The sequence below is a fragment of the Pseudoalteromonas phenolica genome (genome assembly GCF_001444405.1).
Taxonomy (GTDB): domain Bacteria; phylum Pseudomonadota; class Gammaproteobacteria; order Enterobacterales; family Alteromonadaceae; genus Pseudoalteromonas; species Pseudoalteromonas phenolica.
This window is the reverse complement of the sequence record NZ_CP013187.1, coordinates 1,960,832-2,018,502: the sequence shown is the minus strand read 5'-3', so window position 1 is coordinate 2,018,502 and position 57,671 is coordinate 1,960,832. Positions and strand designations below refer to the sequence as shown.

The window sequence follows — 57,671 nt, the reverse complement described above, 5'->3', positions numbered from 1 at the left end:
TGGTTCTTAGCTTAGTTAAGCAAGGTTATTAATATGCGTAAAGGGACATTTTCTTGTATTGATGGTCATACTTGTGGCAACCCTGTACGCTTAATCACCAGTGGTCACCCATATCTTAAGGGTGAAACGATGAGCGAAAAACGTCAGCACTTTCTTACCGAATTTGATTGGATCCGCCAATCATTAATGTTTGAACCGCGCGGGCACGATATGATGTCAGGTTCTTTTATATATCCCCCGACAACCGATGATGGCGATGCGGCTATTTTATTTGTCGAAACCTCAGGCTGTTTACCTATGTGTGGTCACGGCACCATTGGCACAGTGACGTTTGCGCTTGAAAACGCACAAATGCATCCAAAAGTACCCGGAAAATTAAAGCTAGATACACCCGCAGGGCGTGTAAATGCCGAATACTCTATGGTTGAAGGTAAAGTTGAGTGGGTAAAAATATTCAATGTGCCAGCTTTTTTAGCCTATGAAAATATTGAAGTTGAAGTGCCAGAACTTGGCAAGTTAACGGTTGATATCTCTTATGGTGGTAACTACTACATTATTGTTGAGCCACAGGAAAACTTCCCGGGTATTGAAAACTGGTCTGCTTCGGAAATTCTTAAATATAGTCCGCTTGTTCGCACTGCAATAAATGAGTTGCTTGAGTGTGTGCACCCTGAAGATCCAACTGTAAAAGGTGCGTCGCATCTTCTTTGGACAGGCAAGCCAAAACACGCAGAATCAAGCGCAGCGAATGCCGTTTTCTATGGTGATAAAGCCATAGACAGATCGCCATGTGGCACGGGCACAAGTGCAAGAATGGCGCAGTTATTTGCAAAAGGTAAATTACAGCCTGGTGAAGATTTTGTTCACGAAAGTTACATTGGCAGTCAGTTTGTTGGCTGCATCGAAGGTGTTACAGAAGTAGCGGGTAAAACAGCAATTCTACCAAGTATCAAAGGATGGTCGAAAGTTACGGGTACTAGCAACATTAGCGTGGATGATAGTGACCCGTATGCTTTTGGCTTTCAAGTTGTATAACAGATTTAAACTAGACTAAAACCAGCAATTAGTAGCTGGTTTTTTCATTGAGGAGAAAAAGATGGAAATTAGCGGTGCAAGTTTTATCGCAGGTGAATGGTTAAAGGATTCGGATGCGTCAGTATTTCATGCCTTTTCACCAAAGCGCCATGAGCCAATCGATACTCAGTTTTTTGAAGCAAGCCAAGACATGCTTGCAACAGCTATCAATGAAGCTGAAAAAGCATTTAAAGTTTATAGAAAGACTTCTCTTATTGAGCGTGCAACATTCTTACATGCTATTGCAGATGAGATAGAAGCCCTTGGTGATCAACTACTAGAGGTGACTCACGAAGAGACAAACCTGCCGTTTGCTCGTTTACAAGGCGAGCGTGGCCGTACTATGAATCAGTTACGTGCTTTTGCACAAGGTTTAGAGAAAAGCCAAAATGGCATTGTAAATCTGAGTTTATTAGATGAAGCAGATCCTGCACGTGCACCATTAGCTAAGCCGCGTACCCAACTTGATTTTATTCCTGTTGGCGTTGTTGCTGTTTTTGGTGCCTCAAATTTTCCATATGCGTTTTCAACTCTGGGTGGTGATACTGCATCGGCACTTGCTGCAGGTTGTCCTGTTGTAATGAAGAGCCATACTGCTCATCCAGCAACCAGTGAGTTAATGACTCGTGCTATTGAAAAAGCGATTGAGAAGTGTGATATGCCAAAAGGCGTATTTTCAATGATCCAAGCTAAGAAGTACGACATGGCACATGCACTTGTTGAAGCAGAGCCAGTTAAAGCTGTCGGCTTCACGGGCTCGATGTCTGTTGCGAGTAAGTTAATCGAGACTATTAATACACGCAAAGAAGCTATTCCATTCTATGGTGAATTAGGCAGTATTAACCCGCAGTTTGTGCTTCCTGAAATGGCAGAACAAAATGGCGAAGAGCTTGGCGCAGACTTATGTAATTCAATGTTGATGGGTAATGGCCAGTTTTGTACTAGCCCAGGTCTTTGGTTAGTACCAAATGGCTCTGATGGGCTACTTGAAAGTGTGAAGAAAACTGTGGCTGCAAGCAGTTCAGATACTCTATTATCTCCAAATATTCTAAATAGTTTCAAACAAGCCATGGTTGATCGCCCAGATATCGAAGGTGTAGAGCTATTGGCAATGGCAGGGTTGTCTGAGGAGTTTCATGCAAATGCCCATATCTTTAAAACGGATATCGATACCTACTTGAATACGCCAGCATTACATGAAGAAGTATTTGGTCCTGCTGCTATGTTGGTAACTTATGACTCTATGGAACAGTTAGAAACCTTGGTTGATAAGTTAGAAGGTCAGTTAACAGCATCCATTCATGGCACGAGCAATGATTTAGCATCGGCGTCTGATTTAAGTGAAGATCTACAATACAAAGTAGGGCGTTTAATCGAGAATCAAATGCCGACGGGCGTTGAAGTTTGTGCATCAATGAACCATGGTGGTCCATTCCCATCTTCAACAGACGTCCGTTCAACCTCTGTAGGTTTGAATGCAATTCAACGTTTTTTACGTCCGATCTGTCGTCAAAGTGCGATGTAATCTAAGTATTAAAGTGTTCATTTCGCATATTTAATGCAAAAAAAGACCCAGAGTACAGGTTACTCTGGGCTTAGGGGACGGCTCATTTGAGCCAATGCGTTAACTTAAAACACCTTTCTAACAATCAGGGAGAAGTAAGAAAGTAATTTAATTGTAGTTAACTCTTAACAAAAACTACAAATAAACAACATAAAATAAAAGCTTTATTTATCAATGTTATATATGCTTATAATAATTTAGTCTAAAAACTTTATTCTACTGCTATCGTGACCACTCAATAACTCGATTGTTCATAACTAAATCTCTAGGTAATGAGTTTTTTATTTTACTTTTTTGCCATTTTCCTAAACCTATTGGTGCGCCACAAAGGGTTAAAATAACCTCACCACAGAGACTAGTAACTGTTTCAAGTCGAATATCTTTACCTTGATAATAATCTGCAGCTTGTGATTGTGTGAGAGCGTACGTGTTATTCTCTGCAAGTTTCCCAAGTGCTGTTGCAAATTCATGTTCAAGTCTAACGCCATTCTTATGGGTTGTGCCTAACTTGATCCCGATACGAGAATATTTGATCTTGTTTTCAATTTCAGAAAATCGCTCTGGGAAAAGCCAAAGCTCTTTATCTCGAACTTTCAACTCACCAGGTAATGATTTAATACCAAATTGTTTTTTGATTGCTGACATGAAGGTTTTTGTTAACTTTGTATCAGCCGATGAAAACGGGAAAGCGCCTTTTTTGGTTTTTAAATTTGGGTTATCTATAGAGTATAATTTTTTAAATTTCGCGATGAAAAAGCCTTCGCTGTCAAAAATCTGCGGCCATACATGCAAATAGCCCTCTGAAGTACAGGCTTTGTCTGCGTTTTCAAAAAGCGCATCTAATGGCTCGATTTCAACACAGTCACCAAATTGGTCAAGTAGATACTGGCAAACCGCTTGGTTTTCAATTGGCGTGAGTGTACAGGTAGAGTAAATCAAAGAGCCACCGGGTTTCAGAGCAAAGAATGCGCTCTTAATGAGCTGTTTCTGTACATTGGCAATATCAATGTTTGATTCAACAGACCAATTCTTTAAAGCGTCAGCGTCTTTTCTGACGGTACCCTCACCAGAGCATGGAGCATCTAGTTGAATGTTATCAAAGCATTCAAACATATAGTCACCAAAAACAGCACCATCGAAATGAGACAGTGCGCAGTTATGAACGCCCATACGCTTCATATTGGCAGCAAGGACCTTTAAGCGTGAAGAAGAGAGCTCATTTGCAACAAGAACGCCTCGATTATTCATCATTGCAGCTATTTGAGATGTCTTCGACCCTGGGGCTGCAGCCATATCTAATACTATGTCGTCTTCTTTTAAACTTGATTCAAGTGCCATAGGTGGCAACATTGAGCTGGCTTCTTGAACATAAATACCACCACTCAAATGAATATCAGTGCTGCCCAGAGGAAGGGAATCTTCCTCTTCAGTGCTTCGTTCTAGCCAAAAACCTGTGTTGCACCAAGGAACAGCTTCAATTTTCCAATTATTCTCTGAGCAGTACTGTTTAAATTCAGTGACTGTCATCTTCAATGTGTTCACTCTGACTGAACGCCTAAGCGGTTTTTGGCAATACTCAATAAAAGACTCAATACTTAAGTTGTTAGGTAAATAGGTTTTTACATCGTCGATGAAGTTTTTTGGAATGAAGGTAGTTGTATTCAAAATAGTCTCTAGCACATTTGCTTTTGACATGATTTTATCATTTAAGGAATAAATTTCTTTCAAATATAAATGATGATTAGTGTAAAAAAGTTGAATTTACTCAAATGTTCGTATTTAAACATATGTTGGTTGGTACTAAAGTTTGTATATTAGCGGCGTTGGAATAATTAGACATGATCACTAGGTACGTTTATTTAATATTGTTTGCCTCTTTGATAACAGGGTGTGGCGGTGGATCGCAGTCAGAAGAGGCTGTTCCAGAACAGCCCGCAATAGCGGATTCGGATAATAGCGATGACTCAGGTTCTGACGGGGATGGTTCTGATGATGACTCTGGCGATGGATCTGATCAGGATTCAGGCAATGACAGCAGTGATGAAACCAAAGCACCTGTTATTGCCATAAAACTAGATTCAGATACCTTTAAACAAGGTGAAATAGTTAAAGTTAAGGTCGAGCTCACAGAGCAAGACTCACAAACAGTTAGTTTTGCGTGGCAACAATTATCAGGTCCTGCAATTGAACTGACAACGACTGATTCATTAGAATTTGATGCTTCTAAGAACTCCACTGCGGTAGATGAAAATTATCATTTCTTAGTGACAGTCACCAATGCTGCAGGTCTTTCCACGCAACAAGAAGTGAGATTTTCAGTATTGAAGGATATGAACGAGGCACAAGCATCAAGGCTTCTCCATCAGGCAAGCCTTGGTCCGACTTACAATGAAATTCTGGCAGTTACAGGTAAAAGTTACGAACAATGGCTTGATGAGCAAATTGATCTCCCGATTACGTATCACAGTCCACTCGTCGAGAATTACCCAGACCGTGATGAGCCTAATCAAATCAATCGTATTGATGCTTGGTGGAAAGCAAGTATGAATGCAGAAGATCTGTTAAGACAGCGCGTTGCTTTTGCTCTGAGTGAAATATTTGTGGTCTCCGACCTAAATACATCACTCAGTGGTGAGCCAGAAGGCATGGCAGCTTATTATGATATTTTACTAGAACATGCGTTCGGAAATTATAGAGAGTTATTAGAGCAAGTCACTTTATCACCTGTGATGGGTGTGTACCTAAGTCACCTAGGAAATGAAAAGGCTGATCCTGAACGTAATATTCGACCAGATGAGAATTATGCGCGTGAAGTCATGCAGCTGTTTACAATAGGTTTAAACGAATTAAACCTAAACGGTACGAATAAATTAGATGAGAATGGTGAACTCATTCCAACTTATGGACAAAGTGAAATTGAAGGGTTTGCCAAAGTCTTTACAGGTTGGACATTTGCTTATAGTGCTAGGTGGAGCCGACCAAGTAGAAACTATACTTTGCCAATGCAAGCTTTTGAAGACTATCACTCGAACGCTGAAAAAATATTGCTCAATGGTGAGGTTATTCCAGCAAATATGAGTGCGGAACAAAGCCTAGAAATCGCGTTAGATAATTTGTTTAATCACGATAATGTCGCACCATTTATTTCAAAACAGCTAATACAACGATTAATTACTTCTAACCCAAGCCCAGGTTACGTAGAGCGAGTCGCCACCGTTTTTAATGATAACGGTAAGGGGGAAAGGGGAGATTTAGCTGCCACAGTGAAAGCGATTTATTTAGATAATGAAGCTAGAGGTCTTGGTGCTCCGCTTGCCCATTTTGGCAAAATAAAAGAGCCTTTACTGAAAACAGTTCAGTTCTGGCGGGTTTTTAACGCTAAAACCCTTAACAATCGTTATTACACTTGGAACTTACCCTCAACTTATGGTCAGGGCCCTTTGCAATCGCCTTCGGTTTTCAACTTCTTTAGACCTGACTTTCAACCAGGGGAGCTGGCAAGCACTGAATTTGTTGCTCCAGAGCTACAAATTGCTAATGACGCTGCATTAATAGGTATCATTAATACTCATTATGCAGATCTCGTTTGGCGTGTAGCTGAGCGTCATGATGAATTAAATGAAAATAGCCTCTATTTATATATTCAGGCAGACCACGATTTAATCAATATGAATGGGCTGAGTGCAGTTATAGATAAATACGATCTACTATTTTTTGCCGGTAATATGTCACAAGAAATGAGACAAGCGCTAATTGATATGGATGAGTTTTTTGCAAGCCGCGACAGTTATCAACGTATTTCAAATCTTGTTTATTTAATTTCAATTTCACCAGAATTTACCTTGCAGCAATAGGAGGCAGACATGAATAGAAGAAAGTTTTTATCTTATTGTATGAAAGGTGGTGTATCGGTTGCCGCATTAACTCAATTGCAACTACAGGCTTTTCAGGGATCTTTGTCTTACAGCTTTGATGATCATAAAGCGCTTGTCTGTGTATTTTTATTTGGTGGCAATGATTCTTTAAACATGCTTGTTCCATTAGAAGGCGAACAGCGAACTCTATATGAAGCTAGTCGGCAAAATTTAGCGGTGACAGACGCGATACAAATGGCTCCTGAAACTAACTTTGCTGGTGGCGTAGGTCTTCATCCTGCTATGGGTTCAATAAAAAATATTTTCGATAATAAAAATTTAGCTTTTATTTCCGGGGTTGGCAGTTTAGTTATGCCTACTACCAAAGCTGATTATCAAAATGAAAGTGTGCCTCTTCCTAAGCACCTATTCTCTCATAACGACCAGCAAGCAACTTGGATGCATGGCAGAGAAAAAATATCTTTAAACAGCGGCTGGGGTGCAAGGCTATTAGAGCGATTAGAGCAAGGTGGTTCATTCGTGAACAACATTTCTTTAGCGGGAACCAATCCGTGGCAAACCAGTGTTAACCTTACGCCATTTTCATTACATAGAAGTGGTATCAGTAAAATAAACCCAATTAATGGTACTGGAAATCGAGCAGCCCATGTAAAAAATATAATGAACAGGGTGCTTGCCCAGTCAACCCATCCTCTAGCGAGTGCATATGGTACAAAAATGCGAAAAGCGATTACCAATACCGAAGCTATGAACAGCGCCATCGAGTCGAGCGTCGATCTAAGTAGTTACTTTTCTGATAGCAGTTTGTCACAACAACTACATACTGTGGCTAAGTCAATTTCAGTTAGACAAACACTCAATGCTAAAAGACAAATTTATTTTGTTAGTATGGGGGGTTTTGATACACATGATAATCAACTTACAACACACCCAGCACTTTTAAGTGTTTTATCTCAGTCTTTGTCAGAGTTCAATGCAGCAATCTCATTCATCAATGCTAATGATGATGTAACCTTGTTTACGATGAGTGACTTTGGCCGCACGCTTACGTCTAATGGTGACGGTACTGATCATGGTTGGGCAGGAAATCAAATCCTTATGGGTGGCGCGGTAAATGGCGGAGAAATTTATGGCACACTGATGACGCAACACCTAGATGGCCCGAATGATACGCGGGGGGGGCGTTTGATCCCACAAGTTGCGAATGAGCAATACTTTGCGTCTTTGGCACAGTGGTTTGGTTTAGACAACACAGAATTGGTTGATATTTTTCCAAACTTAGCAAACTTTAACTCGCATACCTTGCCATTTATGCGTAGTTAACAAAAGAATATTGTATACAATTATTGTTTGGGTTATGTTATTACCATTATTGGTAGTGGTATAACTCAAATGCAAACACGATACCTTCAACGTCAGCAACGTTTATTATTAGCTTTACAAGAGAAAGACGTAGAGAACTTGTTGGTCTTTAACTACGAAAACATCTTTTACCTAACAGGTTACAGTGGTAACGCTGCATACCTCATCGTTTCAACACAAGGTCTAAAACTGATCACTGATTACAGATATTTCGAGCGGGCAAAATCAGAAAGTAATGGTTGTGAAGTTATTTGCAGAGACAGAGACACCGAATCATTGGGCGCGTGTATAAAACGTTTCTTACCTTACGAAAAGACGGGATTTGAAAGCCTAGCCGTTAATTATGGTGTGTGGTTATCTATTGCGAATGAATTAGCCTCATATGATATTTCACCACTCGACGGCTGCATTGAAATGCTCAGAATGGTTAAAGACGAGTTCGAAGTTACTTCAATTAAAAAAGCAGCAGCTATTGCAGATTTGGCCCTCGCAGATTTACTCACACAAGTATCGAAAGGGGTGACCGAATTAGATTTGGCAACTGAACTTGACTACAAAATGAAAAAGCTTGGATCTGATGGTGTAAGCTTCGACACCATTTTATTGTTTGCTGAGCGCAGTGCATTGCCGCATGGAAAACCTGGAGAAAGAAAGCTTAATTATGGTGACTTGTTACTGATTGATTTTGGTGCTGTGGTAAATGGCTATCGTTCAGATATGACTCGAACGTACGTTTATGGGGAGCCTAATAAGCAACAACAACAGATGTATGACGCTGTGCTGGCATCTCAAACAAAATCTTTGCATAGCCTTAAAGCCGGCGTAGATTGCCAGCAACTAAACCAGATCTCATTAGATGTATTGGCTCAATCAGGGTTCGAACAATATGCAGGAAAAGGACTAGGCCATGGCGTTGGTTTGGCATTACATGAAGTGCCTTTCATAAATCCTGTTACTGATTATCGCTTAGAAGTAGGAAATATTATCACTATTGAGCCTGGGGTTTATATTCCTGACTTTGGTGGTATCCGCATTGAAGATGATGTGCTCATTACGAATGACGGTTTTGAGTTTATAACCCATGCACCAAAATCGTTTGTGATTAATTAAGGAAAAGAAATGAAAATAGTTTCCGAACAACAAGTACATGCGAGTTTAAATTTCAACAAGGTAATCGATGCATTAAAAGTAGGCTTTGCGAAACCTGCAGGTACACCGACGAGACAAGTGTTCGAATTATCGGAGTCTGAAGAGAACCATGATGCTTTTGCCGTTTTGCCTGCATGGAATGAAGAAGTTATCGGCGTTAAATCTTTTACTTATTTTCCTTCGAATGCAGAGCATGGATATAAAAGCTTATATTCAAAAATTATGTTGTTTGACCGCTGTCACGGTGAGCCATTGGCATTGGTAGATGGAACAAGTGTGACACTTTGGCGAACAGCAGCAGTGTCAGCATTAGCGAGTCTATATTTATCAAGGCAAGATAGTTCGCATTTAGTGTACTTTGGCTCAGGCAATTTATCGCGTTACATGATTGAAGCTCATATGAGCGTACGAGATATTAAAAAGGTCACTATCATCGCCAGAAATAAAGATAAAGCAGAAAGTTTGCGAGCGTTACTCACTGAAAAATATTCGCAGGTAGAGTTTTTGATTGGAGAATCAAATCACAAAACGATTAGCACGGCTGATATCATTAGCTGTGGTACCGGCGCACATGAACCATTATTTGATGGTAAATGGGTATCGGATGGCGCACATATCGACTTAATTGGTAATCACCACAAACAGTTTAGAGAGTGTGACTCTGCTTGTGTAGTTCGTTCAAAAGTGTTTGTCGATAGTAAAAAGAACGTGCTTAACGAAGCAGGGGAGATACTCATTCCTATTGCAGAAGGCGTTTTTTCGGAACACCAGATCATTGCAGAGCTTAGCGAAATGCATCAATTTGATACAGTAAGAGCTAAAACGGATATCACGTTATTCAAATCAGTTGGCACTGCGCTTAGCGATCTCATAACTGCGCATTTGGTTTATAAGTCACAGTGATGATCTGGTTAAGCATACTCGTTACTTCGTTATTTTTTGCTGCCACATTTATTATGTGGCAAAGCAAAAAGACACAATTAAAAAAGCGTATATGGCGACAGGTGCAAGTGGATAATCTAGTTAAAGTAAAACAGCATAAGGCTGGGCCATTGGAAATGTTAGGTGAATCCAGTCTATTGGTTGAGTTTACATTTAATGATATCAATTATTGTTGCCAAACAGCTTTTAGATCAGATATATATTCATCATTTAGAGCGCAGCAACCCACTTTTATCTTGATTGATCCCGAGCAGCCAGAACAATGTTTTTACAATGCTTGTCAACAAACGCGGTATGTAAAGCTTTGGGTATATCTTTCTCTTTGTATGTCTTTGTGTTTAATAGCACTTAGTTTGATTAAAAGTATTTAAGCTTTATACCCACAATAATACATAATCATTCTGAGGGACTAAAACTGACGTTAGCTTCGTTAAAACTTCTATTTAGAACAGCTAAATAGCAAAATTCAAGCCTTGCGATCGACCGGTTTTTCTTATATAGATGAAATAATTAACTGTACCAAAATTGAGATTCAGTTTTAGGGTAATACCAAGGCGGTTTGAATGGAGTCTAGGGCTAATACTTAAATTTGATATGAATAAAAAAGCCGACTGTTGTCGGCTTTTTTTGTTTAGCTGTTTTCTTCAGCGTATTTCTTACACGCTTCGGTATCTTCACATTCACCGTAAAGGTATAAAGAGTGATTCGTTAACTTGATACCGTTTTGAGTTGCAATCTCAACTTGACGTGTTTCGATAATCTCATCTTCAAACTCAACAACCTTACCACATTTCAAACATACAAGATGATCATGGTGAGTACTGCCAGCTAATTCAAAAACAGATTTACCACCTTCAAAATGGTGGCGAGTAACAATGCCTGCGTCATCAAACTGGTTAAGAACTCTGTAAACTGTCGCTAGGCCAATTTCTTCGCCTTTATCTAATAAAATCTTATAAACATCTTCAGCACTGATGTGTTGGTTATCAGGTGACTGTAAGATTTCTAAAATTTTAATTCTTGGCAAAGTAACTTTTAACCCTGCTTTCTTCAACTCTAAGTTATGATCAGTCATTATCTGTCTCAGTAAATTTATTTATTCTATTTAACTCTAGCAATGAGCACGACTTCATTACTAAAGGTAACGTGCATTGTCTATAAGTGCAAAAATAATCGACTAGTCGACTAATTCGCTTAGGCACATTTCATCAAATACTTGCGCACACCATGCCTTGACACGTTGTTCTGTCAACTCTGGTTGACGGTCTTCGTCAATACCTAGGCCAACAAAATGATTATCATCAGCCATCGCTTTAGAGGCTTCGAAATCATACCCCTCTGTAGACCAATGACCGACAACAATAGCACCACGTTCAGTTACAATGTCGTTGATCATACCCATTGCATCAAGGAAATACTCAGCATAATCTTCTTGGTCACCACAACCAAAAATAGCCACTAGCTTACCTTCGAAATCAACTTCTTCTAGTTCAGGGAAGAAATCATCCCAATCACATTGTGCTTCACCGTAATACCAAGTTGGAATACCAAATAGGATTAAATCAAACTCAGCAATTTCTTCTTTACTACTTTTAGCGATGTCTTTTACATCAACAAGCTTTTTACCAAGCTCTTTTTGAATCATTTTAGCAACGTGTTCAGTGTTACCAGTATCACTACCGAAAAAAATACCTACGCTTGCCATGTAATACTTACCTTCTATCTATTGTTCGCTAATTTCTCTTGCAAAATGGTTTCTATCAGCGCGCTACGGCTGATATTTTGCGCTTGTGCCATATCACTTAGAGCTTGGTAAAGCTCCGAGGATACTTTGAACTCAATGCGCTTTAACCCTCTTGCCTTATCACGTTTGATCTGGTTTCGCTTATTAACCTTCAACTGTACTTCACGAGGAAGCGGATTAGTCTTTGGTCGACCAGGACGTTTTTCATTTTCAAAAAGATCGATAGTTGTACGATCTGTTTCTGACTTGGCCATGTTTATCCTACGCCAGCGCCTTGCCAAAATGCTTGAATAAGCCCTTTCGCAATAAAACCTGAACAGCCTAGAAACAATACGAGCCAAACAATATATCGACCAAATTTTGGCACATCACCTTTCTTTAAAACATCATTGATTGCCATTCCGATAAAGAAAAAGATGCCTGCTAAACCGAAATACAGTCCCATAGTTTCAAACTGTTGAATATACTGATTGGCCATACTTGCTCTAACTAATATTTAAACGGCGGCTACTATACCATAACCGAGTATCATAATTTAATAGTGCGATAGAAAAACTCGTTAATTATTGAAGAAAATCAATAATTGACCGATTTACGGCTTGTGGTTTTTCTGCATGAAGCCAGTGACCAGCACCATGGATGACTTTCGCTTTAGAATTTGGAAATAATGAGACAATTGCTTCTCTGTGTTCTGGCAATATGTAATCTGAATTATTCCCTTTAATGAATAAGGTATCACACTGGCAAGAATGAGTCTCATTTATATTTGAGATAATCTTTGAATAGTTTTCAACAATAGTGTTTAAGTTGAATTTCCAAGCGTAACCGTTTTCAAACTTTGACAAACTTTTTAATAGAAATTGTCTAACGCCGATTTCATCAATAAATTCTTTCATTATTAAGTCAGCTTCGCCGCGAGAGTTCACACTTTGCTCCTGAACAGATTGAAGCGCTTTAATGATTGAATTATGGCGAGGGTGGTAATCAACAGGTGTAATATCAAGAACAACTAGTTTGTCTACACGTGTTTCATCAAGCATCGCAACCTGCATTGCAACTTTGCCGCCCATTGAATGACCTACGATATGTGCTTTCGATATATTCAATTCATCGAGTAAATGAATTACATCTTGGGCCATAGCAGGGTAACTCACTTGAGCATTATGAAAAGATGCACCGTGATTTCTTAAATCTACATTGATAACCGTGTAATGTTCGCTAAGGGCTTTGGCGATAACGTTTAAGTTCTCAAGTGAACCAAATAATCCATGAATGATTACGACTGCGGGACCAGACCCTGTTTGCTTGTAATTTAATAGCATTTTGCACTCCGATAAATTATGCGGTAATTTTGCCAGTCTATTAACGAAATGCAAAGGCATAGTGTCTTGACGAATTTCATTATATAATCAGCTCGATGCACCAAAATCAGTAATGACAGGAAAAGCATGAAAAAAATAGAAATAGATGACGAGCTTTATCAATATATCGCCAGTAATACGCAAAGCATTGGCGAAAGTGCCTCAGACATTCTTCGTCGTTTATTAAAATTATCACCCAGCACATCCCCAAAAGTTGATGATGTTGTAATTGAAGAAACACCAAAGCAAGCAATTGTTGAAGAACAAAGCGTCACAAAAGTGACCACTAAACCTGCTAGTGTTTTTAATATTTTAAATAAAGAAGAATTAGCTATGCAAAAAGGTGTAGTTGGCCGTTTCTTATTTATTTTAAGTGCTTTACACCGCACTCATAAAGATGGCTTTGATTCAGTATTAGAGATCAAAGGCCGCGATAGAATTTATTTTGCAAAAAGTAAAGAAGCTTTGTTAGAAAGTGGCAGTAGTATGAACCCTAAAAATATTGCAGACAGTGAATATTGGGTCATGACCAATTCTAATACCACACGTAAGAAGATGATGTTACATGAGGTAGCCCTAGGTTTGGGGTATAAAGAATCTGACGCTGAAACTATTAGAGATTACTTATAAGGACGTTATATGTCTATCCATCCAGGTGCTGGTAAACCAGCAAAACATGACACATTAGTGAATATTCCAAAACTTGTCTCGGCTTATTATCTTAATGAACCAGACCTAGAGCAAAACCCAGAGCAATGTGTAGCTTTTGGTACATCAGGACACCGTGGATGTTCGTTAAATGTAAAATTTAACGAATCTCATATTTTAGCCATCACACAAGCTATTTGTGATTATAGAAAGGCGAATAACATCTTTGGCCCATTATTTTTGGGTAAAGACACACATGCATTATCGGAAGCTGCATTCAATTCAGCAATAGAAGTGTTAGTAGCGAATGAAGTACAAGTCATTACGCAAGAAAATGATGACTACACACCAACACCTGTGATTAGCCATGCGGTTGTCTGTTACAACAAAGCACATCCACATGAATTGAGCGATGGTATTGTTGTGACGCCTTCTCACAACCCACCTGAAGATGGTGGGTTCAAATATAACCCGCCAAATGGTGGTCCTGCTGATACAGATATCACTAATTGGATCGAAGACAGAGCAAACCAGCTATTGCTAGAAGATTTAGTCGAAGTCGAATTATTTCCTTTCGCTAAAGCCAAGCAATCAGGCTTCATTAAGTATGAAGATTTAATCACACCCTATGTTGAAGATTTAATCAATATTGTTGATCTAGACGCGATTGCAAAAGCAGGTGTAAAAATTGGTATCGATCCACTAGGTGGTTCTGGTATTAATTTCTGGCCTGTAATTAAAGAAAAGTATGGCCTTGATTTAACCGTTGTAAATCCTGAGGTTGATCCTCGTTTTGCATTTATGCCTTTAGATAAAGATGGCAAGATCCGTATGGATTGTTCGTCACCTTACGCGATGGCAAACTTAATTGCTTTAAAAGATGACTTCGATATTGGTATCGGAAACGATCCTGACTACGACCGTCATGGCATAGTAACCAAAGATGGTTTGATGAATCCAAATCATTTCTTAGCAGTGGCGATTGATTATCTTCTTACTCATCGTGATTGGGCGAAAGACATTAAAGTGGGTAAAACATTAGTGTCATCGGCAATGATCGACAAAGTGGTTAAGTCACTTGATAAAGAAGTGTATGAAGTACCAGTTGGTTTCAAATGGTTTGTAAAAGGTTTAAGTGAGCAGTGGCTAGCATTCGGTGGTGAAGAAAGTGCTGGTGCCTCATTCTTACGTCGTGATGGTAGTGTTTGGAATACAGACAAAGATGGCTTTATTTTAGGTCTACTTGCAGCCGAAATATTAGCTGTAACTGGTAAAACACCATCAGAACGGTACAAAGAGCTTGAAGCAGAGTTCGGTGCGCCAATTTACAAACGTATTGATGCACCAGCTAATACAGCTCAAAAAGCCAAATTAAAAGCGCTCAGTGCTGAAGATGTTACTGCAGATTCACTTGCAGGTGACAAGATTGTTGAAAAACTCACTGAAGCACCAGGCAATAAAGCTGGCATAGGTGGCTTGAAAGTCCTTACTGAGTCAGGCTGGTTTGCAGCTCGCCCTTCAGGCACTGAAGATATTTACAAAATTTACCTTGAATCTTTTAAAGGTGAAGAACATTTAGCGTTGCTAGAAAAAGAGGCCAAAGCGCTTGTTGACTCTGTAATTAGCTAAACAATTTATTCTATAAAAGCCATGCTCAAGCATGGCTTTTTTATTTATACACTCTCACAAAAGGGGACAGTATGTACCTTGAAACACTTAAAAAGTCAGGTGACTTTTTATCGATTACACGCGACAACGAATTTCATTTAGAACCGACTTCATTTGCCCTTGCAAATGGTACGCAAGTTGAAGTACTTGATACGGGCGTTATTAAATTCACACCTAGTGTAAAAACAACAAAAGATATCGTTTTATCAAGTGCGGTTCATGGTAATGAGACTGCACCCATTGAAATTTGTGATGAACTGATCCAAAACATTATCTTAGGCAAGTTAGAAGTTAAGCAACGCGTACTGTTTATATTTGGTAATCCTAAGTCAATTAATATTGGTGAGCGATTTGTAGAAGAGAATTTGAACCGCTTGTTCAGTGGTTCGCATAGTAAGGGTGATGTGAAAAACGCAGAAAGGGACAGAGCGAAGAATTTAGAAAGTTATGTGTCTGACTTTTTTAATGAAGTAGAAGCTGGGCGTTATCGTTGTCATTATGATTTACACACAGCTATTCGAGGTTCAAAAAACGAGAAATTTGCAGTTTACCCGTTTTTAAATGGCAAGCCTTGGAAAAAATCACAGCTTCAATTCTTGCTTTCTTGTGGCGTTAATACCGTATTAATGATGGCAGCACCGGCAACGACATTCAGTTATTTTTCTTCAAATGAATTTGGAGCTGATGCGTTTACCATAGAGCTAGGACAGGTTAAGCCTTTTGGTGAAAATGATATGGCTCGCTTTGAGAAAACCAAGCAAACTCTGACTGCATTAATTAGCCAAGAAAAAGTCGAATACAAGGAATTTAATTCTAACGACTTTGAATTATTTGAAGTGTACAGAACGATTAACAGAACGCAAGAAGCATTTAGCTTTACCTTCCCAGATAGCGCAGTGAACTTCACAGGCTTTGCAAAAGGTGAGTTGTTAGCAAATGACGGCGAAAAGCAGTATTTTGCAGAAGTTGAAGGCGAAGCCATTATTTTCCCAAATGCTAAAGTTGCACTAGGTCAACGTGCATTGTTAACCGTTATTCCTATGCAAATTAATGAAAACTTCATATAAGCAACTGAATTAAAAGATAATAAGATAGCGTATTCTTTTCTTTCCAGTAATATTTATGCAAATTAAGTGTTATTCATCTATGATCTGTTGAATAACACTTTACGTTAACGTAAAGTGTCGATAGGTTTAATTTAAACCAATTGCATAAATCGCACAGATTATTCATAAAACAACATAGCGAACGAATAAATACTTTTCAGTAGTTATTTGCATGCAAATGGATAATGACAACAAGAGAAGGTAGGTTATGATTAACCCGAATAACATATCTCTAAATATCAGCCACGCGCTGGAATTTATTGATGGCCATGCACTGAATATCCCAACCTTAAAAATTCTCGGTGACAATGGTGAGATCCTTGATGGTGCAACCGCACCAGAGCTAGACAAAGAAACAGCATTAAAAATATATAGCACTATGCGCTTCATTCGTTTACTAGATGAACGTATGCAGGCTGCGCAACGTCAAGGTCGTGTTAGTTTTTACATGCAATGTCTTGGTGAAGAAGCCGCTGTGACTGCAAGTGCAGCAGCGCTTAAACATGATGACATGATCATGGCCCAATACCGCGAGCAAGCAGCACTTGCTTATCGTGGTTTTAGCCTAGATAACTTTATGAATCAAATGTTCTCAAATGAACTTGATTTAGGAAAAGGCCGTCAGATGCCAATCCACTATGGCTCTAACGAACTTAATTATATGACGATTTCTTCACCGCTTGGTACGCAAATCCCGCAAGCTACTGGCTATGCATATGGTCAAAAATTGAATCATATTGATGCTGCAACAGGCGAATTAGCTTCAGAAATCGATAATGTGACAATTTGTTATTTCGGTGAAGGTGCTGCATCTGAAGGTGACTTCCATGCCGGTTTAAACATGGCTGCCGTGCACAAAGCACCGGTTGTTTTCTTCGCGCGTAATAATGGTTATGCGATTTCAACGCCAGCAGATGAGCAATTTAAAGGCGATGGTATTGCAGCACGTGGTGTTGGCTATGGTATCAAAACGATCCGTGTTGATGGTACTGATACACTGGCTGTTTATGCCGCAACACAAGCTGCACGTAAAATCGCAGCAGAGCAGGGCGAGCCTGTATTAGTTGAATCGATTGCTTATCGTTTAGGTGCTCACTCAACATCAGATGATCCATCTGGCTACCGTAGTAAAGATGAAGAAGCTGAATTCAGAGCAGCTTGCCCAATTGAGCGATTCAAAAACTGGCTATTAAAGCAGGGGTGGTTAAATGAAGCAGAAGACGAAGCGGCAAAAGATAAGATCCGTGAAGAAATTCTTGCTGCATTAAAGGTTGCTGAGAAAGTACAAAAACCAGCATTAGAAGAGCTTGTTTCTGATGTATACGACACGCCAATTCCAGCGCTTCAAAAGCAATACGAAGAATTAAAAGAACATATCAAGCAACATCCAGAAGCGTACCCAGTGACTGCAGGGAGAATCAAATAATGGCTAAAATGAACATGCTACACGCCATTAACTCGGCGCTAGACATTACTATGGCAGAGCATCCGCAAGCGTGTATCTTCGGTGAAGATGTGGGTTACTTCGGCGGTGTGTTCCGTGCGACATCAGGCTTACAAGAAAAATACGGTAAGCACCGTGTATTCAATACACCTCTGACAGAGCAAGGTATTCTTGGTTTCGCAAACGGTTTAGCTGCTTTTGGCGCACCGGCACTGGCTGAAATTCAGTTCGCTGATTATATCTTCCCGGCATTCGATCAGATCGTGAACGAATCTGCAAAATTCCGTTACCGCAGTGGTAATGAATTCAATGTTGGTAATCTAACAATTCGTACCCCTTACGGTGGTGGTATTGCGGGTGGTTTATACCATTCACAATCTCCAGAAGCTTACTTTGCGCATACACCAGGTTTGAAACTAGTTGTTCCTCGTAACCCTTACCAAGCTAAAGGTTTATTACGTGCATGTATTAAAGACGATAACCCGGTTATTTTCTTTGAGCCTAAGCGTTTATATCGTGCTTCAGTTGGTGAAGTACCTGAAGAAGATTATGAAATCGAACTGGGTAAAGCTGAAGTCGTTAAAGAAGGCTCAGATGTGACATTACTTGCTTGGGGTGCGCAGATGGAAATCATCGAGCAAGCTGCTGAAAAAGCAGAGGAAGCGGGTATTAGCTGTGAGATTATTGACTTACGCAGTATTCTGCCATGGGATGTTGAAACTATTGCTAAATCTGTGACCAAAACAGGCCGATTGATCATTAGTCATGAAGCACCGATCACTAATGGTTTTGGTGCTGAGGTTGCTGCAACTATCCAACAAGAATGTTTCTTACATTTAGAATCGCCGATTTTACGAGTGTGTGGCTTAGATACACCTTACCCACTTGCACTTGAAAAAGAATATGTACCAGATGCACTTAAAGTGTTCTCTGCGATTAAAAAATCGGTTGAGTTTTAAGGATTAGACATGTCAAAAGAATTTATCTTACCAGATATTGGCGAAGGCATTGTAGAGTGCGAAATTGTTGAATGGTTAGTTTCAGTAGGTGATGAAGTAAAAGAAGATCAACCTATTTGTGATGTTATGACCGACAAAGCCTTGGTACAAATTCCTGCCGTGCATGATGGTGTGATTACACAGTTACACTATGAAAAAGGCGAAATTGCTAAAGTGCATGAGCCACTTTTTGCAATGGATGTAGCAGGTGCTGCACCTGTCGAAGTAGCGAATGACACTCAAGCATCACCAGATACTTCAGGTTCGCATTTAGAAGACTTTATTCTGCCAGACATTGGTGAAGGTATTGTTGAATGTGAAATCGTTGAGTGGTTAGTCAGCGAAGGTGACACCATAGTTGAAGACCAAGCTGTGTGTGACGTAATGACTGACAAAGCCTTGGTACAGATCCCAGCTAAATACGATGGTGTGGTAGAAAAGCTTTATTATAAGAAAGGTGAAATTGCGCAGGTGCATAGTCCGTTATTCCAAATGCGTCTAGCTGGTGGTAATGGCAATGTTCAAAATTCTTCTGTCTCAGAAAGTAAACCAGCTGCAAAAGCTGACACACAAAATACAGCAGTGAAAGCTCAATTACCAAAAAATGGAAAAGCAATCGCGTCTCCAGCTGTTCGTCGTTTAGCACGTGAGCAAGATATCGACATTAACTTGGTACCTGGCTCTGGTAAAAATGGTCGAGTGTATAAAGAAGATATTGCTCGCTTTGTTAGTGGTGAAGCTAATCAACAAGCTGTTGTTGAAGCTAAACCAGCTGCAACAAACACTGCACCAGTTTCTGAGGTTGCTCAAGCTGTTACTTCAGGAGGCACACGTGTAGAGCCTATTCGTGGCATGAAAGCAGCAATGGCAAAGCAAATGGTAGCGTCTGTTTCGACCATTCCACACTTTACATTTAGCGATGAAATAGACTTAACGGACCTTATTGCACTCCGCAAAGAGCTCAAAGAGCAGTATGCGAAAGAAGGTATTAAGTTGACAATGATGCCATTCTTTATCAAAGCACTTTCACTTGCGATTAAAGAGTTCCCAATTGTTAACTCACAAGTAAACGACGACTGTACTGAAATCACCTATTTTGATGATCACAATATCGGTATGGCCGTAGATTCAAAACTTGGTTTATTGGTGCCAAATATTAAAGGCTGTCAAAGTAAATCTATTGTCGATGTTGCTCAGGATGTGACACGATTAACTGAAGCAGCTCGAGAAGGGCGCGTCTCACCTGATGATTTGAAAGGCGGTACAATTTCAATTTCAAACATTGGTGCAATTGGCGGTACGACTGCAACGCCAATTATCAATAAGCCGGAAGTAGCAATTGTTGCACTCGGAAAACTACAACACCTACCACGTTTTGATTCTCATGGTAACGTTGTATCTCGTGCAATTATGCAAGTGAGTTGGTCAGGCGATCATAGAGTGATTGATGGTGGCACGATTGCTCGATTCAATAACCTTTGGAAAGCTTACCTAGAAAACCCTGCGAAAATGATGATGGCGATGCGTTAAGTTATTATCAAAATATATTTGTAAAGCCCCGCCTAGTGCGGGGCTTTTTGTTAATAGCCACTTCACGTTTTTACTCTATTTTTATTTTGCCGATACTTTTTTTGTACCTGTTAAGCCTTTATTTATAAGCAAATGTATATTTTGTTACATATTCCAGTTAATAAAATATAAAATAAAATATTGTATACAATATAAATTGTATGTATTGTGTTACGCGTCATTATGAAAAACGCAAAACTCACAGGAGTAGGACAACTCATGAAGTACAATAATAATAAAGGTAACTATCTAAGAAAAAGCCTTGCGGCTTCGGCGATCGCAGCAGCATTAAGCTGGCATGCACCAGCATTAGCGGTAGATGGTAGCAGCATTGTTAAGGGTCATATCGAAGCCATTTCAGGCTCTGATATTATTGGTGCAACATTGACTTTCAAACACAAAACTAAAGGTTTGAAATATACGGTGACAACCAATACCGAAGGTGAATACTTGTTACGTAATGTCCCTGTCGGTACGTACGACGTAACAATCGTAAAAGATGGGTACCAAAGTGTACTACAAGAAAATGTAAACGTTACCATTGGTCAGTCTATGATCATTGATGCACAAATGTCACAAGCTGGACAAAATATTGAACGTATTGCTGTAACTGGTGCTTCAATCCGTCGAGTAGATTTAAGTAACTCGACATCAGGTGTGACATTCAGTGATGAAGAATTAAATATGATGCCTGTAAATACGGGTTTCGAAAGCATTGCATTACTTGCGCCTGGCACTTCTGCGCCAGGTGGTAGTAGTTTTAATGGTGCATCAAGCTTTGGCGGTGCGTCATCAGCTGAAAATGGATACTACTTCAATGGTTTAAATGTTGCTTCAATCAAAACAGGCCTAGGCTCAATTCGCTTACCTTGGGAAGCGATTTCTCAAACTCAAATTAAAACGGGCGGTGTAAGTCCTGAGTTTGGTGGTGCGATGGGTGGTATCGTAAACGCTGTATCAAAATCAGGTGACAATGATTTTGACTTTGGTGCAGAAGTGCGATGGGATCCATCAAATCTCGAATCACATCATGATTCCATTTACCAAAGCAACGGCACTATATCTACAAATAACCAGCGTGATAAATATGACTTTAAAGAGTTCCAAGTATGGGCCTCAGGCGCTCTAGTTGAAGATAAACTTTTTGCTTATGCGTTATTTTCACCACGTCGTTCTGATAGTGAGGGCGCAGGTCAAACAACCTTCAGCTCAACATCAACAGAAGAAGACCGTTGGTTTACTAAGTTAGACTGGTTCATTAATGAAGATCATTCATTTGGTTTTTCAGCAATGAATAATAAGCGTACTTGGGATACAACTAACTTTGTCTATGATTGGCAAACGAATGTCATTGGCGATCAAAAAGGGGTTGCAGCACCAGGTGAAGATGGCGGTAAAGTATTCAGTGTAAACTATAACGGCTACTTAACAGATACAATGTCGGTTACTGCTGTTGTCGGTCAAGTTACTGAGAATGTTGAAAATGTAGTTGCATCGACGGACCCTGGTGTTTGGGACTCTCGAAATGGTTGGACTACATTAAGTCAACACACAACATCAACAGTATCTGAAGAAAAATATGTACGTGAGCAAGCCCGTGTTGATTTCACTTTAGATTTAGATGAGCACGCCTTACAGTTTGGTATCGACTATAACAAAGTAAAAGTAAAGTTCAGCTCAGGTCAAAATGGTATCGGCGATGGTATGGGATGGTGGGAAATCAAAAACGCAGGTGTTGATGATATCTCTGGTGCGGCAGAAGGTGAGTCTTTCATCGAAAGACGTGTAAGAACACGTGACGTAGATTCTGATTCAACTTCAATTGCGTTTTATATTAATGATACTTGGCAAGCAACTGACAACTTAGTGCTTAATTTAGGTCTACGTTATAGTGAGTTTGAAAACACGGTAACAGACGGCCGTGCTTACGTTGATATGAAAGATCAAATCTCGCCTCGTCTTCAAGCAATATATGACTTACATGGTGATGGTACTGCTAAAGTGTTCGCAACTTTTGGCCGTTATTATCAACCTGTTTCTGCAAACATGAATATCACGCAAGGCTCTGCGTCTGTTGAATGGTTCGAGTACCATGAAATGGGTGACGTAAATGCAGATGGTACGCCAGTACTGTTAGCTGATGGTTCACCAAGTCGTGGCGACATGTTACGTGATCGTCGCTGGCGTCAACGCGGTATTACTGAGCCAGGCCTTATTGCTTCATCAAGCTTGAAACCTATGTATTCTGATGAAATCACCATTGGTTATCAGCAGGAAATCTTTGACACTATGTCAGCGGGTGTGCGTGTTGTTCACCGTGACCTAGGTCGCAGTGTAGAAGACACGGATGTAGGTCCTGTACTTGCTAAGAAATTAGCTGAAATGGGCATCACAGATAATGTGGGTCAAGGCTCATATTATGTGTTGAACAACCCTGGTGAAGCGATTGAAATGTCATATGATTTTGATGGTGATGGTACCGTTGATGTTATTAACCTATCACCAGAAGAATTGGCTTTACCTGCAGCAGTTAGAAAATACACAGCGGTTGAGTTTACTTTAGATGGCAACGTAACGGATGATTTTAGAATTAACGCATCTTACACTTGGTCTAAAAACTACGGTAACACTGAAGGCTTAGTTAAAACGGATAATAACCAGGCTGATCCAGGTTGGACGACGTCATACGACTATGCTGACCTAATGGACCATGGCTACGGTAACTTGCCAAATGACCACCGTCATGCATTCAAGTTTTCTGGTTCGTACAATATTACGGATAATTTAATTGCTGGTTTAGTTGCTCGTACTACTTCAGGTCGTCCACAAAGCTACTTCTCTGTACACCCTAAAAATGTAGATAGCTGTGCAGAAGGTAACCCATGGGATGCATGTATCAGTCGATATTATGATCATGCCTCACACTACGACGAAAATGGTAACCCAGCACCTCGAGGTAGCGCAGGCACACTACCATGGGTAACGAATGTTGACCTTTCAATGTCATATTTCACAGAGCTAATGGGTAATGAAGTATCTTTGAAAGCAACCGTTTATAACTTACTAAATGCTGATAGTGCATTAAATATCAACGAAGAACGTACTCGTTATGGTGATGATGGTATTGAGTTAAACCCAGACTACGGCATGGTAACTGGTCGTCAAGCGGCTCGCTATGTTTCCCTGACTGCACGTATGGTTTTCTAATCTCCCTGAAAATACCCGTGCGCGCTGAGTGAAGTACCTAAGCTCAGCATTCACCCAATGCCAAGCTTGCTTGGCATTTTTCGATCTAAGGAAGTTTCATGTCAGATTTTATAAAACAATTAGAAACACTAAACATTCAGTCTGGGACACAAATAAAGTGCATTGATATGCATACAGGTGGTGAGCCGCTTAGAGTAATTAAAAGTGGTTTTGCGCCCCTTAAGGGTAAGCGTATCGTCGATAAACGGCTTGAATGTCTTGAACAGCAAGACAATCTTCGTACTGCAATTATGGGTGAACCAAGAGGCCACTCGGATATGTACGGCGCTTTAATCACAGAGAGTGAAAGAGCTGATAGTGATTTTGGTGTGTTATTCCTACACAATGAAGGGTATAGCACTATGTGCGGTCATGCGATCATTGCACTGTCTACATTGGCTGAAAAAGCAGGCCATTTTAAAGAAAAAGACGACCTAAAAATTGACTCACCAGCAGGGCAGGTAACTGCATATTATAAAAATGGGCAGGCGTTTTTTGATAATGTCGCCAGTTTTGTAGTGAAACTCGATCAGCAAATTTATCATCCTGCTCTTGGGTCTTTTACAACTGATATTGCTTTTGGTGGTGCCTATTATGCGTACGTAGATGCAGACAAGCTTGATATCTCTTTGTCAAAATCAAATGCAGCTAAATTATCTGAGCTTGGTGAAGAAATCAAAAGTTTAGTAAACGACTCTTTAGCGCTTTCACACCCAGAAGATGAAAGTTTGAGTTTTCTATATGGTGTGATTTTTTATTCGTCATCTCAAATTAAAGACAAAGAAAGCCATAGTAAACACGTGTGTATTTTTGCTGATGGTGAATTAGATAGGAGTCCAACTGGCACGGGGGTTAGCGCAAGAGCCGCAATACTTCATGCTAGAAAGCAAATAAACGTTGGTGACAAAATTACCATTGAAAGTATCGTAGAGAGTAGTTTTGATGTAACAATTCAAAAAGAATCACAATTTCATGGTTACAACGCCGTAATACCACGAGTATTTGGCACTGCATATATCACAGCATTTTCTAACTTCGTTTTAGAAGACTCAGATCCATTCAAACATGGTTTTTTCCTAAAATAACCCGCTCTAATCACCCAGAACGAAAAATAAACTTGAATATATGGAAAATCGAATATATGATTTTCCATATATTTTATAGTTGACAGTTTTTTCTTTAAAACTAGAAATCACATTTTCAAGAAAGTTGACCATAATCGATGTGTCTTCGTTTAATTTCTGGGAGTAAACATGAGTATAAAAGTTGGAATAAATGGCTTTGGCCGTATGGGTCGCCTAACTATGCGTGCCTTATATGATACTGCAGGCATTGAGATCATTCAGATCAATGATCCGGCAGGCAACGCTGAAACACTTGCGCATCTAATGAATTTTGACTCGGTTCATGGTCGTTGGCGCCATGAAATGGATTTTTCAGGCGATACTATGCAAATCAATGGTCACACTATTTCAGTTACCCAGAATAAAACGATTGAAGCGTCTGATTGGTCAAGCTGTGATTTAGTGATTGAAGCCTCTGGTAAAATGAAAACCAAAGCCAAACTTCAAGCTTATTTTGATCAAGGTGTAAAACAGGTAGTCGTGACTGCGCCAGTTAAAGAAGAGGGTGTATTAAACGTAGTTTATGGCGTCAACCATGATTTATTTGATGTTGAAAAGCACAACATTGTTACTGCAGCGTCATGTACGACGAACTGTTTAGCGCCACCTATTAAAGTATTACAAGAAAAAATTGGTATTGTGCACGGTTCGATGACCACAATTCACGATATCACCAATACTCAAACCATCCTTGATGCACCGCACAAAGATCTTCGTCGAGCAAGGGCATGTGGTATGAGTTTGATCCCAACAACGACGGGTTCTGCAACTGCAATTACACATATTTTCCCTGAATTGAAAGGTAAATTAAACGGTCATGCTGTACGCGTACCTCTGGCGAATGCATCAATTACAGATTGTGTATTCGAAGTAAGCCGTGCGACCACTGCTGAAGAAATCAATGGATGGATGAAAGAAGCGGCAGAGGGAGACTTGAAAGACATTCTAGGCTTTGAGACTCGTCCACTTGTGTCAATTGATTATAAAACAGATCCAAGAAGCAGTGTGGTTGATGCGCAGTCAACCATGGTCGTGAATGGCACTCAAGTGAAAATGTATCTGTGGTATGACAACGAATGGGGTTATGCAAATAGAACTGCAGATCTAGTTCGTTATGTAATTGGGCAAAAGTGGGGATAATTTAGATGTTGTCCAAACTTTCGGATGACATAAAACAATACTTACTCATCACCAGTAATTATTGGGCTTTCACATTGACAGATGGAGCGCTCAGAATGCTGGTGGTGTTGTACTTCCACCAGCTTGGCTACAGTGCACTTGAAGTTGCTTTGTTGTTTTTGTTTTATGAATTCTTTGGTGTTGTAACTAACTTAGTAGGTGGGTGGCTAGGTGCACGTCTTGGTTTGAACAAAACCATGAATCTGGGTTTATCTATTCAAATCTTTGCACTTGTCATGCTTGCTATTAACCCTGAGTGGTTGAGTGTAGTTTATGTCATGTGTGCACAGGCATTGTCAGGGATCGCAAAAGATCTCAACAAAATGAGTGCCAAAAGTGCCATTAAAAAATTGGTTCCCGAAGACGCCGATGGCGTTTTGTATAAGTGGGTTGCAATCTTAACTGGCTCTAAAAATGCGCTAAAAGGTGTCGGTTTCTTTTTGGGTGGTTTGCTATTGACCTTATTTGGCTTTCAAGGCGCATTATGGTTAATGGCTGGTATGCTGACACTTGTTTGGCTATTGAGTATATGGCGATTAAAAGCAGACTTAGGTAAAAAGAAAGCAAAACCTAAATTCACTGAAATGTTTTCAAAAAGCCAGCAAATCAATCGACTTTCAGCTGCGAGACTATTTTTATTTGCAGCCAGAGACGTATGGTTTGTGGTTGCATTGCCGGTTTATTTTGTCAGTGAACTGGGCTGGCAAAGTAGCACTGTAGGCACTTTTATGGCTGTTTGGGTCATTTTATACGGCTTAGTACAGGCAAACGCCCCCAAAGTAACTGGTCGAAATATGGCGTTAACCCAAAGTAAGCAATCAGCACTGTCATGGGTAACAACCCTTGCACTTATTCCTGCAATGATAGTATTGGGTTTAGATTCAAGCTTTTCACCAGAACTTATTCTTGTCGGCGGTTTGCTACTTTTTGGTGCAGTATTTGCGATTAATTCATCGTTACACAGCTATCTCATTGTGAGATGTGCTGACAGTGACGGGGTATCAATGGATGTTGGTTTTTATTATATGGCAAACGCTGCAGGGCGTTTAACAGGTACTGTATTATCTGGTGTTATGTATCAATACTATGGTTTAAACGCATGCTTATTGGTTTCGTCAGTTATGCTAGGCATTGCCATAGCACTAACTAAACGACTTTGATCTTTTTTCTAAAACCCAGAAATTTAGATTCTGGGTTTTATTTCCACTATTTATCCATAATTATCAACTAAAGTTAATCTAGGTCTGATAATGATTGGTGTCACATTGAAACAGTTTAAATACATCTCTTTATTTCTTTTACTCTCGTTATTTTCAAATTTATCCGCATCAGCAAACAACCTTACTTTGTCAGTTGGAGAGTGGCCTCCTTATATGGGAAGTGACTTACCAAATAACGGTGCCATTGCTGAGATAATTACAGAGGCATTTGCTGACATAGGTTATCAAGTTTCTTTTGAATTCTACCCGTGGGCAAGAGCGATGGAGCAAGCGCAATTAGGAAGAGTTGACGGTACTGGTTTATGGCTAAAAACCGAATCTAGAGACAGTGAATTTTATTTTTCTGAGCCCGTATTAGAAGAAAAGCATGTATTTTTTTACAACAAAACAAAAAAGCCGAATCTAGATAGCTTTGAAGCGTTAAAGTCATATAGCTATGTTGGGCTAGAAGATTTTAGTTATGGCGTAGATCTAGATAACATTATTCGCGCTAAACAAATCAATATGTACAGAGTGTCAAATGATGAACAAGCATTTGGCATGTTATTAAAAAACAGAGTATCTATTTACCCTCAGGAGATGGCGGTGGGGTATTATCTGTTACGTGAGCACTTCTCAGAACAAGATATGAAATCAATAGGCCATATCGAACAGCCTTTCATGCGGAAAAACAGCCATATCATCTTATCGAAATCAGATAAGAATAATGCCGATATTCTGAAGATGTTTGATGAAGCTTTACTTAGAATGAAACAATCAGGTCGTTATGATCAACTTTTAGCAAAAGTGATTAAATTTTAAACCTGAGCTGTGTTTAACACACAGCTCATAGAAGATTCTAAACTAAAGCAGTGATAGTTTTGATTTGATCTACAAGTTCAGAGTTAGTTAACTGACCAGTTTCTAAATCGAAATTATCATAGAAGCTCGGTACAGAAAGTGAGCCTTTAACATCCATTGCAAAAAACTGAGATGAACCAACTGCTGAAGCGAGTACGCTTTGCGCACCACCAGGACCAGGTGAAGTCGCTAATAAAATTACTGGTTTACCTTGATACACTTTCATATCAATTCTCGATGTCCAATCAAAAATGTTCTTGTAAGCAGCCGTATAAGAACCATTGTGTTCAGCAAAAGAAATAACAATGGCATCTGCTTCGCCAATTTTTTTGAAAAAAGTTTGTGCTTGTTCTGGAATACCTGATTCATTTTCACGATCTGAGCTGTAGATAGGCATTTCAAAATCGTTTAAATCTAATAATTCAACGTTTGCGTTTTCAATTTGGTTTGCCGTGTACTGAGCCAGCTGTTTGTTAATTGATTGACGGCTGCTACTCGCTGCGAATGCTAATACTTTCATGATTTTTCCTCATTTATTAAGTGATGAGTCTTAAATTCATTGCTCGACTCGATGAAATATAGTCTATATTATCTTTATCTAGTTATTAATCCCTTAATTGGGTTTTCACTATTTCCATATGACTATGAATAAGCTCTTTGAAGGTATAGAAATTTTTGTTGAAGTGGTTAAGCGTGGCAGTTTTGCAAGTGCCGCTCAGAATTTAGGACATTCAAATTCTCATATTTCTAAAGAAATGAATAAGCTTGAAGCGAGGCTCGGTGTGAGACTGCTGAATAGAACAACACGTTCTTTGGCGCTAACACCAGAAGGCGATGCTTACTATCAGCAGTGCTTACAATTAATAAGTGACGCACAAGACGCCTTCAATCTTGTCACACAAGGAGACGATACACCAAAAGGCAATTTAAAATTAAGTTGCCCAATTGGGTTATATCGCTCCCATATCCAGTCTATATTGGTGAAGTTTTTAAAGCTTTATCCAAATGTGACGCTTGACCTAGATTTGAGTGATAAACGGGTGGATTTGGTTGCAGATGGTTTTGATCTTGTGATCCGAGCAACGCCTGCATTAGATGAATCTAGCCTTATTTGCAAAAAGATTTACGCCTGTCCAACTTATGTTGTTGCATCAAAATCTTATCTTGCACGATTTGGTCAGCCTCATCACCCTAGAGAGCTAAATAATCATCACTGTATAGGTTACAGTAACCATAAGAGCCCAGGTAAATGGATATTTACGCCAGTTGATGGAGAGCAATTTACCGTTGATGTGAAACTCAAAGCACTTTGTAATAATGGCGAAGCTGAAACCGCACTTGTCGAGGCGGGTATAGGGATCACTCGCTTACCTGAATTTTATTTATCGGGTGGTATTTCATCAGGCAACTTACAGATCCTTTTTGAAGAATATCAGCAACCAACGGTGAATGTTTACGCGGTTTACCCAAGTAGAAAGCACCTGTCTTCTAAAGTCAGGCGCTTTATTGATATGTTGAGTAATGAGCTTAAGTAATGTTTTAAACTCTTGCTTAAGACTAAGGTTAGAAGTTTACGCCAACAAAAATTGCAAAGTTGCTTACATCATAGTCAATGTTTACTTTTCCTGTAAATTCACCATCTTTTTCTGTTTTGTCCGAAGACATATTTGTGACTGTGTATTCTAAACCAAGATAGATGTTATCAGACGCTAAGTATTTAAAACCGAAACCATAGTAAAGATCATTCCCATCTTCGCTACCTTTTTCAACTTTATCAGGATAATAACTATCAGTACTTTCAGCCTTTAAATCCCATGCAGCAATACCTAGTCGGCCATTGACAAAAAATTTATCGCTTATTGGCCATTGAGCATTTACACCTAGTGTGGTTGATGAGCTCTTTACTTTGTTATTGATAGTGTCATTAAATTCGTCAACAAAGGTATGATCTGTTTCGCCGAATTGATTATGGCCAAGCTCAACACTAAAGTTAGATGTAAACTGATAGCCTAATCTAACTCCAAAAGAGGTCGTATTTTGACTGGGTTGCTTATAACTTTCTTCGGCAGAATAATAAGGGCTTGAAATCTTATAATTTGATTCGTGCTCTTGTTTTGCTTTACCAATTAGAATGTCTGTGTAAATACTATTATCTGCAAATGTTGATGGAGATAAAAATAGAGCAGAAGTAAGAGCTATAACTGTTTTACGCATTATGGTCCTTTTACGTATATTTTTTCTATTATGAATTGGTCCCGATACGGGGTCGGCATTATAAACCTAAACATTTAAATGTATATAGAAAATCAACAATTTACAGTGAAGTTATACTTTTTAATGCGTGTTGAGCACGCTTCGAATTTGGATTGAGAACAGCATTTAGCGTTAAAAATGCAGTAGCCGCTTGTTTCTCATTAGCATCAACAAGCTCATATGCAAATCGGATTAATTGACGCTCACTAAAACCTTCGTCGTGCGCAATCAATGTTTTATACCAAGCGATTGATGCTGATGTTCCTTGCTCTATGATCATGTTATAGAGTTTTTGTGAAAGTCTTAATTCAGGTTGTTCATACGCTTTGTCATAGATAATACTCAGCACCTTTTCGGTGATTGGTGTCATTGGTGCACCGCCCGTATTATCAAGCAATACAACTAAAGTGTCGTCTTCTAACACACGACTGATATTGGCATTAAAACCGGGGATCATACCGCCATGATGTACTCGAGTGAGTGGTTTACCGAATCGCTCTTCTGGGTAGTTGTCAACCAACCAACCCGCAGCATAATTTCTATGTTCAGTGACCTGATACAGTATTTTGGTTAACGGTTTTGATAGTATTTTATTTTCGGCTAAGCCTCGATCCCATCGGTACAAATCCATGGCAGTTGAATATATACTGCCAGCAGAAAAGGGCACTGACATATCAATGAAGCTGGGGTGTTCTAAACGGTTTAATAATCGCTCATAACCAGCCACTCGATTGTTAATGACAGAATGTTGTTGGTTAAACCCTGAGTTATTCATATTAAGCGGATTTAGGATTTGCTCTGTTAAAACTTCGCTGTAAGGTTTACCCGTTACTTGTTCGATGACTTTACCCAAAATGGTATAACCCGCATTGCTATATCTGAATTGGGTGCCTGGCTCGAAGTTTAAATCTTCACTACAAAACTTTGAGATAAACTCGTCAAGTGTGTAATGGTTTCTTGCTTCAACAGCTTTGTATCCATCAAGGTGAAAGAAGTTGCCAAGACCCGATGTGTGATTTAATAACTGCCTAATTGTGATTGTCGAGCCTGTGTCTGCTCTGTAGCTAGGATAGTATTCGATTAACTTTTCATCTAGCTTTAGCTTTTTTTTCTCAACAAGTTGAAGTATCAACATGGCTGTAAATTGCTTAGTAATTGAGGCGATTTTGAATTTGCCTTCAACAGTATGATTAATGTCCCATTCAAAGTTGGCTTTGCCATAACCTTTTTTCAAGAGCACTTTCCCTTTATGGCTGATTAACGCGACACCATTAAATTGCTTTAATTGGTGATATTGAGTCAGTAGTTTGTCAATTTCTTTGCTCTTTATTTGATTTGCTAAGCTAAAAAAAGATGTAAAAAATATAAGTAAAAAAAGTATCTTTGTACGCATCATGGGTTTCCCTGAATTAAACACATATTAAATTTATAGACTTCTAAACAAATTGAAGAGTGAATTAAAGTGAGTTAGGGTGACACACAGTGACAAGATAACTTATCTAATAATAAGAATGAGTTAAGTATATTTAAGGAATGGGATGTCAGTTTATAAAGTCGGAGAAAACCTAACTTTAAACCTTGATGAACGAAAACTATTTAAAGGTTCTACAGAGGTTTCTTTGCCTGAACTATCATATCGATTATTAGTGTGTTTGGCTGAACGTGCGCCGAATGTCGTTTCTCATGACATACTCTTGGATTATGTGTGGCAGGGGAAAATCGTCTCAGAAGACACCATTAAAAAACGTGTATCTCGCCTTAGGGAAGTTTTGGCAGTCGAAGAAAAACTTGAGCCTATTATTGCAGAGCGAGGCCTAGGTTATCGTTTAAATTTATTAGTTAAACGTGACGAGCGCACAGTTCACCTACAAGGTGAACAACAAAATCCATCAAAACTTGTAAGTCCACAATTTCATTTTTTTATTAGGGATCGTGTCATACTTAGTGGATTAGTCATCTTTGGGATCATCGCTTTAGGTGTTTTGCAACAAAGAGAACCAAGCAAGATACTGCAACCAGAACAAGTGAATATAAGCCTATTAACTCCTGATGAAGCGATTGAGCTAGATGTAGCTCGATTTATGGGGTTACAAAACAGTTCAAAAATCGATAGTGCGATTCTAAGGCTAGAAAACTCAATCAATCAAGCCAGTAATAAAGTCGCTATTTTCTCAATATTAAGCGAATTGTATTTAACTAAGCATAAGTTATATGGAGCCAATCAAGACGATTTAATACAAGCCTATCAATTTGCAGTAAAGGCAGTTAACGCTTCGAACAGCCAACCTTGGCCTTATGTTGCGCTTGGTAATGTACAAATTGAGCAGGGGAAATATAAAAACGCCATTGAAAGTGCTAACAAAGCCATTTCACTTTCGCCTAAATGGGTGAACGCTCATGCCGTCAAATCTAGCGCATTGAATCACCGTGGCGATATTTCAGGGGCGTGGCAAGCGATCCAAATTGCGCATAAGCTACAACCTGACAATCCGCTTGTACAAAAGATTCGTGCTCAGGTTCTGTTAAATAAAAACATGTTTAGTTGGAGTGAACGTCATTTGGAATCCTTAATTGCGTCTACTCCGCAAGATGCGTTTTATTTACTGACTCAAGCCGAGTATTTCTTGGCGACTAAAGAATATGAGAAAGCAGAAAAAGCCTTAATTGAATTACTGACATTAAAGCCAAACTTTATTGAAGCCCATCTACTCATGGCAAGTGCTTTAGAGTTACAAGGAAAAGTAGATAAGTCACTTGTTCATTTAGAGCGAATTGCTAATAGCCAAAGTAAATATGCAAAGCTAGCGCTGTTGCTCGCCAATTTGGCTGACGATAATAATAGAAATGTGAAGGGGAAACCTTCAGAAGCTGATACATACTCCAATCATTTTATCGCTTCGCTCACTGCGTTAAGTAACAAAGACCCTGATCAATTTTTACAGTTGGCAAAGAAAGCAGTGCAAAGCGGGTTCTCTAAAGAGTATTTATTAGAATCCAATATTATTTATACTTCGTTAGAGCAACAAGGACAAAGTGATAATCTACTTAAAGATTACCAAGCGCTTAAAACAAACTTGTTTAATATCAAGCAAGCACGTCGAGTTAAGAGGGTGCCTATCCTGTAGTTGAAATTATTCATTTGCATTTCGAGACAAAACCTCCACTGACGCTTTGCTAACTTTATGGTTTGGCATACTAAAAAAGTTGGCAAAGCGATGTTCAAACGGTTTTAAAACCAATTAATAAATCATTGTTAATGGCTTATGCGTTACAAATGAAATAGAACAAGCTTACCAAGCATTTAAACTGGATTTTCTAAATGATAAGTCAATCGCATCTATCGAGAATAAAATAAATAGTTACAAATAGACTACATGGTTATAGGAACAAAATGCTTGCTTAAAAACTAAACTCGATCTAATGTGATATCAACTTGATATCACATTGATGGAGTTTTCAATGAAAGAAATAAAAGGATTCTCAGCAAACGGGTATGTTGCAAGCGTGATTTTTATTGCAATTGCATTAGCCTGTTTAAGCCAATTCAATCCAGTAAATGGTAGTAGCATTTTATTTGTCCTTCTAGCCGTGCTTAGTGTGGCATGTTTAGCAGGTTTATTTATGGTTCAGCCAAATCAAGGTCGTGTCCTCACTTTGTTTGGCAGTTACGTAGGAACAGTGAAAGAAAATGGTTTGCGCTGGACTGTCCCATTCTTTATTCGCAGAAATATTTCTTTAAGATTAAGAAATTTTGAAAGTAACAAAATCAAAGTCAATGATGCGCATGGTAACCCGATTGAGATTGCCACTGTGGTTGTGTGGTCAGTGAATGACACCGCAGAGGCCGTATTTGAAGTAGATGACTACGAAAGCTTTGTAAACATTCAAAGTGAAGCGGCGCTTAGAAATATGTCGAGCGCTTATCCATACGATCAACATGACGGTGATGAAATTGCATTGCGTAGTCACCCAATTCAAGTCTCTGAAGCACTAAAAACAGAAATTCAAGACAGATTGGCAAAAGCAGGTGTAAAAGTACATGAAGCTAGAATTTCACACCTTGCCTATGCATCAGAAATTGCCAGTGCCATGTTACAACGTCAACAAGCTTCAGCCATTATTGCTGCAAGACAAAAAATCGTAGATGGTGCGGTTGGCATGGTGGAGCTAGCGCTAAGCAGATTGTCTGAACGAGAAATCGTAGAGCTAGACGAAGAGCGCAAAGCGGCTATGGTTAGCAACTTGCTGGTGGTATTATGCGCCGAGCAAAATACGCAACCTGTGGTCAATGCAGGTAGCCTTTACTAATATCTGATTTTCAAATTAAGTCGAAGTGTAAGCTTCGACTTAGCAATTTTAAGAGGCTCGTTTTGGCCAGTAAGAAAAGTTACCCACTTAGAATAAACCCTGATGTATTAGCCGCAGTACAGCGCTGGGCTGACGATGACTTACGCAGTGTAAACGCGCAAATAGAGTATATTTTGCGTGATGCATTAGTAAAGTCGGGTAGGGTGAAAATCGTACAAAAAGTGGTAACCGAAGTACATCCTCAAGACCCAGAAGAATAAAGCTTATTTTTAGCTTCAAGGAGAAGAAATGGTGCAGGAAGAGATTGTATTTAAGTCACAAATGCTAAGCTTAAAAGGTACATTGTCAGTACCGAAAAGCAAGGGCACATTTCCTTGCCTAGTCATGGTTCACGGCAGTGGTCAGCAAGACAGAGATGGCAATATTAATGGTTTTGACACGAATATTTTTAAACAACTTTCAGAGCAGTTAATTGAAGCTGGTTACGCCACTTTTTGTTATGACAAACGTGGTGCAGGTAAAAGTGAAGGAGATTTTAAAACTGCTGGCTTAGAAGAAGTTGTTTTGGATGCTCATGCAGCGATCAATCATATATCAACTCATAAACAAGTTAATACTGATGCCATTTATGTATTAGGGCATAGTGAAGGGGCTTGTCTAGCGCCAGAAATAGCAAACAATAATAAACTTATTTCAGGGTTAATTATGCTTTGCGCTAGCCTTCGTAGCTTTGAAAAAGATGGTATTAAAAATGCTGAAGTAATGAATCGAGATCTCGACGCTCTGAAGGGCTTAAAAGGTAAGATCTTAAGGCTCTTTTTATACACCAAAGACCCTGCTAAAACTATGCGAGATTTACGAGCTAAAGTTGAAAGTACCGATAAACCAACAGTGAGAGTTGGCTTTCACAAAGTAAGCACCAAGTTCTACAGAGAAACATTTAATTATGATGTCAAGTCGCACCTGGCTAACACGATAAAACCGATATTAGCCATTGGAGGTGAGAAGGACTTTCAATGTCACCCTGATGATACTAAGCTCATCGCCAAGGTTACAAACGCATCAATAAGTACACATATCATCAAAAATATGGACCATACTTTGCGGTTACAAACAGGTTTGCCTTCACTAGCCAGCTACAAACATGCTTGTAAAAATGACATAATGCCTGAGGTCGCATTTCAGTTAAAAAACTGGTTATCAGAGAAAATTAATTTAGCTGAAAAACATGCAACAGATGAGAAATTAAAGCCAACAGCCATAACTTAAGCGAATGACAGTTAACTTACTTAAAAATATTCCAGGTGACTTATCAAGTGAGGTCTTTGAAGATCTAATCAGTACTGATTCTGTTCGGGTCGAACGAATTATCTCTCAAGGACATAGCTCACCTGCAACAGGTTGGTACGACCAAGACGAGCATGAATGGGTGATGGTCTTAGAAGGGTTTGGGGTAATTGAATTTGAAAATGGCAAGTGTGTGAGGCTAGAAAAAGGAGATTCATTAAATATACCTGCCCACAAAAAGCACAAAGTTAAACAAACCTCAAATCATCAGCCAACAATTTGGTTGGCTGTTTTTTATAGGTAATAGAATGGCAAAACCGAATAAAAAAGGGCCTGTGAGAACGGTAGATATTTTTTGTATGAAATGTCGGACTCAATTATTCAAATACAGAAAGGGCGGTAAAGGCGCTTTAGTAAAATGTTTCGTGGAGCGAATTGTTGAAGACTATACCGAAGATCAAATACATTGCCAGACATGCAAAATTGAATTTGCACGAAAAACGTTAATAAGAGGCACTCCTGCGCTTAAAATTGTGGGGGGAAAAGTTCACTTCAAATAACACTGAACTAATTTTTTATCAAAGTTAGCTCTGTAAAGCTTAATCTAATTACATCTTATTTAAGTGTTCTGACGTGTTTTTCTTCTAGCGTTTTCACAATTTTACTAGCAAGTTTTTCCAATATTTCAGCATCTTGTTTTCTGAACTCCCTTGGTTGATTGTCGATAATGCAGAGTGTACCAATCTTGAATCCAGAGAGCATTTTTAATGGCACGCCAGCATAAAATCTAATTGATACTTCACCCGTGACAAGAGGATTATCTGAAAATCGCTCGTCTAAAAGTGTATTTTCAACAACGAAAGTTGAGTCACCTAAAATGGCATGACCGCAAAAAGAAATATCTCTGGGAGTTTGCGTTGCTTCTAGGCCTACCTTCGATTTAAACCATTGCCTTTCCTCGTCTACGATACTAATTAGAGCCACAGGGACACAAAATAGCTTAGCTGCGAACTGAGTAATTCTATCTAAATCAATATCTCCTTCAGTATCTAATAGTTGAAGCGAATTTAAATATTTTAACCGCGATAATTCATTATTGGGAGTGGGCGGTTTTTGCATAATTAGCCTATTAGACAGTTTTAGTATTTAAACTATAGTTTGCTTTGATGCTTCTTACAGGGTTTGGCTGTGAATTATTTTTTAAGACTAACAATTTTATTCTTAGCGGCAATGCTATGTATTTCGATATTTTATGTAGAAATTAATCACTACAACCAATCCAAAGTTTTAAAGAAAAGCTTATCCCAATATGATACCAACCTAGAAGATTTTAAATTAATTAACAACCTCATTTTTGGCTTGCAGCGAGAAAGGGGCATGACAACTGGGCTCAAAGGAGATGATGATTATTTTTCAAGGTTAACAATATATTTAGAACAAACAAATGAATATTTGCGCGCGATGAAGCTCAGTGCTAGTTCACAAAAAACAATTGAATTAGCATCTAAAATTGAAAAAGATGTAAAAATATTAAGGCAAGAAAATCAGTTATCAAATCAAAGTAAAGAAAACATATTTATAGGTTATACCGTTCTTGTAGATATGCTCTTAAAACATGTAAGACTTACCCAAGCCGAGCAAAGTTTTATTAACCAATTAAATAAAGAGCAAGGACTTCAGAAAAAAGATATTTACTCCCTACTAAGAGCCATTGAACTAGGAGGAAAGCTCAGGGCTAAATTATCTAGATTCATCACGTCTGAGGAACCAAAAGTAAAAACAGAAGCACTTAGGCACGCTTTTAAGCTCTATTCTCAACATAAAAACCTATTAGATAAAGCCCTTGGTAATGAAAGTTTAAAGCCATATTCAACAGATAAAAAGCAATACATTGACCAATTGTTTTTATCCTTGACTCAAGGAAAGGGAAATTTCGAGTCTAAATTTAAATGGTGGGATTTAAGTACTTCTTATTTAGACGAACTCATACACCATAGTTACTCGATAGTTGAGGTAATGCTTGAGAATACAGAGTTTTTAATTGAACGTTATGAAGAGAGTACTCGCGAAGCATTAATTAAATCTATTATTTCAGGTATAGGTTTTTTCTTCTCAATTTGCTTAATTATAAAATTAATGTCATCTATTAAAACAGAAAAGCTCTCACACCAAGCTGCATCCACTTTACAACTAATTATTGTGTTTACATCCATTGTATCTACTTTGTTTGTAGAACATTTTGCAAGTCAAAAACAGCTTAGGTATTTATCTCAACTTGAAAGCCTGAGACAGCTGAATTTTCAAGTTGTAGAAAATATCGATAATTTTAGGCAGCTTTGGCGAGACCCCAAGATTGAAATTTTAATAAAGTCTTTATCTGTCAGTGAAGGTTCAAATTATCTTGAAATGATTCAGATGACCTTAGATAAACCACTCAGCACAAAGTTTTTAAGTAGAGCAAATTTGAAAAGCATCATTCAAATTGAAAAGTCAAGGCTACTCGAGGGAGGAATTGTCACAAAAGCCATTGAGACGCCACATTATGGCGTAATTTATATCATGATGGGATTAAGAGTTAACAGAGGTGGTCTCAGTGATGAGCTTTATGTTTTTGAAACAAGCTTAAGTCATTTAGTTGCGAAATCGAATGAGCACGCTTTTGAGATGGGAAATAGTGCAGGTCTGGGATATTTTGCTATTGATGACTTGCCTTATTTCAATGACCTTGCCACATCCAATGAAAGTAACATAAGCGATAAAATAAAGCTTTCTGGAATGAATGCTTTCATTTGGGATTATGAACTTAACCTTGGCGCTTTTGTTTTTGAAGATCCTAGGGATAAAACAGAGTTGCTAAGTACAATTGAAAATAAATTTGTTTGGCAAATTCTTACCCTGCTTTGTTTATTCTTAATCGGACTTTTCGTTAGTTATAAGTCGAAAGAGAAGCATAGAAAACAAGAGCTACTTGCGAGTGACAACATTGATACGCGTCAGTTATTTATGAATTCCTCAGAGCAATTAGCTTCCATAGGTAGTTTTGAATTAAATATTGAAAAAAAAGTGTTAAATACTTCAGAAGGATTTAGGAAGCTTTTTCAACTTCCCATAAAGAAGGAGTTTTTCAAAGCCAAAATACTACTTAGGTTACTTGAAAAGAACGAAAGAAAGAAAATCTACCAAGCTATTAGAAAACTTGCTGTCATTGATACAAGTCAATTGGATATTACTTTGAACAGCACGAATTTAAGACACTTTAGTTTAGTGCTCAATATTAAATACAATCATAGCACAGCTACAAATTCAATTATTGGTGTTGTTAAGGAGATCACGAACCAAGTTAACGAAGAGCAAAAACAAAAACGCATTCAAAATGAGTTAGATGCGGCACGCAAAGAAGCTGTGATTAAAATGAGTGAGGCAGAAGAGGAGCGTAAAGCCGCGCAAAAATTACTTGCCATAAAACGTTCAACAGAAAAACTTTTGCAAGAAGCAATAAATTCCTTTCCAGCGTCAATAATATTGCTCGATCATAATCAAAAAGTTGCGATTAAGAATCTATTTCCAGACCCTTTAAATCAAAACGAGCAAGATTGTTTCACTTTTATGGGGGTGGAGATTAAAACTGGAGAAAGTATTTTTAGTTTGATTAGCATGCTTCCACTTGCACATAAATCAGAGCTCGTTGAAATGCTCAATATTTCAACCCAAATTGAACTCTATTGTGAACATATTAAATGCCGTTATGAAACACCACATGCTGAATTATGGTTTGAAATTCTTGTTAAAAATATCAAAACAGACTCTGAAAAATACACCTTAATCTATCAGACAAATATAACAAGTGATATGAATTTTTCTGATGAGCTTAACGCAGCCAAGGTAAAAGCAGAGCAAGCGAATGAAGCAAAATCTAGATTTTTGGCAACCATGAGCCATGAAATTAGAACACCAATGAATGGTGTTATTGGCATGCTTGATATGTTGTTCCAGTCTAAACTAGATCCTGAACAAACACATCTGACTCACGTTGCCAAAAGCTCAGCGCAAATTTTATTAAGGATTATAAATGACATTTTAGACTTTTCTAAAATTGAATCTGGCAAAATGGAACTAGAAACAGTCCCCTTTGATTGGTTAGAGATCGTAAAAGAGCTAGCTGAATTGCTTTCATATCAAGCAAGCAGCAAGCACCTAAAGTTAGCATTTTATTTTTCAAAAGACCTTGCTAGCAAACAAGTTGGCGATCCCATCAGACTAAGACAAATTCTTTTAAACTTAGCTGGAAATGCACTGAAATTTACCAAAACGACTGCCACACAGTCAGGTGTGGTAGAAATCACTTTTACTTTAAGTAAAGAACCTAATACGTATTGTATTTGTGTAAAAGACAATGGTAAGGGGATGACATCGAAACAAGTAGATAAATTGTTTAACCCTTTTGAACAAGCAGACAACAGTGTTCAGCGAAAGTATGGTGGTACTGGTCTTGGCTTGTCTATTACTGGGAAGCTGATTGAGATGATGAAAGGGAGGATTGAATGTCAGAGTTTGGAAGGTGTTGGCACAAGCTTTTCGGTTCATCTACCACTCAGCGTTAATGTTAAAGAGAATTGTGAAGAATTAAACTTTGCTCATTTAAAAATCGCTGTTGTAGGAGACGAAGATAAATTTGAGTTGGATATAGCCAATCATCTTCAATTAAGAAATGCCTACTGCGAAATTATACCAAAAGAGTTATTTAACGCGCAGTTGATTGACGGGCAAAAGTTTGATTACTTGATCATAACGGCAGAATCCTTCCAACAATTTACAACAGAAGGTAGGGTGGTCTTCGTTGATAACAGTAGTTGTCACTATATTGTTCTTGATAACAATCTAGACAAACTGCCTAAAGCTGCGGACATCAGTATCAGCAATATTTCGCTGCATCCTTACTATGCGTTGAAGGTGGTAGAACATATCGCAAAACTTGAAAATCTAATTGAAAGTGACACTGTTGAAGAGGTGCTAAGTAATAGCGGGACATTGCCATCAATTGAAGAAGCACAAGCAAATAGGCAGCTAATTCTAGTTGTTGAAGATAATGTTTATAATCAAGATTTATTTAAAAGACAATTAGCCATGTTAGGCTTTCAATGTGTCGTTGCAGACAATGGTAAAGTTGCACTGCAATTGTTAGAACAATTTGATTTTTCTTTGATTATTACAGACTGCCATATGCCGCTGATGGATGGTTATGAATTTACACGAAAAAGGAGAAAAATGGAGTCGCAAAACAACTTGTCGTATTTACCGATCATTGCCGCTACAGCAAACGCATTAGATGGTGAAATGGAAAAATGTTTAGCAGTGGGAATGGATGATTACCTAGCTAAGCCCATCGTGCTTCAAGCTTTAAGTAAAAAAGTAAATTCATTATTGGATCGTAAACAAAAAAATAACCAACAAGATACTCTAGGTAAGATGAGTAGTTTTGAAAAATATGACACGGAAAAACCTAAGTATTTTAGTTTTGAAGTGCTCGAAGAGTATGTTGGTGATGATAAAGAAATACAATTGATGTTTTTAGAAAGTTTTGTGAGAGACACGAAAAAATTAATTGAACAGTTAGATTGTGATGACCTAACAACAGTAAAAGATATTGCCCATCAAATTAAAACGTCCGCAAAAGCGGTAGGTTCTAAAAAGTTAGCGGAACTTTTTTCTGAGCTAGAAGCCACCAGTGAACAAGACTCAATAGCTAATATAGAACACTCTATTGATAGCTGTTTACAAACCTTTAGTCATGCAGAAAATGAAATTGCTTCTATACTAAAATATAATAAAACAATTCTGTAATCAGGTTCAGGTTATGCTGGAGACTACTCCTATAATTGTCGCAATTGATGACAGTCAACTTGTACTTACGCAGCTCAAACTTTTAATAGAAAATAAAACACCATGCAAGTTTGTTGGCTTTGATTGTGGATATAAGGCACTTGAAAGTGAGTTAATTCATAATGCTTCACTTATTTTGCTAGACATGAATATGCCTTCAATCGATGGTGTTGAAATGTTACGCAAACTAGGTGAGCTAGAGGTAAAACAACCGTTAGCTTTATTGAGTGGTGAAAATAGCCTATTTTTAAAAAATGCTGCAGCGCTTGCTGGTCTTCATGGATTGACAATTGTTTCTTCGATTGAAAAGCCGTTGTCAGCTACAAAGCTAGCTGAATTGTATCAAGGCTTATTAGAATCTAAACAATGTTCAGAAGTTGCCCATAACCAAAACAGTTATTCAGAACAAGAAATTCTTTTTGCTTTAGAAAATGAGCAATTCCTAGGTTACATGCAACCAAAAGTATGCTGCAGTACAGAAGAAATTATTGGCATAGAAGTGTTAGCAAGATGGCTTCATCCAACAGATGGCTTAATATCGCCTTATTTTTTCGTCAATAAGCTAGAGAAATTAGGTAAAAGCCAAGACCTTTCTTCATTACTTCTTAAACAAACATCCCTGTTTTGGAAAAACAATAAAGCTCAATTATCTTCAATCCAAATCAGTATAAACATCAGTACAACAGAGCTTTTAGATGTATCTCTTCCTGAAAAACTTTATGAGATATGTGTAACCAACGAAATGCCAACTAATCTGGTAACACTAGAGCTAACAGAGAGCAACATTATCAAAAACATTAAACAATCCTTAGATGTGTTGCTTAGGTTAAAGCTAAAAGGATTTAAACTTTCTATCGATGACTTCGGAACAGGTTATTCATCGATGAAACAGCTAAATGAGTTGCCATTTGATGAATTAAAAATAGACAGGTGCTTTGTTGATGGCTGTTCGACAGATCCGAGTAAAAAAATCATTGTTGCGAGTACGTGTGAAATGGCGAATAAGTTAGGGCTTGAAGTTGTAGCAGAGGGAGTAGAGCAAGAGGATGATCTTATTATCGTCAGAGAACTAGGCGTAAAATCAATTCAGGGCTTTTATTACTTTAAACCATGTTCATCAGATGAATTCATAAGACTAATAAACCCAGTTTCATCAATTCGTGGATTAACAGCGATTAAATCAACATAAGTGAGATAATATGCATAATACTGTTGACCACGCTCAAAGGCGCCCAAAAGTTATTGTTGTATGTGATTCGCCAACAGAATTAGCCGGGGTAACTGAAATTTTATCATCACAAGTAAGTGAATATAGAACCTTGACGACTCACAAGGATATTGAAGAAGTAATATTAAAAACTCAGCCTAGTATAATTATTTTAGCTCGAGAAACGGTAGCGAAAAGTGTTGAAAGCTATCGTTTGCTTGCTCAATCAGAGTTATTAAATTATCCACATGAGAACATTTTGTTATGCGAAAACAAAGAGTCAGGTGTTGCTTTTAGATGCTGTATTAAAGGGATTTTTACGGATTACTTTATATATAAGCCAATGTATGAAAATTATCGCTTTAAGATGATCCTTCATAATGCCTTAAATCGCACCAGCGATGTTAATGAAGTGCATAAATTAAGAGAAGAGCATTTTGGAAGAATAGATGAGAATCTTAAAGCCTTGATAGATGATGCTGCCAATTATCACAATAAAGCATCTGATACACTTAATAGCGCAAGAGAATCTTTAGATAATCATAAAGGCATAAATCAAGTTCAAGACCAACTACTAACCGAATTAAAGAATACACACCTTGCGCCTCTCATTGATTCTTTGGAAAGCCAGCTTAAAGACAGTATAGACGAGTTACAATCTAGGCTTAAAGATAAAAGGTTTTCCATTGCTGAATTGGCTGCAATGTTGAGTGAGAAGGACGGTGCATTAAGTGTTCATAATGTAAAAAATGAGCAAGAACAAAATCCTAAAGATCACAATAAAGTGAATTCTTCTGAACCACAAAGTCAAACACTCAATGCAAAAGTAGAAAAGTCCGATATAAAAGTTATGGTTGTAGAGGATAATGAATTTTATAGAGAAATGGTTTCTAGAGTGCTAATAGATGAAGGGTACAAAGTGATAAGCGTAGGCACAGGGCTTGAAGCAATTAAACTATTAAAGAAGCAGAAATTTTCCGTGGTTTTGCTGGATTTATTCATGCCTGAATTAGATGGCTATAATACAACAAAAAACCTTAGGAATATTCCGCACTGCAAGCAGCTTCCAATAATTGCAATTAGCGGCAATAAGAATAAAGATATTATAAGAAAGTGGGCAACCTTAGGGTTAACAGGTTACATCACGAAACCTTGTACGAAATCGTCATTGTTAAAAGCTGTTGAAAAAGCCATTAATCAGTAAAAGTGGCTCAAAAATAGGTTTGAGCCACTAAAAAGAGAATAACTTAAAAACTTAAATTATTTAAAATATCATCTTCAACATTTTGTGAAAGCGTGACTCTTAGCTTAGGTGTACGCGCCATTTCGCGTTTAATGGCGAAATTAGCTTCTTCGTTACGTGCCCAGCTACGACGTGCAATACCATTGTTTACGTCGAATAGTAGCATTGACTTAAGACGACGCTCAGTATCGCTTGAGCCATCAAGTAGCATACCAAAGCCGCCGTTGATCACTTCACCCCAACCAACGCCACCGCCGTTGTGGATAGATACCCATGTTGCACCACGGAAACCGTCACCAATGACGTTATGAATAGCCATATCAGCTGTGAAGCGGCTGCCATCATAGATGTTAGATGTTTCGCGGAATGGTGAATCTGTACCAGATACGTCGTGGTGGTCACGACCAAGTACCACAGGACCAATCTCGCCACGCTCAATAGCATCGTTAAATGCTTTAGCAATTTTAATGCGGCCTTCAGAGTCTGCATAAAGAATACGCGCTTGTGAACCAACCACTAGCTTGTTTTCTTTCGCGTCTTTGATCCAAGTGATGTTGTCTTGCATCTGCTGCTGAATTTCTTCTGGCGAGTTCGCCATGATTTCTTCAAGCACTTGCGCAGCAATCGCATCCGTTTTGTCTAAGTCTGCAGGGTTGCCAGAAGTACATACCCAACGGAACGGACCAAAGCCATAGTCAAAACACATAGGACCTAGAATATCTTGTACGTATGACGGATATTTAAAGTCGATGCCGTTTTCAGCCATAACATCACCACCCGCACGCGATGACTCTAGTAAGAACGCATTACCATAATCAAAGAAGTACGTGCCTTTTGCTGTGTGCTTGTTTACCGCTTCAGCGTGGCGCTTAAGGGTTGATTGTACTTTCTCTTTGAATACGTCAGGCTCTTCACGGATTAAGCGATTTGATTCTTCGTAGCTAATATCAACCGGGTAGTAACCGCCTGACCATGGGTTATGAAGAGACGTTTGGTCTGAACCTAAGTGTACAAAAATGTCTTCAGCTAAGAAGCTTTCCCACACGTTTACAATGTTACCAATGAACGCAATAGACACCACTTCTTCGTTTTCTTGTGCTTTACGCACACGTGCAACTAAGTCATCGATGTTATCAACAAGTTCATCTACCCAACCTTGCTCATGACGTTTAATCGCTGCTTTCGGGTTAACTTCGGCACATACTGTAATGCAGTTAGCAATGTTACCCGCTTTTGGCTGTGCACCACTCATACCGCCAAGACCCGCTGTTAAGAAGATCTTACCTTTAGGTGATTCGCCTTTGTTAAGCACTTTACGGAATGCGTTCATTACCGTAATGGTTGTACCGTGAACAATGCCTTGTGGGCCAATGTACATGAATGACCCTGCAGTCATTTGACCGTATTGCGTTACACCTAGCGCATTGAACTTTTCCCAGTCATCTGGCTTAGAGTAATTGGGGATCATCATACCGTTTGTAACCACAACACGCGGCGCGTCTTTTGAAGATGGGAATAAGCCCATAGGGTGACCAGAGTACATATGAAGCGTTTGGTCTTCTTCCATCTCGCTTAGATACTTCATAGCTAGTAGGTATTGTGCCCAATTTTGGAATACCGCACCGTTACCACCGTAAGTGATAAGTTCTTCAGGGTGTTGTGCCACTGCTGGATCAAGGTTATTGTCTATCATTAACATGATCGCCGCAGCTTGTTCGCATTTTGCAGGATAATCAGAGATTGAACGTGCTTTTAGTTCATAGTTTGGCTTAAAGCGGTACATATAAATACGGCCAAAGTCTTTAAGCTCTTGTGCAAATTCTTCAGCAAGCTCCGCATGCCACTCTTTCGGGAAATAACGTAGCGCATTGCGCACCGCTAGCTGCTTTTCCTCAACCGATAAAATATCTTTACGCTTTGGTGCGCGGTTAGCGCCTGCAGGATATGCTTTAGGTGCAGGCAGCTCGCTCGGGATACCCTGTTTTATGCTGTGTTGAAATTCTTGTAAGTTCATGTCAGTTATCCTTAATTAAGCGTAACAGTAAATGCCTGAGATTTTACAAACTCAACCATGGCATCAATATCAGGCTTTAATAGTCTGTCTTCTTCTAATTTCGCAACCTTAGTACGAATGAGTGCATGATTTTGTTCAATAATATCTGAACAAGTATTAGGGCGTCTAAAATCAACGGCTTGCGCTGCGTACATTAGCTCAATTGCGAAGATTTTCTCAAGATTACCAAGAATTTGGTTAAGTTTACGGCCTGAAATACTGCCCATAGACACGTGATCTTCCTGACCCATTGACGTTGGTACACTGTCCGCTGACGGTGGGAAACACAGTGATTTGTTTTCGGTGACAAGTGCCGCTGTGGTGTACTGCGGGATCATCATGCCTGAGTTTAGGCCACCAGATGTAGTGAGTAGGCGCGGTAAGCCATGTAAACCTTCAAGCAACAAATAACAACGACGGTCTGAAATGTTCCCTAGCTCAGCAGCTGCAATTGACGCATAGTCAAGTGCCATTGCCAGTGGTTGACCGTGGAAACTACCGCCCGAAATCGCTTCTTCTTCACTGATCACAATTGGGTTATCTGTGACTGAGTTCATTTCAATCTCAACGAGTTCTTTTAAGTGGTTGTAAGCGTTGCGCGATGCACCGTGCACCTGCGGAATACAGCGCAATGAATATGGGTCTTGAACGCGGTCGCAGTCAGTGTGATCTGCCATATTTTGCGAATCTTTAAATAGACGACGCATGCGTGTTGCGACTTCAACATTGCCTGCAAAGGCACGAATTGCATGAAGCTCTTCTCTAAATGGCGATTGGCTACCTTGCATACCTTCAATACTCATTGCACCTGCAACATCGGCAAGGTCCAGCAAGTAACGCATCTTAGTTAGGCCAGTAATACCATGAGATAAAATAAACTGAGTACCATTGATTAAGGCTAAACCTTCTTTAGCATGCAGATCCATTGGCTCTAAGCCATTGTCAGCTAAAGCTTTTGCCGCAGGCACAATGTCATCACCAACCCAAAACTCACCTTCACCTAAAAGTGGTAAGAATAAGTGCGATAATGGCGCTAAGTCGCCTGATGCACCTACCGAACCTTGCTCCGGTACAACTGGAATTAAATCAAGCTCAATAAACTTCAGCATACGCTCAACGGTTTCAAGGCGAATACCGGAGAAACCTTGGCTTAACGCGTGCACTTTGGTGATAAGCATGAGTTTAGAGATAGATTTATCGATTGGGTTACCAACACCAACCGCATGCGTGATTAGCAGGTTTTTTTGTAATAGGTTTGTTTCTGCTGGGGTGATTTGCGTATCACACAGAGGACCAAACCCAGTGTTAATACCATAAACAGCATTATCAGAGGCGGCCATTTGGTCAACGCGTTGACGGCTTGTATTTATCTTGTCGATAGCGTCACTTGTTAAAACAGCATCAACTGAACCGTTTGCAATACCATTTACAGTATCAAGATCTAGACGGTCTACACCATATCTAAACGTCATCTTGTTCTCCAAATTCATTGAGTTCTTATATTTATGGCTCAAATATTAACGAGTGGATGAAGTTTTATAAATTGCATATAATCGACATTTATTCCTAGTTTATCAAACTAAATATTTGGCACATTAATGCAAATACATGACGTAGATCTCAAATTGTTAAGAGTTTTTGTCGCAATCGTGGAATGTGGCGGTTTATCTGCTGCAGAATCGAGATTAAATATCGGACGTTCGACCATTAGTTCACATTTATCGGACTTAGAAGTTCGTTTAGGTATAAAACTTTGCAAGCGAGGTAGAAGTGGTTTTGAATTAACGGAGCCTGGAAGAGTCACTTATCAAGCCTCTCTAGAACTCTTGCAGCAATGTGAAGCATTTGCAAATACAGTAGCGAGTTCTAAAAATGAGTTATCGGGTAGGGTAAGTATCGCGGTGATTGATACTATGGTGAGCGATCCCCGCTGTGGCGTTGCTCAAGCGATAGCGTCACTTCGCCAGCTAAGTAAGAACATTCAATTTGATATTAATGTATGTGAGGCCAGAGAAGTTGAAACCTCAGTGATAAACGGTCGTTCACTAGTAGGTTTAGGTGTGAGTCGACACCATATTAGAGGACTTGAATACATACCATTGCACAACGAAAACAATTATCTTTACTGTGGAAAAGGGCATGATTTGTTCACGTTAAATGACAAGGCGATATCAGAATATTTACTAGATGCTGAAGTTATTACATCTAATTATATGAGAGACAGAGAAGTCAGAAACGATGGTCTAAACTATCAAAATAGTGCTAGTGCGTATCATGACGAAGGGATTGCTCATTTAATTTTGTCTGGTGAATTTATCGGTTATCTACCTGAGCATTATGCGAGTTTCTGGGTTGATAAAGGCGAAATGAAAGTAATTCAGCCTGAAAAGTATGCTTATAATATCCCCGTAAGTTTAATTACGTCAAAAAGTAATAAAGTAAACCCTTTAACAAATGCGATAGTTGATGCGCTTTTGGTTTCTCACAAGGATTAATTTTAATGATTATTTCGCAGATAGTAAGAAGCAGTTTATACTTAATTTAACAATAATATCAGGGGCATTTTATTGTCTTTATTAAAAATTAAGCGTTCTCTAACAGCTATACTGCACAGCCGTTTATTGCTTTCTTTGCGTGAAGCGTTTATTGCACTTATCCCTTATTTTGTTAGTAGTGCAATCGCTATTTTATTGCTAAATAGTGCCTTAAAGCTGGAAATTGTAACCCCAACGGATAAAGCCTATAGTTTGATCATTTCGAGCGCTTCATTAGTGCTGTCGCTATTTCCTGTGTTTGTTTCAGTTTTAATTGGGTTTTTCATTAGTAAAAACTTGGGGCAAAGTGGTGTAGTAGGAGCAATGTTAGCCCTGCTTTGTTTTTTATTGCATGGACAATATGTCCTTTTAGATGATGGGTCTTTTGAACTTAATCCGTCTGGCGGTACACCATACGCGATTATCATACCTTGTCTAAGTAGCTTAATTTTAAAATTTTTTGTTAATCTACACCCAAATTTAGATAAGTATTTTCACCATGTTAGTCGGTTTTTAAGTGAAAAATTGCTTGTTATTTTGCCTTTCACACTAACATTTTTCAGCTTCTACACTTTTATGCCAATTATTAACGCAGTTGGGGAGTTGTTTGCAACTTGGATTACGCCAGATGTAGGTCAATCAACCATTGCCGAATTAACATTTGAAAGAATGTTGTTTACTCATGGGCTATGGTTTTTAGGTATTCACGGTGACAATACTTTCAACATGGTATTTGACGCAAATTATCTACTGCAACCGATTATTGGTGATTTACCAGCAAAAACATTTTATGACACGTTTGTACTTATCGGTGGAACGGGGTGTTTTGCTGGGTTGATTATTGCAGCGTTATTTTTGAAATCAGGTTCCCATGAAAAAAATATAGCTAAACTTTCAATTCCTTTTACTGCTTTTAATTTCTGTGAAATCATACTTTTTGCACTACCGATTTTTTTAAACCCGATCATGTTAATTCCATTTTTGCTGGCACCGACTGTTAACTTTTTAATTTCTTTCGTTGTCATCGAAAATGGTTTAGTTAATGTCACCAATGAAACGATTAGTTGGATGACACCGACATTAATAAATGGATTCATAGTGTCAGAAGGGGTCTCAGGCGTACTATTACAATTAAGCTTGTTATGCCTAAATACCTTGATATATTACCCTTTTTTAAAATGGCATAGTGAGCAGATAAATTTTGATAAAGCAATTGGAAAACTTAGAGATCAACTCAATATTTCAGAGCAATTGAGAAATAAAAGCGAATCAAATTTCATTGCACATCAATTAGACACTGAAAAATCTAACAAAGTACTCAATGAGATCCTAACAGAAATTAGTGAGGGAAGATTGATGCTTTATTATCAACCTCAAGTTTGCCAGCAGTCACAAACTATTTCAGGGTACGAAGCTTTACTTAGGCTTGAAAAGAAGACGGGTGATATTGTTGGACCATATTTTCTAGATACTTTAATAAAGCACGATGAAACTGAAATAATCGATATGTGGGTGATTGAACAAGCATGTAGAGATTTAGAGTTTTTTAAACAAAAAAAATTAAAACCAATTATTAGCATCAATGTTAACCCTAAAGTTATGTCTAACAGTTTTTTAATTGAATATGTGTGCGAATTGTTTAAAGCTTTTCCAAATCAACTTAAGATCGAAATCGTAGAGTCCAGTTACTTAAGTGATAAAAAAGCGGTTTTACAAAATATTGCAAGTCTTAAAAAATCACGTATTCAAACAGTTATTGATGATTTTGGAACAGGATATTCAAGTTTGTCGATGCTGTCAGAGCTACCAATTAAATTTATAAAGCTTGATAAATCATTGTTGGATGACACTGATAGTCCTAAGGGTAAGAAGTTTTATCAGCAGATTGTAGATTTACTTCATAATATGGACAAATCAATAATTGCTGAAGGGGTTGAAACTAAGGAACAACTTGTATTTATTAATGAATTAAATATTGCTGAAGTACAAGGTTGCGTGTACCAAAAAGCTTTACCTAAGAAAGAAGTCTTGAGTTTCGACAAAGAATTTAAGAGTGTTGCTGAATAATCTAATCAACGATAGGTCCTAAAAAGTTACATGTTCGGCAGAGTTTTACACGATTACGAGCAGATATTTAAACAATCGTAAAGACTTAGATATATTGCGTAATACCATTCTTCTTAATTAAGCGATCTATTTTTAAGCAAGGTAAATTGGTCGATAACAAGGCTAAAATTTTGCTATTTATTTGTTCTGAAAAGAAATTTTAATGAAGCTTGAGTCTGTTTTAGTCCCTCAAAATGATTGAGTATTATTCAGGCGTGGTATACAACTCTAACAAATTTCTCTTTTATCTCCTTACAAGCCATACTGATAAATTAATTTTTTTATATACTGAAATATATAAAAAACGCGGTAAGATTACTTACCGCGTTTTAGTATTAACGAAGATTAATGTGAATTAAGCTTCAACAACCTTAACAGGTACCGCTTTTTCAGAGCCAAACTTAGTAGTTAGTTCTTCTTCAAGTGGAGTAAATGCTGTTAGGTCAATGCCCTCAACTGCAGCTGAGTATTCAGCCATAGTAGGGAAGCGACCAAGAATAGTAGAAAGTACTACTAATGGTGTTGAACCTAGTAGTGATTCACCTTTCTTCTCAGCTGTATCTGCTACAACACGACCTTGGAAAAGACGTGTAGAAGTTGCGATTACAGTATCACCAGGTTCTGCTTTTTCTTGGTTACCCATACAAAGGTTACAACCTGGGCGTTCTAGGTAAAGGATGTTCTCATACTTAGTACGTGCTGCAGTTTTTGGATTTGCATCATCAAACTCAAAACCTGCGTATTTAGCAAGAACTTCCCAATCACCTTCAGCTTTAAGCTCATCAACAATGTTATATGTTGGTGGCGCAACAACTAGCGGTGCTTTGAACTCGATTGAACCGTTTTGTTTCTCAAGGTTACGAAGCATTTGCGCAATAATCTGCATGTCGCCTTTGTGAACCATACAAGAACCAACGAAACCAAGATCTACAGGCTTACCATCGTAGAATGATACAGGACGAATTACATCGTGCGTGTAACGACGAGAAACGTCTTCGTTGTTTACGTCTGGGTCAGCAATCATTGGCTCAACGATTTCGTCAAGATTTACAACTACTTCAGCGTAGTACTTAGCGTTGTCATCTGGTGCAAGCGCTGGTTGCTCACCAGACTTGATACCTGCGATACGCTCGTCAGCTAAGTCGATAAGACCTTGAAGTGTCTTAGCTTCATTTTCCATACCCTTATTGATCATGATCTGGATACGGCTCTTTGCTAGCTCGATTGACTTGATTAGTGTTTCATCGTTTGAAATACAGATTGAAGCCTTTGCCTTCATTTCTGCAGTCCAGTCAGTGAATGTGAACGCTTGGTCAGCCATTAATGTACCGATGTGAACTTCGATAATACGACCTTGGAAAACATTCTCACCACCAAATTGCTTAAGCATTTGCGCTTGCGTTGCGTGTACCACGTCACGGAAGTCCATGTGCTTAGCCATTTTGCCTTTAAATGTTACTTTAACAGAATCAGGAATTGGCATTGCAGACTCACCTGTTGCAAGTGCTAGTGCAACAGTACCAGAGTCAGCACCGAACGCTACACCCTTAGACATACGCGTGTGTGAGTCACCACCGATGATGATTGCACGGTCGTCCACAGTAATATCGTTTAATACTTTGTGGATTACGTCAGTCATTGAATGGTAAACGCCTTTTGGATCACGTGCTGTGATAAGGCCAAACTTGTTCATGAACGCCATTAGTTTTGGAATATTAGCTTGCGCTTTTGAATCCCATACTGATGCAGTGTGACAACCTGATTGGTATGCACCGTCAACAAGTGGAGAAATCGTTGAAGCAGCCATCGCTTCAAGTTCCTGACAAGTCATAGGACCTGTTGTATCTTGAGAACCTACGATATTAACTTTAACACGTACGTTTGAACCAGCGTGAAGTGGAGTTTCAGACTGAACGCCAACAGCATTACGGTTGAAGATTTTCTCTACCGCAGTTAGACCTTGACCTTCATGAGAGATCTCTTTTGATGGTGCATAAACTGCTGGTGCAGTAACACCTAGCGTTTCTGCTGCTAGTGTTTGAAGTTTCTTACCAAATACAACCGCGTAAGAACCACCCGCTTTCATGAACTCAAGTTTCTGCGGAGTGAAAGCAGAAGATACATCAACTAGCTCTTTGTCGCCGTTGTAAAGCTTTTTAGCTTTAGTATCGATAGTTAATACTGTACCTGTCGCTACAGAGTAAGCTTCTTCTAATACAGGGTCGCCGTTTTCATCAGTCACTGTATTACCATCAGCGTCTACTTTCTTAACCCAGTTTTTAAGGTCAAGACCAATACCACCTGTTACATCAACAGTTGTAAGGAAGATAGGTGCAATACCATTAGTACCTGCAACAACAGGTGCAATGTTGATGAATGGTACATATGGGCTTGCTTGCTCACCCGCCCAAAGTGCTACGTTGTTCACACCCGACATACGTGAAGAACCTACACCCATAGTACCTTTCTCTGCGATAAGCATTACTTTCGCGTTAGGGTGCTTTTCTTTAAGCGCAACAATTTCTTGCTGTGCTTCAGGTGTAATCATGCACTGGCCGTGTAGTTCACGGTCAGCACGCGAGTGCGCTTGGTGGCCTGGAGAAAGTAAATCAGTTGAGATATCACCTTCACCCGCAATGTAAGTTACAACTTCAATTTTTTCCGGTACGTCAGGAAGTTTTGTGAAGAATTCAGCATTCGCGTAGCTTTCAAGAATTTCTTTAGCAACAGCATTGCCAGCTTTGTATGCTTCTTGTAGACGAGAAGTGTCAGCATCATATAAGAAAACTTGTGTTTTAAGTACGTCAGCAGCTTGTTTTGCAATCGTTTCGTCGTCACCTAGTGCAAGGTCAAGTAGTACAGCGATAGATGGACCACCTTTCATGTGAGAAAGTAGTTCAAATGCAAAATCAGCTGTGATTTCAGCTACAGATTCTTCACCAAGAATGATCTCTTTTAAGAATTGCGCCTTCACGCCTGCCGCAGATGTAGTACCTGGCAGTGTGTTGTAGATGAAGAAGTTTAAAGAATCTTCACGATGCTCATTTGTTGTATCTTTAATTTGAGCAATGATTTCAGACAGAAGCTCTGCGTTGTCGATTGGTTTTGGGCTAAGTCCAAGTTCCGCTTTACGCGTTTGGATCTCTTCCATGTATTCTGTATACAAACTCATAGAAAACTCTCGGTGTTTTTTACTTGATACGAAGTGAGCAACTTAGTGCTAAATTAAATTGCCCAACGAAAATGCTCATTAAAGCCGACTAATATTATAGCCGACTTTATGTATGATATTTTGAATCTATCAATTACTTGCATTGCGATTCTATCGCAAATACATAATAATTTACATCAATACCAAAAATAGTTGCTATAAATATAATTGATATTAAATAGCGCCATCAGGCTCAAATCCATCTTCGCCACTGATTTTCTCTGGTAATCCGCAAATGACTCTTGATGTTTGCATGCCTGCCATTACTGCTGCTTCAACACATCCGGCATTTACGCCAGTTTTTATCCAATCGCCAGTAATGTATAAATTATTGAAAATGGTACCGTCAGTGGCTAATCGATATTGGCTACTATTAGTGACTGACAACACATAACGCTCTGAGGGGTCAACGTTCACACGCCAGTATTGTTCATCAAAACGCGATTCACCCTGTAAGTTATTTGCAGAGTAAAGAACGTCCCAATTAAATTCATCACCGTGATAGGCTTCAGGCCATAATGGTTGCATTTCTCTATTTAATTTTTCAAGTGCGTTTTGCTTTACAATGGCTTTTTGTTGAGCAGGGAAGTCATATACATCTTTATCTGGATAGTCATCACACGTATAGGCACTACAAAAATAAGCGAGATTCTTTGGATGATTGTTCAGAGGCCAATCTTCTTTATCTAATAAGTTAGACATAGCAGCCCAGGTATCAAAAGGCTGAGAAAAACTACTTAGAATAGGTCGCTCTTGGCTTTCTGGAATGTAGTTAAAACCAAGCTGCTCATCCGTTTTATTCATCCATAACTGAAATGCTTGAGTCGCGACAGCTTTGACTTGAGTTGCCTGTTGCTTAAATTTGTCGTCTAGTGCGATTAATTCAGGACATAAATGTGCAATAGAAGCGACTGAAATACCAAAAATTACTTTGTCGAAATCTTGACCTTGCTTTAGTGTCTTGGTCGGTAAAGTGTGCCCAAATTTCGCTTCATAAACTTCAGGCCAATCACTCCAAAACGATTCCAAATTAATATTATTGTCTTGTAATAAGTTAGCTTGGGCATCTTCAATTTGCTCAAAAAGCGGGTAGGAGGGCCAGCAGGGTAAACCTTTTACATTTACAAGTGGATCATAGCTATTTGACTTCAATGAGACTTGTTCAGTCATCACAATTTCACTAATAAGATTATCAGTTTGGCTATTAGTTGCGGGCTTTAAAGCTTCAACCTGGTGGAAAAATTCAAATTTTACACCGCGGTGTTTTAGTAATTCGTAAATAGGTGAAAATATTACATCGCCCATACCTGCTTGCATTTTCCACATAACGCCACCGTGGTAACAGAGCATAAGTCTGAGCATTGCTAAACTTGCAACGCCAGCTTCAACATCTCCTTTGCTAAAATCGCCATCAACATAACCGAATACTAAATCGTAAAAACCAATTACAGGCGCTGATTCAACACTGTACTTTTCGTTTGCGCCATTCTTTTTAAGCCAATCTTTGAAATCAATGTTATTGATTGAACCAAATCCTTTTGAAAAAACTTTATCTTTTATAAGACCTGTCGTCATTGCGATGGCTAAATCAGCGCAGATATAAGCGCGACGTATCGTTGGATTTTCATCGAGTAGTTCAATGGCCTCACTATTTAACCAGCGTTTTAATTTTCGTACTATGTACCAAACAACAAGTCTGTCTTTTGGGTTTTGTAGATTTTTATCATTCGATCTGAGGGATAAAAGGTGTTTGAGCTGAGTTGCCAGTATCTTAGGCGAAGACCATATTTCTTTTAGTTCATTATGTGCAGAGTTAAAAAAATCACTCACTTCATCTTCAATGTCATCGAAGGCATCAGTTATTTCGGTCGCCAAGTGTTGTAACAGACTTCTATCTCTCGACTTTTTTGTTTGTAACTTAGTGGCTTTATTAGCCTGTTCGATTTCGTCTTCTAAGGTCTCAATGAATTTATGTAGCCAAGCAATGAGTACTTCGAGCAATTGCCAAAAATGCAGATCGAGTGTGCCATCAGCAGGGTTGCCATCAATTGTTGGAAAGTCTACTGGCCAAGTTTGCCATTCATTTTCAATGAACTCTTGTAACACCACAAAGCTATGTGGCTTAAATGCTTCTTGCCAGGAACTCAAGGGCATGTTGTCTGGTCTGTTTAATTGATTATATACAGTTTCAATAGCGCGAAATGAATTAACATAAGCGCCAAACCACACATGTAGGCCATGTTCTTCAATTCTTTGTCCTAAATAAGGGTTCCTACCACTGGCGCCTTTACCGCCTAAACGCCAACCTAGTTGGTAGACTGTAATGTCATATTTCTCTTGCCAGTTTTCATTTTCTGTCAAGTAAACAGCTGATGTCATTGCGGCAACGCCGCCACCTAAAATAACGATTTTTTCCTTAGCCATAGTCAGCTCCTTTAGCTGTTATTTGAAACTATTTCATAAGCACCATCCTGGTCAAAATCCATGCAAACATAATAGGGGAGTAGGGCTTTTTGCTGCCCAATTTTAATGCCAAACATCTGATCAAACGGGAAAGCATCGAGTTTATTGATGTTGACGTGATACTCATCTTTAAGCATTGCTATCTTATGGATTTTTCTCACAGTTGAAGGTGAGTGAACCACGGCACTGTATACCGCATTGTAGGCAAACCCGTCAGGTATTTGTTTAAACAGAATTTGATCCATTTGCGGGTTTTTAATCCCACTCATAAATTGCTTTATAAGTTCAGCGCTTATTTGGATCTCCTCTATACTCGCGTGGATAAGTTCAGCCACTTCTTGACCAACTTCTATGATCTCTTCAAATAGCGAATCACCGTCAGAGAAACGTTTAATGGTGAGCAATTCGTGCCAGTCCATTTTGGTAGTTGGATTAAACGGCTGAAATGTTTCTAGGCTTAACGTAAAGTTGTCAGCTTGTTTATAGTCACTAGGCATAGAGTAGCGGCACAAATACTTGTTATAACCCCAAGTTTCGCGACCATTCACTAAGGCGTTAATATTATTTACGGTAATAAACGCCGGATACCAATAAATATGTAAAGCTTTCTTGGTGCTCTTATCTACCTTAGCAATAGGTAACCAAACAATAATATCTGTTTCTTGCATCCAACCGTATTGACTAAATGGTTCAACTTTTGAAGCGATGTTTTCAATATCAGTAAAAGTAAGTAAACAATATTGAGATAGCGGTTTAAAATACACATCATTTGTTGAAACTGAATTTAGCGTTGAATCGACAAAATTGGTGATCGTGTCGTATTTGCCTTCAATAAAAAAACCGTACATTCTTGCATTGAGCATACGACAGGGTGGTTTTGCAATAGGGTTACCCAAAAAGTGCTGGTAACTTCCAGAGTTATTCTCTGACATAGCAATTTCCTTCTTTGATAGCATGATTGCTCTATCTGTTTTAGCAGAGGAAATTTGAATTATCGAGTTAATCATGAGAAA

The 57,671-nt window shown here is 38.8% G+C and carries 44 protein-coding genes; 29 read left to right on the top strand and 15 right to left on the bottom strand.

All coding sequences use genetic code 11. The annotated features are described in order from the left end of the window. Positions 1-33 precede the first annotated feature (33 nt). Positions 34-1,035, top strand: a complete 1,002-nt coding sequence (locus tag PP2015_RS08810) for a 4-hydroxyproline epimerase (RefSeq protein ID WP_058029921.1) — start codon at positions 34-36, stop codon at positions 1,033-1,035. 61 nt (positions 1,036-1,096) lie between these two features. Then, the gene (locus PP2015_RS08805; RefSeq protein WP_058029920.1) at positions 1,097-2,599 is read left to right on the top strand and encodes an aldehyde dehydrogenase (NADP(+)); all 1,503 of its coding nucleotides are present in this window, start codon (positions 1,097-1,099) and stop codon (positions 2,597-2,599) included. A gap of 261 nt (positions 2,600-2,860) precedes the next feature. Here PP2015_RS08805 and rsmF read toward each other — a convergent pair whose 3' ends face one another. After that, complete coding sequence (gene rsmF / locus PP2015_RS08800; RefSeq protein ID WP_058031591.1) at positions 2,861-4,303, bottom strand: 16S rRNA (cytosine(1407)-C(5))-methyltransferase RsmF; 1,443 nt, start codon at positions 4,301-4,303, stop codon at positions 2,861-2,863. 173 nt (positions 4,304-4,476) lie between these two features. Between rsmF and PP2015_RS08795 the strand changes: the two genes are divergently transcribed. The 4 genes from PP2015_RS08795 to lhpI all read left to right on the top strand — a co-directional run bounded on the left by PP2015_RS08795 (position 4,477) and on the right by lhpI (position 9,927). Then, positions 4,477-6,492 (top strand): DUF1800 domain-containing protein, encoded by a 2,016-nt coding sequence (locus PP2015_RS08795; protein ID WP_058029919.1) that lies wholly within the window; start codon positions 4,477-4,479, stop codon positions 6,490-6,492. A gap of 9 nt (positions 6,493-6,501) precedes the next feature. Beyond that, positions 6,502-7,836, top strand: a complete 1,335-nt coding sequence (locus PP2015_RS08790) for a DUF1501 domain-containing protein (protein ID WP_058029918.1) — start codon at positions 6,502-6,504, stop codon at positions 7,834-7,836. A gap of 69 nt (positions 7,837-7,905) precedes the next feature. Next, positions 7,906-8,985 (top strand): M24 family metallopeptidase, encoded by a 1,080-nt coding sequence (locus PP2015_RS08785; RefSeq protein ID WP_058031590.1) that lies wholly within the window; start codon positions 7,906-7,908, stop codon positions 8,983-8,985. A gap of 9 nt (positions 8,986-8,994) precedes the next feature. Beyond that, the gene (gene lhpI, locus PP2015_RS08780; RefSeq protein ID WP_058029917.1) at positions 8,995-9,927 is read left to right on the top strand and encodes a bifunctional Delta(1)-pyrroline-2-carboxylate/Delta(1)-piperideine-2-carboxylate reductase; all 933 of its coding nucleotides are present in this window, start codon (positions 8,995-8,997) and stop codon (positions 9,925-9,927) included. Positions 9,928-10,597: 670 nt separating this feature from the next. On the opposite strand, the gene fur is transcribed toward lhpI, so the two are convergent. The 5 genes from fur to PP2015_RS08750 form a co-directional block, all read right to left on the bottom strand. Further along, entirely contained in the window at positions 10,598-11,041 is a 444-nt protein-coding gene (gene fur / locus PP2015_RS08770) for a ferric iron uptake transcriptional regulator (RefSeq protein ID WP_058029915.1), read from the bottom strand. A gap of 102 nt (positions 11,042-11,143) precedes the next feature. Further along, on the bottom strand, positions 11,144-11,671 hold the full coding sequence (gene fldA, locus PP2015_RS08765) for a flavodoxin FldA (protein WP_058029914.1): 528 nt from the start codon (positions 11,669-11,671) through the stop codon (positions 11,144-11,146). A gap of 14 nt (positions 11,672-11,685) precedes the next feature. Beyond that, complete coding sequence (ybfE, locus tag PP2015_RS08760; protein WP_058029913.1) at positions 11,686-11,964, bottom strand: LexA regulated protein; 279 nt, start codon at positions 11,962-11,964, stop codon at positions 11,686-11,688. Between the two features lie 2 nt (positions 11,965-11,966). Further along, positions 11,967-12,188 carry a DUF2788 domain-containing protein gene (locus tag PP2015_RS08755; protein ID WP_058029912.1) on the bottom strand — a complete coding sequence of 74 codons (222 nt, stop codon included), beginning with the start codon at positions 12,186-12,188 and terminating at the stop codon, positions 11,967-11,969. A gap of 85 nt (positions 12,189-12,273) precedes the next feature. Further along, a complete protein-coding gene (locus tag PP2015_RS08750; protein ID WP_058029911.1) occupies positions 12,274-13,032 on the bottom strand; it encodes an alpha/beta fold hydrolase in 759 nt (252 codons plus the stop codon). A gap of 126 nt (positions 13,033-13,158) precedes the next feature. Here PP2015_RS08750 and seqA point away from each other — a divergent pair, with 126 nt between their 5' ends. The 11 genes from seqA (at position 13,159) to PP2015_RS08695 (ending at position 28,074) form a co-directional block, all read left to right on the top strand. Continuing rightward, entirely contained in the window at positions 13,159-13,701 is a 543-nt protein-coding gene (gene seqA / locus PP2015_RS08745; RefSeq protein ID WP_058029910.1) for a replication initiation negative regulator SeqA, read from the top strand. 9 nt (positions 13,702-13,710) lie between these two features. Next, positions 13,711-15,348, top strand: a complete 1,638-nt coding sequence (gene pgm, locus PP2015_RS08740) for a phosphoglucomutase (alpha-D-glucose-1,6-bisphosphate-dependent) (RefSeq protein ID WP_058029909.1) — start codon at positions 13,711-13,713, stop codon at positions 15,346-15,348. Between the two features lie 71 nt (positions 15,349-15,419). Then, positions 15,420-16,454, top strand: coding sequence for a succinylglutamate desuccinylase (gene astE, locus PP2015_RS08735; protein ID WP_058029908.1), 1,035 nt, complete (start codon positions 15,420-15,422; stop codon positions 16,452-16,454). Positions 16,455-16,701: 247 nt separating this feature from the next. Continuing rightward, entirely contained in the window at positions 16,702-17,919 is a 1,218-nt protein-coding gene (locus PP2015_RS08730; RefSeq protein ID WP_058029907.1) for a thiamine pyrophosphate-dependent dehydrogenase E1 component subunit alpha, read from the top strand. Then, positions 17,919-18,896 (top strand): transketolase C-terminal domain-containing protein, encoded by a 978-nt coding sequence (locus PP2015_RS08725; RefSeq protein WP_058029906.1) that lies wholly within the window; start codon positions 17,919-17,921, stop codon positions 18,894-18,896. Before PP2015_RS08730 ends, PP2015_RS08725 begins: the two co-directional genes overlap by 1 nt. Before the next feature lie 9 nt (positions 18,897-18,905). Beyond that, on the top strand, positions 18,906-20,465 hold the full coding sequence (locus PP2015_RS08720) for a dihydrolipoyllysine-residue acetyltransferase (RefSeq protein WP_058029905.1): 1,560 nt from the start codon (positions 18,906-18,908) through the stop codon (positions 20,463-20,465). A 258-nt stretch (positions 20,466-20,723) separates the two neighbouring features. After that, positions 20,724-23,711: a TonB-dependent receptor gene (locus PP2015_RS08715; protein WP_058029904.1), complete on the top strand. Its 2,988-nt coding sequence runs from the start codon at positions 20,724-20,726 to the stop codon at positions 23,709-23,711. Between the two features lie 98 nt (positions 23,712-23,809). Then, positions 23,810-24,835: a proline racemase family protein gene (locus tag PP2015_RS08710; protein WP_058029903.1), complete on the top strand. Its 1,026-nt coding sequence runs from the start codon at positions 23,810-23,812 to the stop codon at positions 24,833-24,835. A gap of 168 nt (positions 24,836-25,003) precedes the next feature. Continuing rightward, a complete protein-coding gene (locus PP2015_RS08705) occupies positions 25,004-26,014 on the top strand; it encodes an ArsJ-associated glyceraldehyde-3-phosphate dehydrogenase (protein ID WP_058029902.1) in 1,011 nt (336 codons plus the stop codon). A gap of 5 nt (positions 26,015-26,019) precedes the next feature. Beyond that, a complete protein-coding gene (gene arsJ / locus PP2015_RS08700; protein ID WP_058029901.1) occupies positions 26,020-27,213 on the top strand; it encodes an organoarsenical effux MFS transporter ArsJ in 1,194 nt (397 codons plus the stop codon). Positions 27,214-27,318: 105 nt separating this feature from the next. Then, positions 27,319-28,074, top strand: a complete 756-nt coding sequence (locus PP2015_RS08695; RefSeq protein ID WP_169792724.1) for a substrate-binding periplasmic protein — start codon at positions 27,319-27,321, stop codon at positions 28,072-28,074. Positions 28,075-28,111: 37 nt separating this feature from the next. Here the strand turns inward: PP2015_RS08695 and PP2015_RS08690 are convergent, their stop codons facing one another. Next, positions 28,112-28,633, bottom strand: a complete 522-nt coding sequence (locus PP2015_RS08690) for an NADPH-dependent FMN reductase (RefSeq protein ID WP_058029899.1) — start codon at positions 28,631-28,633, stop codon at positions 28,112-28,114. Positions 28,634-28,757: 124 nt separating this feature from the next. On the opposite strand from PP2015_RS08690, the gene PP2015_RS08685 reads away from it, so the two are divergent. Beyond that, the gene (locus PP2015_RS08685; protein ID WP_319593341.1) at positions 28,758-29,648 is read left to right on the top strand and encodes a LysR family transcriptional regulator; all 891 of its coding nucleotides are present in this window, start codon (positions 28,758-28,760) and stop codon (positions 29,646-29,648) included. Between the two features lie 28 nt (positions 29,649-29,676). Here PP2015_RS08685 and PP2015_RS08680 read toward each other — a convergent pair whose 3' ends face one another. Both PP2015_RS08680 and PP2015_RS08675 read right to left on the bottom strand, forming a co-directional pair. Then, a complete protein-coding gene (locus PP2015_RS08680; RefSeq protein ID WP_058029897.1) occupies positions 29,677-30,327 on the bottom strand; it encodes an outer membrane beta-barrel protein in 651 nt (216 codons plus the stop codon). 100 nt (positions 30,328-30,427) lie between these two features. Further along, on the bottom strand, positions 30,428-31,762 hold the full coding sequence (locus PP2015_RS08675; protein ID WP_083496552.1) for a serine hydrolase domain-containing protein: 1,335 nt from the start codon (positions 31,760-31,762) through the stop codon (positions 30,428-30,430). 142 nt (positions 31,763-31,904) lie between these two features. Between PP2015_RS08675 and PP2015_RS08670 the strand changes: the two genes are divergently transcribed. From PP2015_RS08670 to PP2015_RS08645, 6 genes are all read left to right on the top strand, one after another. Then, a complete protein-coding gene (locus PP2015_RS08670; protein WP_058029895.1) occupies positions 31,905-33,491 on the top strand; it encodes a winged helix-turn-helix transcriptional regulator in 1,587 nt (528 codons plus the stop codon). Between the two features lie 334 nt (positions 33,492-33,825). Further along, positions 33,826-34,674 carry an SPFH domain-containing protein gene (locus PP2015_RS08665; RefSeq protein WP_058029894.1) on the top strand — a complete coding sequence of 283 codons (849 nt, stop codon included), beginning with the start codon at positions 33,826-33,828 and terminating at the stop codon, positions 34,672-34,674. 62 nt (positions 34,675-34,736) lie between these two features. Beyond that, positions 34,737-34,934, top strand: a complete 198-nt coding sequence (locus tag PP2015_RS08660) for a type II toxin-antitoxin system antitoxin (RefSeq protein WP_058029893.1) — start codon at positions 34,737-34,739, stop codon at positions 34,932-34,934. A gap of 28 nt (positions 34,935-34,962) precedes the next feature. After that, a complete protein-coding gene (locus PP2015_RS08655) occupies positions 34,963-35,943 on the top strand; it encodes an alpha/beta hydrolase family protein (RefSeq protein ID WP_058029892.1) in 981 nt (326 codons plus the stop codon). Between the two features lie 4 nt (positions 35,944-35,947). Continuing rightward, complete coding sequence (locus PP2015_RS08650; RefSeq protein ID WP_058029891.1) at positions 35,948-36,265, top strand: cupin domain-containing protein; 318 nt, start codon at positions 35,948-35,950, stop codon at positions 36,263-36,265. A gap of 4 nt (positions 36,266-36,269) precedes the next feature. Further along, positions 36,270-36,521 carry a hypothetical protein gene (locus PP2015_RS08645; protein WP_058029890.1) on the top strand — a complete coding sequence of 84 codons (252 nt, stop codon included), beginning with the start codon at positions 36,270-36,272 and terminating at the stop codon, positions 36,519-36,521. A 55-nt stretch (positions 36,522-36,576) separates the two neighbouring features. Here the strand turns inward: PP2015_RS08645 and PP2015_RS08640 are convergent, their stop codons facing one another. Further along, positions 36,577-37,080 (bottom strand): GAF domain-containing protein, encoded by a 504-nt coding sequence (locus PP2015_RS08640; protein ID WP_058029889.1) that lies wholly within the window; start codon positions 37,078-37,080, stop codon positions 36,577-36,579. Positions 37,081-37,149: 69 nt separating this feature from the next. Between PP2015_RS08640 and PP2015_RS08635 the strand changes: the two genes are divergently transcribed. Genes PP2015_RS08635 through PP2015_RS08625 form a run of 3 tightly spaced genes read left to right on the top strand, consistent with a single transcriptional unit; the run spans position 37,150 to position 44,252 of the window. Continuing rightward, the gene (locus PP2015_RS08635; protein ID WP_058029888.1) at positions 37,150-41,802 is read left to right on the top strand and encodes an ATP-binding protein; all 4,653 of its coding nucleotides are present in this window, start codon (positions 37,150-37,152) and stop codon (positions 41,800-41,802) included. A 13-nt stretch (positions 41,803-41,815) separates the two neighbouring features. Further along, on the top strand, positions 41,816-43,030 hold the full coding sequence (locus PP2015_RS08630) for an EAL domain-containing response regulator (RefSeq protein ID WP_058029887.1): 1,215 nt from the start codon (positions 41,816-41,818) through the stop codon (positions 43,028-43,030). A gap of 10 nt (positions 43,031-43,040) precedes the next feature. After that, the gene (locus PP2015_RS08625) at positions 43,041-44,252 is read left to right on the top strand and encodes a response regulator (RefSeq protein ID WP_058029886.1); all 1,212 of its coding nucleotides are present in this window, start codon (positions 43,041-43,043) and stop codon (positions 44,250-44,252) included. Between the two features lie 43 nt (positions 44,253-44,295). Here the strand turns inward: PP2015_RS08625 and PP2015_RS08620 are convergent, their stop codons facing one another. Both PP2015_RS08620 and hutH read right to left on the bottom strand, forming a co-directional pair. Continuing rightward, the gene (locus PP2015_RS08620; RefSeq protein WP_058029885.1) at positions 44,296-46,305 is read right to left on the bottom strand and encodes a urocanate hydratase; all 2,010 of its coding nucleotides are present in this window, start codon (positions 46,303-46,305) and stop codon (positions 44,296-44,298) included. 11 nt (positions 46,306-46,316) lie between these two features. After that, the gene (hutH, locus tag PP2015_RS08615; protein ID WP_058029884.1) at positions 46,317-47,816 is read right to left on the bottom strand and encodes a histidine ammonia-lyase; all 1,500 of its coding nucleotides are present in this window, start codon (positions 47,814-47,816) and stop codon (positions 46,317-46,319) included. Between the two features lie 126 nt (positions 47,817-47,942). Between hutH and PP2015_RS08610 the strand changes: the two genes are divergently transcribed. Together PP2015_RS08610 and PP2015_RS08605 are read left to right on the top strand one after the other, a co-directional pair. Then, positions 47,943-48,839 (top strand): LysR family transcriptional regulator, encoded by an 897-nt coding sequence (locus PP2015_RS08610; RefSeq protein ID WP_058029883.1) that lies wholly within the window; start codon positions 47,943-47,945, stop codon positions 48,837-48,839. A gap of 72 nt (positions 48,840-48,911) precedes the next feature. Continuing rightward, positions 48,912-50,945 (top strand): EAL domain-containing protein, encoded by a 2,034-nt coding sequence (locus PP2015_RS08605; RefSeq protein ID WP_058029882.1) that lies wholly within the window; start codon positions 48,912-48,914, stop codon positions 50,943-50,945. Positions 50,946-51,339: 394 nt separating this feature from the next. On the opposite strand, the gene PP2015_RS08600 is transcribed toward PP2015_RS08605, so the two are convergent. The 3 genes from PP2015_RS08600 to PP2015_RS08590 form a co-directional block, all read right to left on the bottom strand. Then, complete coding sequence (locus PP2015_RS08600) at positions 51,340-54,156, bottom strand: bifunctional aconitate hydratase 2/2-methylisocitrate dehydratase (RefSeq protein WP_083496551.1); 2,817 nt, start codon at positions 54,154-54,156, stop codon at positions 51,340-51,342. 213 nt (positions 54,157-54,369) lie between these two features. Further along, a complete protein-coding gene (locus PP2015_RS08595) occupies positions 54,370-56,619 on the bottom strand; it encodes an NAD(P)-binding protein (RefSeq protein ID WP_058029880.1) in 2,250 nt (749 codons plus the stop codon). Positions 56,620-56,630: 11 nt separating this feature from the next. Beyond that, entirely contained in the window at positions 56,631-57,590 is a 960-nt protein-coding gene (locus PP2015_RS08590) for a hypothetical protein (RefSeq protein WP_058029879.1), read from the bottom strand. Positions 57,591-57,671 lie beyond the last annotated feature (81 nt).

Excerpts from the sequence above, each read along its gene's own strand:
- PP2015_RS08810 (WP_058029921.1), top strand. The coding sequence starts at position 34 with ATGCGTAAAGGGACATTTTCTTGTATTGATGGTCATACTTGTGGCAAC.
- PP2015_RS08805 (WP_058029920.1), top strand. The coding sequence starts at position 1,097 with ATGGAAATTAGCGGTGCAAGTTTTATCGCAGGTGAATGGTTAAAGGAT.
- PP2015_RS08795 (WP_058029919.1), top strand. The coding sequence starts at position 4,477 with ATGATCACTAGGTACGTTTATTTAATATTGTTTGCCTCTTTGATAACA.
- PP2015_RS08790 (WP_058029918.1), top strand. The coding sequence starts at position 6,502 with ATGAATAGAAGAAAGTTTTTATCTTATTGTATGAAAGGTGGTGTATCG.
- PP2015_RS08785 (WP_058031590.1), top strand. The coding sequence starts at position 7,906 with ATGCAAACACGATACCTTCAACGTCAGCAACGTTTATTATTAGCTTTA.
- lhpI (WP_058029917.1), top strand. The coding sequence starts at position 8,995 with ATGAAAATAGTTTCCGAACAACAAGTACATGCGAGTTTAAATTTCAAC.
- fur (WP_058029915.1), bottom strand. The coding sequence starts at position 11,041 with ATGACTGATCATAACTTAGAGTTGAAGAAAGCAGGGTTAAAAGTTACT.
- fldA (WP_058029914.1), bottom strand. The coding sequence starts at position 11,671 with ATGGCAAGCGTAGGTATTTTTTTCGGTAGTGATACTGGTAACACTGAA.
- ybfE (WP_058029913.1), bottom strand. The coding sequence starts at position 11,964 with ATGGCCAAGTCAGAAACAGATCGTACAACTATCGATCTTTTTGAAAAT.
- PP2015_RS08755 (WP_058029912.1), bottom strand. The coding sequence starts at position 12,188 with ATGGCCAATCAGTATATTCAACAGTTTGAAACTATGGGACTGTATTTC.
- PP2015_RS08750 (WP_058029911.1), bottom strand. The coding sequence starts at position 13,032 with ATGCTATTAAATTACAAGCAAACAGGGTCTGGTCCCGCAGTCGTAATC.
- seqA (WP_058029910.1), top strand. The coding sequence starts at position 13,159 with ATGAAAAAAATAGAAATAGATGACGAGCTTTATCAATATATCGCCAGT.
- pgm (WP_058029909.1), top strand. The coding sequence starts at position 13,711 with ATGTCTATCCATCCAGGTGCTGGTAAACCAGCAAAACATGACACATTA.
- astE (WP_058029908.1), top strand. The coding sequence starts at position 15,420 with ATGTACCTTGAAACACTTAAAAAGTCAGGTGACTTTTTATCGATTACA.
- PP2015_RS08730 (WP_058029907.1), top strand. The coding sequence starts at position 16,702 with ATGATTAACCCGAATAACATATCTCTAAATATCAGCCACGCGCTGGAA.
- PP2015_RS08725 (WP_058029906.1), top strand. The coding sequence starts at position 17,919 with ATGGCTAAAATGAACATGCTACACGCCATTAACTCGGCGCTAGACATT.
- PP2015_RS08720 (WP_058029905.1), top strand. The coding sequence starts at position 18,906 with ATGTCAAAAGAATTTATCTTACCAGATATTGGCGAAGGCATTGTAGAG.
- PP2015_RS08715 (WP_058029904.1), top strand. The coding sequence starts at position 20,724 with ATGAAGTACAATAATAATAAAGGTAACTATCTAAGAAAAAGCCTTGCG.
- PP2015_RS08710 (WP_058029903.1), top strand. The coding sequence starts at position 23,810 with ATGTCAGATTTTATAAAACAATTAGAAACACTAAACATTCAGTCTGGG.
- PP2015_RS08705 (WP_058029902.1), top strand. The coding sequence starts at position 25,004 with ATGAGTATAAAAGTTGGAATAAATGGCTTTGGCCGTATGGGTCGCCTA.
- arsJ (WP_058029901.1), top strand. The coding sequence starts at position 26,020 with ATGTTGTCCAAACTTTCGGATGACATAAAACAATACTTACTCATCACC.
- PP2015_RS08690 (WP_058029899.1), bottom strand. The coding sequence starts at position 28,633 with ATGAAAGTATTAGCATTCGCAGCGAGTAGCAGCCGTCAATCAATTAAC.
- PP2015_RS08685 (WP_319593341.1), top strand. The coding sequence starts at position 28,758 with ATGAATAAGCTCTTTGAAGGTATAGAAATTTTTGTTGAAGTGGTTAAG.
- PP2015_RS08680 (WP_058029897.1), bottom strand. The coding sequence starts at position 30,327 with ATGCGTAAAACAGTTATAGCTCTTACTTCTGCTCTATTTTTATCTCCA.
- PP2015_RS08675 (WP_083496552.1), bottom strand. The coding sequence starts at position 31,762 with ATGATGCGTACAAAGATACTTTTTTTACTTATATTTTTTACATCTTTT.
- PP2015_RS08670 (WP_058029895.1), top strand. The coding sequence starts at position 31,905 with ATGTCAGTTTATAAAGTCGGAGAAAACCTAACTTTAAACCTTGATGAA.
- PP2015_RS08665 (WP_058029894.1), top strand. The coding sequence starts at position 33,826 with ATGAAAGAAATAAAAGGATTCTCAGCAAACGGGTATGTTGCAAGCGTG.
- PP2015_RS08655 (WP_058029892.1), top strand. The coding sequence starts at position 34,963 with ATGGTGCAGGAAGAGATTGTATTTAAGTCACAAATGCTAAGCTTAAAA.
- PP2015_RS08650 (WP_058029891.1), top strand. The coding sequence starts at position 35,948 with ATGACAGTTAACTTACTTAAAAATATTCCAGGTGACTTATCAAGTGAG.
- PP2015_RS08645 (WP_058029890.1), top strand. The coding sequence starts at position 36,270 with ATGGCAAAACCGAATAAAAAAGGGCCTGTGAGAACGGTAGATATTTTT.
- PP2015_RS08640 (WP_058029889.1), bottom strand. The coding sequence starts at position 37,080 with ATGCAAAAACCGCCCACTCCCAATAATGAATTATCGCGGTTAAAATAT.
- PP2015_RS08630 (WP_058029887.1), top strand. The coding sequence starts at position 41,816 with ATGCTGGAGACTACTCCTATAATTGTCGCAATTGATGACAGTCAACTT.
- PP2015_RS08625 (WP_058029886.1), top strand. The coding sequence starts at position 43,041 with ATGCATAATACTGTTGACCACGCTCAAAGGCGCCCAAAAGTTATTGTT.
- PP2015_RS08620 (WP_058029885.1), bottom strand. The coding sequence starts at position 46,305 with ATGAACTTACAAGAATTTCAACACAGCATAAAACAGGGTATCCCGAGC.
- hutH (WP_058029884.1), bottom strand. The coding sequence starts at position 47,816 with ATGACGTTTAGATATGGTGTAGACCGTCTAGATCTTGATACTGTAAAT.
- PP2015_RS08610 (WP_058029883.1), top strand. The coding sequence starts at position 47,943 with ATGCAAATACATGACGTAGATCTCAAATTGTTAAGAGTTTTTGTCGCA.
- PP2015_RS08600 (WP_083496551.1), bottom strand. The coding sequence starts at position 54,156 with ATGAGTTTGTATACAGAATACATGGAAGAGATCCAAACGCGTAAAGCG.
- PP2015_RS08595 (WP_058029880.1), bottom strand. The coding sequence starts at position 56,619 with ATGGCTAAGGAAAAAATCGTTATTTTAGGTGGCGGCGTTGCCGCAATG.
- PP2015_RS08590 (WP_058029879.1), bottom strand. The coding sequence starts at position 57,590 with ATGTCAGAGAATAACTCTGGAAGTTACCAGCACTTTTTGGGTAACCCT.